55 protein-coding genes and 4 pseudogenes (1 of these 59 running past the window's edge) are annotated in these 57671 nt (G+C 63.1%); 26 read left to right on the plus strand and 33 right to left on the minus strand.

Annotated elements, in window-relative coordinates; genetic code table 11:
* Both EDD25_RS00005 and EDD25_RS00010 read right to left on the minus strand, forming a co-directional pair.
* Positions 1-166: GntR family transcriptional regulator (locus tag EDD25_RS00005; protein ID WP_134171459.1), on the minus strand; the 166-nt coding region annotated here is incomplete at its 3' end.
* 10 nt (positions 167-176) lie between these two features.
* Complete coding sequence (locus EDD25_RS00010) at positions 177-704, minus strand: VOC family protein (RefSeq protein WP_134171460.1); 528 nt, start codon at positions 702-704, stop codon at positions 177-179.
* A gap of 163 nt (positions 705-867) precedes the next feature.
* Between EDD25_RS00010 and EDD25_RS00015 the strand changes: the two genes are divergently transcribed.
* Entirely contained in the window at positions 868-3054 is a 2187-nt protein-coding gene (locus EDD25_RS00015; protein ID WP_134171461.1) for an alpha-ketoacid dehydrogenase subunit alpha/beta, read from the plus strand.
* A complete protein-coding gene (locus tag EDD25_RS00020) occupies positions 3054-4388 on the plus strand; it encodes a dihydrolipoamide acetyltransferase family protein (RefSeq protein WP_134171462.1) in 1335 nt (444 codons plus the stop codon). The genes EDD25_RS00015 and EDD25_RS00020 overlap by 1 nt, the downstream gene beginning before the upstream one ends.
* A 279-nt stretch (positions 4389-4667) precedes the next feature.
* Here the strand turns inward: EDD25_RS00020 and EDD25_RS00025 are convergent.
* The 3 genes and pseudogenes from EDD25_RS00025 to EDD25_RS00035 all read right to left on the minus strand — a co-directional run.
* Positions 4668-5368 (minus strand): annotated as a pseudogene (locus EDD25_RS00025) (IS701 family transposase); the annotation flags it as partial.
* Positions 5369-5668: 300 nt separating this feature from the next.
* Positions 5669-6601, minus strand: coding sequence for a PLP-dependent cysteine synthase family protein (locus EDD25_RS00030; RefSeq protein ID WP_134171464.1), 933 nt, complete (start codon positions 6599-6601; stop codon positions 5669-5671).
* Between the two features lie 66 nt (positions 6602-6667).
* A pseudogene (locus tag EDD25_RS00035) lies at positions 6668-6799 on the minus strand (IS701 family transposase); the annotation flags it as partial.
* 55 nt (positions 6800-6854) lie between these two features.
* Here EDD25_RS00035 and EDD25_RS00040 point away from each other — a divergent pair.
* The gene (locus tag EDD25_RS00040; RefSeq protein ID WP_241986536.1) at positions 6855-7055 is read left to right on the plus strand and encodes an Abi family protein; all 201 of its coding nucleotides are present in this window, start codon (positions 6855-6857) and stop codon (positions 7053-7055) included.
* A 128-nt stretch (positions 7056-7183) separates the two neighbouring features.
* The gene (locus EDD25_RS17810) at positions 7184-7480 is read left to right on the plus strand and encodes a PDDEXK nuclease domain-containing protein (protein ID WP_338419639.1); all 297 of its coding nucleotides are present in this window, start codon (positions 7184-7186) and stop codon (positions 7478-7480) included.
* Between the two features lie 314 nt (positions 7481-7794).
* Here EDD25_RS17810 and EDD25_RS00050 read toward each other — a convergent pair whose 3' ends face one another.
* On the minus strand, positions 7795-9192 hold the full coding sequence (locus EDD25_RS00050; RefSeq protein ID WP_134171465.1) for an IS1380 family transposase: 1398 nt from the start codon (positions 9190-9192) through the stop codon (positions 7795-7797).
* 354 nt (positions 9193-9546) lie between these two features.
* Between EDD25_RS00050 and EDD25_RS00055 the strand changes: the two genes are divergently transcribed.
* Positions 9547-10713, plus strand: a complete 1167-nt coding sequence (locus tag EDD25_RS00055; RefSeq protein ID WP_134171466.1) for an MFS transporter — start codon at positions 9547-9549, stop codon at positions 10711-10713.
* A gap of 490 nt (positions 10714-11203) precedes the next feature.
* On the opposite strand, the gene EDD25_RS00060 is transcribed toward EDD25_RS00055, so the two are convergent.
* Complete coding sequence (locus tag EDD25_RS00060) at positions 11204-11626, minus strand: heavy metal-responsive transcriptional regulator (protein WP_134171467.1); 423 nt, start codon at positions 11624-11626, stop codon at positions 11204-11206.
* 54 nt (positions 11627-11680) lie between these two features.
* Here EDD25_RS00060 and EDD25_RS00065 point away from each other — a divergent pair, with 54 nt between their 5' ends.
* The 4 genes and pseudogenes from EDD25_RS00065 to EDD25_RS18095 all read left to right on the plus strand — a co-directional run.
* Positions 11681-11980: a thioredoxin family protein gene (locus tag EDD25_RS00065; RefSeq protein WP_134171468.1), complete on the plus strand. Its 300-nt coding sequence runs from the start codon at positions 11681-11683 to the stop codon at positions 11978-11980.
* 86 nt (positions 11981-12066) lie between these two features.
* Positions 12067-13419: a dihydrolipoyl dehydrogenase family protein gene (locus tag EDD25_RS00070; protein WP_134171469.1), complete on the plus strand. Its 1353-nt coding sequence runs from the start codon at positions 12067-12069 to the stop codon at positions 13417-13419.
* Positions 13420-13691: 272 nt separating this feature from the next.
* A complete protein-coding gene (locus tag EDD25_RS00075; protein WP_134171470.1) occupies positions 13692-15047 on the plus strand; it encodes a dihydrolipoyl dehydrogenase family protein in 1356 nt (451 codons plus the stop codon).
* Between the two features lie 127 nt (positions 15048-15174).
* Positions 15175-15285, plus strand: a pseudogene (locus EDD25_RS18095) (DUF427 domain-containing protein); the annotation flags it as partial.
* A 136-nt stretch (positions 15286-15421) separates the two neighbouring features.
* Here EDD25_RS18095 and lipA read toward each other — a convergent pair.
* Both lipA and lipB read right to left on the minus strand, forming a co-directional pair.
* Positions 15422-16411: a lipoyl synthase gene (lipA, locus tag EDD25_RS00085; RefSeq protein WP_134171471.1), complete on the minus strand. Its 990-nt coding sequence runs from the start codon at positions 16409-16411 to the stop codon at positions 15422-15424.
* On the minus strand, positions 16408-17043 hold the full coding sequence (lipB, locus tag EDD25_RS00090) for a lipoyl(octanoyl) transferase LipB (protein ID WP_134171472.1): 636 nt from the start codon (positions 17041-17043) through the stop codon (positions 16408-16410). Before lipB ends, lipA begins: the two co-directional genes overlap by 4 nt.
* Before the next feature lie 488 nt (positions 17044-17531).
* On the opposite strand from lipB, the gene ygfZ reads away from it, so the two are divergent.
* Together ygfZ and EDD25_RS00100 are read left to right on the plus strand one after the other, a co-directional pair.
* A complete protein-coding gene (ygfZ, locus tag EDD25_RS00095) occupies positions 17532-18602 on the plus strand; it encodes a CAF17-like 4Fe-4S cluster assembly/insertion protein YgfZ (protein WP_422386797.1) in 1071 nt (356 codons plus the stop codon).
* A gap of 224 nt (positions 18603-18826) precedes the next feature.
* Entirely contained in the window at positions 18827-19210 is a 384-nt protein-coding gene (locus EDD25_RS00100; protein ID WP_424948531.1) for a cupin domain-containing protein, read from the plus strand.
* 67 nt (positions 19211-19277) lie between these two features.
* Here the strand turns inward: EDD25_RS00100 and fdxA (EDD25_RS00105) are convergent, their stop codons facing one another.
* From fdxA (EDD25_RS00105) to EDD25_RS00115, 3 genes are all read right to left on the minus strand, one after another.
* Positions 19278-19601, minus strand: coding sequence for a ferredoxin (fdxA, locus tag EDD25_RS00105; RefSeq protein WP_134171474.1), 324 nt, complete (start codon positions 19599-19601; stop codon positions 19278-19280).
* A 111-nt stretch (positions 19602-19712) separates the two neighbouring features.
* Complete coding sequence (locus EDD25_RS00110; RefSeq protein WP_134171475.1) at positions 19713-21692, minus strand: aconitate hydratase; 1980 nt, start codon at positions 21690-21692, stop codon at positions 19713-19715.
* A gap of 81 nt (positions 21693-21773) precedes the next feature.
* A complete protein-coding gene (locus EDD25_RS00115) occupies positions 21774-22415 on the minus strand; it encodes an MFS transporter (RefSeq protein WP_422386812.1) in 642 nt (213 codons plus the stop codon).
* Between EDD25_RS00115 and idi the strand changes: the two genes are divergently transcribed.
* Complete coding sequence (gene idi, locus EDD25_RS18280) at positions 22384-23382, plus strand: isopentenyl-diphosphate Delta-isomerase (RefSeq protein ID WP_422386813.1); 999 nt, start codon at positions 22384-22386, stop codon at positions 23380-23382. The two genes, EDD25_RS00115 and idi, sit on opposite strands and share 32 nt — an antisense overlap.
* A 28-nt stretch (positions 23383-23410) precedes the next feature.
* Here the strand turns inward: idi and EDD25_RS00125 are convergent, their stop codons facing one another.
* Genes EDD25_RS00125 through mvaD form a run of 3 tightly spaced genes read right to left on the minus strand, consistent with a single transcriptional unit; the run spans position 23411 to position 27860 of the window.
* Positions 23411-25744, minus strand: coding sequence for a hydroxymethylglutaryl-CoA reductase, degradative (locus EDD25_RS00125; RefSeq protein WP_134171477.1), 2334 nt, complete (start codon positions 25742-25744; stop codon positions 23411-23413).
* Positions 25741-26856, minus strand: coding sequence for a mevalonate kinase family protein (locus EDD25_RS00130; protein ID WP_134171478.1), 1116 nt, complete (start codon positions 26854-26856; stop codon positions 25741-25743). Before EDD25_RS00130 ends, EDD25_RS00125 begins: the two co-directional genes overlap by 4 nt.
* Positions 26856-27860 (minus strand): diphosphomevalonate decarboxylase, encoded by a 1005-nt coding sequence (gene mvaD, locus EDD25_RS00135; RefSeq protein WP_241986624.1) that lies wholly within the window; start codon positions 27858-27860, stop codon positions 26856-26858. Before mvaD ends, EDD25_RS00130 begins: the two co-directional genes overlap by 1 nt.
* A gap of 112 nt (positions 27861-27972) precedes the next feature.
* Between mvaD and EDD25_RS00140 the strand changes: the two genes are divergently transcribed.
* Positions 27973-29502 carry a hydroxymethylglutaryl-CoA synthase family protein gene (locus EDD25_RS00140; protein ID WP_134171479.1) on the plus strand — a complete coding sequence of 510 codons (1530 nt, stop codon included), beginning with the start codon at positions 27973-27975 and terminating at the stop codon, positions 29500-29502.
* Positions 29503-29524: 22 nt separating this feature from the next.
* On the opposite strand, the gene fdxA (EDD25_RS00145) is transcribed toward EDD25_RS00140, so the two are convergent.
* On the minus strand, positions 29525-29848 hold the full coding sequence (gene fdxA, locus EDD25_RS00145) for a ferredoxin (protein ID WP_134171480.1): 324 nt from the start codon (positions 29846-29848) through the stop codon (positions 29525-29527).
* 147 nt (positions 29849-29995) lie between these two features.
* Here fdxA (EDD25_RS00145) and EDD25_RS00150 point away from each other — a divergent pair, with 147 nt between their 5' ends.
* From EDD25_RS00150 to EDD25_RS00180, 7 genes are all read left to right on the plus strand, one after another.
* The gene (locus EDD25_RS00150) at positions 29996-30760 is read left to right on the plus strand and encodes a helix-turn-helix transcriptional regulator (RefSeq protein ID WP_134171481.1); all 765 of its coding nucleotides are present in this window, start codon (positions 29996-29998) and stop codon (positions 30758-30760) included.
* Positions 30761-30873: 113 nt separating this feature from the next.
* A complete protein-coding gene (gene sufB, locus EDD25_RS00155; protein WP_134171482.1) occupies positions 30874-32337 on the plus strand; it encodes a Fe-S cluster assembly protein SufB in 1464 nt (487 codons plus the stop codon).
* Positions 32337-33101 (plus strand): Fe-S cluster assembly ATPase SufC, encoded by a 765-nt coding sequence (sufC, locus tag EDD25_RS00160; RefSeq protein ID WP_134171483.1) that lies wholly within the window; start codon positions 32337-32339, stop codon positions 33099-33101. Before sufB ends, sufC begins: the two co-directional genes overlap by 1 nt.
* Positions 33102-33103: 2 nt before the next feature.
* Entirely contained in the window at positions 33104-34435 is a 1332-nt protein-coding gene (sufD, locus tag EDD25_RS00165) for a Fe-S cluster assembly protein SufD (RefSeq protein WP_166671147.1), read from the plus strand.
* Entirely contained in the window at positions 34432-34920 is a 489-nt protein-coding gene (gene sufU, locus EDD25_RS00170; RefSeq protein WP_198418916.1) for a Fe-S cluster assembly sulfur transfer protein SufU, read from the plus strand. Before sufD ends, sufU begins: the two co-directional genes overlap by 4 nt.
* A 5-nt stretch (positions 34921-34925) precedes the next feature.
* Complete coding sequence (locus tag EDD25_RS00175) at positions 34926-35477, plus strand: iron-sulfur cluster assembly protein (protein ID WP_134171485.1); 552 nt, start codon at positions 34926-34928, stop codon at positions 35475-35477.
* Between the two features lie 26 nt (positions 35478-35503).
* Positions 35504-35713, plus strand: a complete 210-nt coding sequence (locus tag EDD25_RS00180) for a hypothetical protein (protein ID WP_422386814.1) — start codon at positions 35504-35506, stop codon at positions 35711-35713.
* Between the two features lie 53 nt (positions 35714-35766).
* On the opposite strand, the gene EDD25_RS00185 is transcribed toward EDD25_RS00180, so the two are convergent.
* The 5 genes and pseudogenes from EDD25_RS00185 to EDD25_RS00205 form a co-directional block, all read right to left on the minus strand.
* The gene (locus tag EDD25_RS00185) at positions 35767-36186 is read right to left on the minus strand and encodes an organic hydroperoxide resistance protein (protein ID WP_134171486.1); all 420 of its coding nucleotides are present in this window, start codon (positions 36184-36186) and stop codon (positions 35767-35769) included.
* Positions 36187-36258: 72 nt separating this feature from the next.
* Positions 36259-36438, minus strand: a pseudogene (locus EDD25_RS18410) (DUF4913 domain-containing protein); the annotation flags it as partial.
* Positions 36439-36459: 21 nt separating this feature from the next.
* The gene (locus EDD25_RS18415) at positions 36460-36672 is read right to left on the minus strand and encodes a DUF4913 domain-containing protein (protein ID WP_166671148.1); all 213 of its coding nucleotides are present in this window, start codon (positions 36670-36672) and stop codon (positions 36460-36462) included.
* Positions 36669-37154 (minus strand): TraM recognition domain-containing protein, encoded by a 486-nt coding sequence (locus EDD25_RS18215; protein ID WP_338419651.1) that lies wholly within the window; start codon positions 37152-37154, stop codon positions 36669-36671. Before EDD25_RS18215 ends, EDD25_RS18415 begins: the two co-directional genes overlap by 4 nt.
* Before the next feature lie 1012 nt (positions 37155-38166).
* A complete protein-coding gene (locus tag EDD25_RS00205; protein ID WP_134171488.1) occupies positions 38167-39345 on the minus strand; it encodes an MFS transporter in 1179 nt (392 codons plus the stop codon).
* A 364-nt stretch (positions 39346-39709) separates the two neighbouring features.
* Between EDD25_RS00205 and EDD25_RS00210 the strand changes: the two genes are divergently transcribed.
* Complete coding sequence (locus EDD25_RS00210; protein WP_134171489.1) at positions 39710-39979, plus strand: helix-turn-helix domain-containing protein; 270 nt, start codon at positions 39710-39712, stop codon at positions 39977-39979.
* The gene (locus EDD25_RS00215) at positions 39972-41210 is read left to right on the plus strand and encodes a type II toxin-antitoxin system HipA family toxin (RefSeq protein WP_134171490.1); all 1239 of its coding nucleotides are present in this window, start codon (positions 39972-39974) and stop codon (positions 41208-41210) included. Before EDD25_RS00210 ends, EDD25_RS00215 begins: the two co-directional genes overlap by 8 nt.
* 132 nt (positions 41211-41342) lie before the next feature.
* Here the strand turns inward: EDD25_RS00215 and EDD25_RS00220 are convergent, their stop codons facing one another.
* Positions 41343-42290 (minus strand): NAD(P)/FAD-dependent oxidoreductase, encoded by a 948-nt coding sequence (locus EDD25_RS00220; RefSeq protein ID WP_241986625.1) that lies wholly within the window; start codon positions 42288-42290, stop codon positions 41343-41345.
* 796 nt (positions 42291-43086) lie between these two features.
* Between EDD25_RS00220 and EDD25_RS00225 the strand changes: the two genes are divergently transcribed.
* Positions 43087-43851, plus strand: a complete 765-nt coding sequence (locus tag EDD25_RS00225) for a mycothiol-dependent nitroreductase Rv2466c family protein (protein WP_134171492.1) — start codon at positions 43087-43089, stop codon at positions 43849-43851.
* The gene (locus tag EDD25_RS00230) at positions 43844-44344 is read left to right on the plus strand and encodes an SRPBCC family protein (protein WP_134171493.1); all 501 of its coding nucleotides are present in this window, start codon (positions 43844-43846) and stop codon (positions 44342-44344) included. The genes EDD25_RS00225 and EDD25_RS00230 overlap by 8 nt, the downstream gene beginning before the upstream one ends.
* Before the next feature lie 169 nt (positions 44345-44513).
* Here EDD25_RS00230 and EDD25_RS00235 read toward each other — a convergent pair whose 3' ends face one another.
* A complete protein-coding gene (locus EDD25_RS00235) occupies positions 44514-45140 on the minus strand; it encodes a 3-hydroxyacyl-CoA dehydrogenase NAD-binding domain-containing protein (RefSeq protein ID WP_134171494.1) in 627 nt (208 codons plus the stop codon).
* Between the two features lie 16 nt (positions 45141-45156).
* A complete protein-coding gene (locus tag EDD25_RS00240; protein WP_134171495.1) occupies positions 45157-45837 on the minus strand; it encodes a TetR/AcrR family transcriptional regulator in 681 nt (226 codons plus the stop codon).
* Positions 45838-45903: 66 nt separating this feature from the next.
* Between EDD25_RS00240 and EDD25_RS17825 the strand changes: the two genes are divergently transcribed.
* Positions 45904-48297: an alpha/beta fold hydrolase gene (locus EDD25_RS17825; RefSeq protein WP_166671149.1), complete on the plus strand. Its 2394-nt coding sequence runs from the start codon at positions 45904-45906 to the stop codon at positions 48295-48297.
* 63 nt (positions 48298-48360) lie between these two features.
* On the opposite strand, the gene EDD25_RS00250 is transcribed toward EDD25_RS17825, so the two are convergent.
* The 9 genes from EDD25_RS00250 to EDD25_RS17835 all read right to left on the minus strand — a co-directional run bounded on the left by EDD25_RS00250 (position 48361) and on the right by EDD25_RS17835 (position 56785).
* A complete protein-coding gene (locus EDD25_RS00250; RefSeq protein ID WP_134171496.1) occupies positions 48361-48744 on the minus strand; it encodes an alpha/beta hydrolase fold domain-containing protein in 384 nt (127 codons plus the stop codon).
* A 56-nt stretch (positions 48745-48800) separates the two neighbouring features.
* Positions 48801-49373 (minus strand): hypothetical protein, encoded by a 573-nt coding sequence (locus EDD25_RS00255; protein ID WP_134171497.1) that lies wholly within the window; start codon positions 49371-49373, stop codon positions 48801-48803.
* A 483-nt stretch (positions 49374-49856) separates the two neighbouring features.
* Positions 49857-50402 (minus strand): DUF421 domain-containing protein, encoded by a 546-nt coding sequence (locus EDD25_RS00260; protein WP_134174988.1) that lies wholly within the window; start codon positions 50400-50402, stop codon positions 49857-49859.
* A 100-nt stretch (positions 50403-50502) separates the two neighbouring features.
* Positions 50503-51291 (minus strand): class I SAM-dependent methyltransferase, encoded by a 789-nt coding sequence (locus EDD25_RS00265; protein ID WP_134171498.1) that lies wholly within the window; start codon positions 51289-51291, stop codon positions 50503-50505.
* A gap of 3 nt (positions 51292-51294) precedes the next feature.
* A complete protein-coding gene (locus tag EDD25_RS00270) occupies positions 51295-52755 on the minus strand; it encodes a putative bifunctional diguanylate cyclase/phosphodiesterase (protein WP_134171499.1) in 1461 nt (486 codons plus the stop codon).
* Between the two features lie 59 nt (positions 52756-52814).
* Positions 52815-53195, minus strand: a complete 381-nt coding sequence (locus tag EDD25_RS00275; RefSeq protein ID WP_422386815.1) for a DUF7793 family protein — start codon at positions 53193-53195, stop codon at positions 52815-52817.
* Between the two features lie 122 nt (positions 53196-53317).
* Positions 53318-54949, minus strand: a complete 1632-nt coding sequence (locus tag EDD25_RS00280; RefSeq protein ID WP_134171500.1) for a GMC family oxidoreductase — start codon at positions 54947-54949, stop codon at positions 53318-53320.
* A 198-nt stretch (positions 54950-55147) separates the two neighbouring features.
* On the minus strand, positions 55148-55648 hold the full coding sequence (locus tag EDD25_RS17830; RefSeq protein ID WP_241986627.1) for a hypothetical protein: 501 nt from the start codon (positions 55646-55648) through the stop codon (positions 55148-55150).
* Positions 55649-55759: 111 nt separating this feature from the next.
* Positions 55760-56785 (minus strand): aldehyde dehydrogenase family protein, encoded by a 1026-nt coding sequence (locus EDD25_RS17835; RefSeq protein WP_241986629.1) that lies wholly within the window; start codon positions 56783-56785, stop codon positions 55760-55762.
* 265 nt (positions 56786-57050) lie between these two features.
* On the opposite strand from EDD25_RS17835, the gene EDD25_RS00295 reads away from it, so the two are divergent.
* Positions 57051-57671 carry the 5' portion of a PucR family transcriptional regulator gene (locus tag EDD25_RS00295; protein WP_166671150.1) on the plus strand. The gene runs 576 nt beyond the window's last position, so only the first 621 of its 1197 coding nucleotides appear in the window; the start codon lies at positions 57051-57053; the stop codon falls past the right edge of the window.

Genomic DNA, 57671 nt, shown 5'->3' on the forward strand with positions numbered 1-57671 from the left:
TGCGCAGGGCCTCCCGCACCGGCAGCCTGCTCGCGCCGAACCTCTCAGCAACGTCCTCCTGGCGGATCCGCGTGTCGGGCGGGTATTCACCGGCGAGGATGCTGGCGCGGATGCTGTCGGCGATGCGGGTGCTCGCGTTGCCGTCCCGGGTGGTTACTTTGCTCATCTGCCAATTCTCACTCACCGGGCCGCAGCGGGTGCCACAGCAGCACCGGCGCGTCCTTCTCGTAGGCCTTGCCGTTCGGGAAGGAGACGAGCTCGAACTGCATGCCCCACGGGCTCAGGAAGTAGACCCAGCGCTGGCCCTCACTGTACCGGGAGCTCGAGGTGGGCTCGCCGAGGATGCGTATGTTGTTGCTGCGCAGGTGCTCGAGTGCGGCATCCAGATCGTCGACGTAGAAGCCGAGGTGGTGGCCGCCGAGGTCGCTGTTGCGGGGCTGGGGACGCTGCTCGTCGGCAGCGTCGTACTGGAAGACCTCGAAGTTGGGGCCGGTGCCGCAGCGGTAGAACCGCAGCTCGCGCATGACGGTGCGCGGGTGCACATTGAGGTGGTCGGCCATCCAGGTGCCGGCGTCGTCGCGGTAAGGGCCGAGCGTATAGATGCGGTCACAGCCGATCACCCTGACGAAGAAGTCGTCCGCCTCGTCGAGGTCGGGGACGGTGAAGCCGATGTGCTCGGTGCCGCGTAGGCCCGGAATTCCCATGCCAATCCTCCTTGATTGGATCCACTATAACGCCCAATGAATCGAATCGCGACATTGATTCGAGATTTGTTGTTGTGATTGGATGCAATCAAGAAGTATGGTGGGTTGTGGACCCGCCCGGTGAATCACGGGCCGACCGATTTTCAATGGAGAAAGAGGAACGATGCCGAAAATGCACCGATTGGATCCAGCCGCACCGTGGGTGCAGATCACCACGACGCCCGCGGACTGGAAGGCGGCCGACCCGACGCTCCTCGCTGCAATGCTCGGTGAACTCCATCTCATCCGGGCCTTCGAGGAGACCGTGCTCGACCTCGCGGGCGAAGGCCTCGTGCACGGCCCGGCGCACTCGAGCATCGGCCAGGAGGGCGGCGCCGTCGGCTCAATCGTGGGCCTGAGGTCGACCGATGCCATCAACGGCTCCCACCGTGGCCACCACCAGTTTCTCGCCAAGGCGATCACCCACGTCTCGTCGGGCGAACTCGACCTGGCGAACCTCGTGAGCGAGCCGATCCAGACCGTGCTGCAGCGCACCCTCGCGGAGATCCTCGGTCTCGCCCAGGGCTATTGCGCAGGTCGTGGTGGCTCCATGCATCTGCAGTGGTTCGAGGCGGGAGCCTTGGGCACCAACGCTATCGTGGGCGGCGGGGTGCCGCTTGGCGCGGGTAACGCCTGGGCGCAGAAGCACTCCGGCACCAGCGACATCACGCTCAGTTACTTCGGCGACGGCGCCGTGAACATCGGCTCTGTGCTTGAGACGATGAACCTCGCCGCGGCGTGGAAGCTGCCGTTCGCTTTCATGATCGAGAACAACCTCTACGCTGTATCGACCTCAGTGCAGGAGGCCACTGCCGAGCCCCGGCTGTCTGGCCGCGGTCTCGGCTTCGCGATCCCGTCCTGGCGTGTCGACGGCATGGACCCGCTCGCTGTGCACCTCGCGATGCGACAGGCGGGAGAGGTCATGCGCTCGGGTGGTGGTCCCGCAGTCGTGGAGCTCGAGGTCTACCGCTTCTTCCACCAGAACGGCGCCTACCCCGGAAGCGCGTTCGGCTACCGATCGAAGGAGGAGGAGGCCTCGTGGCGCGCCCGCGATCCCCTCGAGCGCGTGGCGAAAGAGATGATCGCCCTCGGGCTCATCGACGAGGCGGGCGTCGCCTCCGTGCGGGAGCAGGCGCAGGCCGCTATGACGGATGCCGCCGCGCAGCTCACCGAGGCCGACCCGGAGTCGGCCGGCAAGCGTCGCATCCGCACCGAGCTGTGGCCCGATACCGACTTCGTCGACGTCGGCTTGCGCGGTGACACGAGTGAGCTTGCCGAGGCGCGCACCCTCGACCCGCTTCACTACGACGGGGAGCTGGAGCGCAAGAAGTTCGTGGAAGCTGTGGCCGCGGTCATGGACCGCCGCATGGACCAGGACGAGCGGATCGTCCTCATGGGCGAGGACATCCACCGGTTGGGCGGCGGCACGAACGGCGCCACGAAGGGACTGACGAAGCGCTATCCCGACCGGGTGCTCGGCACCCCGATCAGCGAGAACGCGTTCGCCGGCCTCGGCGGTGGCATGGCGCTGGACGGCCGCTTCCGCCCCGTCGTCGAGTTCATGTATCCCGACTTCCTCTGGGTCGCCGCCGATCAGGTGTTCAACCAGATCGGCAAGGCCCGCCACATGTTCGGCGGTGTGAACCCGGTGCCCCTCGTGCTGCGCACGAAGGTCGCAATGGGCTCCGGCTACGGATCGCAGCACCTCATGGACCCCGCCGGGATCTTTGCGACCAGCCCCGGCTGGCGCATCGTCGCACCGTCCACCGCGGCAGATTACATCGGCCTGATGAACGCGGCGCTCGCGCTGCAGGACCCGGTACTCGTTATCGAACACGTCGACCTTTACGGTCAGGCCGACGAGGTGCCGGCCGGCGACCTCGACTATCAACTGCCGTTCGGCAAGGCCGGAATTCGCCGCGCCGGCAACGACGTCACGGTCATCAGCTACCTCTCCATGGTGCGCCATTCGCTGGAGGCCGTCGAGCAGACCGGCATTGACGCCGAGGTCATCGACCTGCGCTGGCTCGACGCGGCCTCGCTCGACTGGGACACCCTCGGCGAGAGCATCCGCAAGACCAACGCCGTTCTCATCGTCGAGCAGGGCGCACGCGGCACCTCGTATGGCGGCTGGCTCGCCGACGAGATCCAGCGACGTTTCTTCGACTGGCTCGACCAGCCCATCGAACGCGTCACGGGCGGCGAAGCATCGCCGAGCATCTCCCGCGTGCTCGAGCGCGCGGCGATCGCCCGCACCGAAGAGGTCGTCGCCGGCCTCGAGCGCGTTCGCGCGGGAATGGGAGAGCGCTGATGGCCACTCTGATTCGAATGCCCGAGGTGCTCGCGGGCAGCGAGGATGCCGCCATCCAGACCTGGCTCGTCAGCGTGGGGCAGGCGATCGCGGTCGGCGTGCCACTGGCCGAGGTCGAGACCGAGAAGGCGATCGTCGAATATGCGGCCGAGACCGAGGGCACCGTGCTGCGGTTGCTCGTCGCCGAGGGTGAGCCGGTCGCGGTCGGAACCCCGATCGCGGTCGTCGGCGCCGAGGGCGAGAACATCGACGACATGCTGGGCGACAGCCCGGCCGCGGTGCCTGCGTCTGCCAATGCGGTACCGAGCGAGGTGGTCGCTGCGGCGGCCCCCGAGCCCGAAACCGCGCCGGAGCCGGGGGAGTCCCCGCTCGCATCCGCCCCCACCGAGCTCGACGGTAGCCACGGGCAGGGCGATCACGCGCCGGGCAACGGCGAACGCCGCTTCGCGAGCCCACTCGTTCGCCGGCTCGTCAAGGAGCGCGGGCTCGACCTGTCGGGCGTGCGCGGCACCGGCCCCGGCGGCCGAATCGTCCGGCGCGACATCGAGGGGCTCGCGACTGCCCTGGAAAATCCAGCAGCTCCAGCAGCTCCGGCCGTGGCTGCCGCCGCGGCTCCCGCACCGGCCAGCGCGGCTCAAGCCGTTCCGGCGGAATCCGGGGGAGTCGACATCCCGCACACGGCCATGCGCCGGGCGATCGCGCGCAGGCTCACCGAGAGCAAATCGACCGTTCCGCATTTCTACCTCGTGGCCGACTGCCGGGTCGACACACTCATCGCCTTGCGTGCGACCGTCAACAGCGGGGGCTCCGTCAAAGTCTCGCTCAACGACTTCGTTGTCAAGGCGGCGGCAGCGGCATTCCAGGACGTGCCCGAGGCCAATGCGACGTGGGGTGAGACGGCCATCCGTCGGCACGACTCGGTCGACATGTCGGTCGCGGTCGGCATCGACGGGGGCCTGGTCACGCCGGTCCTCCGCGCCGTGCAGACACTGTCCCTCACCGAGATCAGCCGTTCGATCGGCGACCTCGCTGAGCGTGCCCGGGCAGGGAAACTCCGCCAGCACGAGCTCGAAGGCGGCAGCTTCGCGATCTCCAACCTCGGAATGTACGGGGTCACCGAGTTCTCGGCGATCATCAACCCGCCGCAGTCGGCGATCCTCGCGGTCGGCCTCGCCCGGCAGCTTCCCGTGGTCGTCGACGGGGCGATTCAGGTGGGAACCGTCATGACGGTGACCCTCTCGGCCGACCACCGGGTGCTCGACGGTGTGCTCGCGGCACAGTGGCTCGCGGCGTTTGTCCGGAGGATCGAGAATCCGATCACGATCCTGATCTAGCAGACGGGAATACCTCCCCGGTCTACTTTTTCGCGAGCGTTGCTGTGTTTTCAACGAGCAGGCTTTCAACCTGCGCGTCAAAACTGAGATGACATGAATCATGGAAACGTCACACGTGGCACAGGAACTCGGTCCAGCTGATGAGCTCCGAATCCGTGGTCTTCGACGAAGGAACTTTCGCGTTGTTTTTGGATCACTACCTTTCGTTCGATCGTGGTTGACGCTTCCGTTCGTACCGCACGGAGATTAACGGTGCTCGCCGCGCACTGTAGAAAGATGCGAGCTGGGTGCGTCCAGGTAGCGGTGTTGACGCGGGCGGGGGCCACGGTCGGAGTAGTCGATGGGGCCTGTGGCTGCGTTCTCGGGGTAGGCGGTGGCGGAGACTTTGACCGCGACCATGTCGGGGATATTCCGGTCGGTCAGCTCGCTGCGGAACGCGGTGATCTCGCCATCGCCGGCGTCGCCGTCATGATCTTCCGTCGGTAACCCCAGACGCCGAGTTCGTCGATCATCTCCAACGCCATCGCCCATTTCGTGCGGTGCCGTTGCACGTCCGGGATCTGCGCTTTGGCCCGGCGGGCTGCGACCGTTTCGACTTGCTCGTTCGTGTCCGCGCAGGTGTCGCCCCATGCCTCTGGCACATACAACCGCCAGTCCAGCGGGCACGACGCCTTGTCGGTGGCCGCGTGGATACTGACGGCGATTTGGCAGTTGCCGATCTTCCCGAGAGCGCCCGAATACTGCCGGGACACGCTGGGCGAAGAGATGCCGTCTGTCTTGAACCCGGTGTCGTCGACCACCCACGCGTCGGGGCCGATCACTTCGACGGCTTTGCGTACCAGGACCCGGCGCACCGGCTCCACCTTCCACGGCCACGCGCACAAGAACTGCTGCAGCTGCTGATAATCGACCCCGAGCCGGCCACCCATCGGCTGCATCGATTTCCGCCGCCCGTCGAGCATCAAACCGTGTACATACAGGCAACAGGTTGCAGTCAGGATTAAAAGCCGACACGCCGACATAACCTAGGATTACTAGGGCCCCGGGCCCGATAGGCCATCGACGGACACTCACCAAACTCGGCGTGACTGCGGACTCTCACGATCAATGAAGCCAGAGATGAGGCCAATCCCGAACCGACGCCAGCCCTGAGCGCAGAGAACCAGAAGGCGGGTCCGACGGCTCGGCGTGGCCCGACTGACCCGCGCCGTCGCCCGCAAGCTACCGCGCTGGGGCGGCCAGCTTCGCGCCGAGCGGGACGCCGACTGGGCGCTCCAGCGTCATCGCCCGAAGACGTCGCCTGCGAGGTACTTCAGCCCAGTGTCAACCGCGACCGTGCAGACGGTCTTCCCCGGTCCGAACTCCTGGGCCACCGCGATCGCCCCGGCGATATTGCACCCACTCGACACGCCCGCGAGTAGTCCCTCCTCCCGGGCCAGGCGGCGAGTCATCTCCAGGCCGTCGGCCTCGTCGACCAGTCGCACCTCGTCGTAGCAGTCAGCGTCGAGCAGCGGCGGGATGAACCCGATGCCGATGCCTTCGACGTCGTGCGAGCCTGGCTCGCCGCCCGTGATCACGGGCGACTGCGACAGCTCGAGCAGCACCATCCGCGCGTGGCTGCCACCCTCACGCAACGCGTTCGAGACACCCATCGTCAGCCCGGCCGTCCCGACCGTCGCGCAGAACGCGTCAATCGGCACGTCGACCTGCGCGAGGAGCTCTTTGCCGACCTGGCGATAGCCGTCGAGCGCGTCGCGGTTGTTCAGCTGGTCGGTCCAGTACGTGTTGGGCTCCGCGGCGTACTCCGCGGCTTTCGCGATCATCCTCGGCACGAGGTCCGGCGTGATCTTGCCACCGACGCTCTCCACTATCGTCAGCTCCGCGCCGAACGCGACCATCGTGCGCAGCTTCTCCTCGGCCACCGCGTCGGAGCTGACTACTCGAAACCGGTATCCCTTCACCGCACAGACGTACGCGAGCGACCCGCCCGTGCTGCCACCCGTGTACTCGACGACCGTCATGCCCGGGCGGAGGTCGCCCCGGCGTTCGGCGGCTTCGATCATCGCCAGCGCCATCCGGTCCTTGTAGGACCCGGTGGGGCTGAACCACTCCAGCTTCACCAAGACGTCCGCCGCGCCGTCGGGAACGACGCTTGACAGCCGAACCACCGGTGTGTTCCCAAGCGTGCGGAGCATGGAATCCCGAACGGCCATCGGACACCTCTGTCTCTGGGGCCGCAGGAGGGCAGCCTGAAATTCACTTTAGCCTGCCTCCACCGTATGGTCGAGTCCGAGTCCTGCTCTCAGTTCCCGGTGGTCGTGCTCGATGCGCCAGCGGATTTTCGCTATTCGGACGAGTTCCTTTAGCGGGGGTGTCTCCGGCAGGGTCGAGAGCCAGTAGTCGGTCGGTGCGGGCTATTATCGACTCACTGGCTATCTCTACCCGCTCCGCGAGTCGGAGCCGTACCTGGATGATCAAGGCCGCAGCAGAGCCCGCATCCTTAACCACTATCGTGCTGGCACTTCGACAGAATATGCGGTAGCCCTCATCGATTTTGATCGTCGTCTGCGGGTGCTAGTTCTTGATGGCATTGAACGAATTGAGATCTCTTTTCGCATGCAGGTCGGGTACGGCGCAGGAGTACCAGAACGTGTTCGTAACCTATGACAAGGGCGGCTCGCACGGCTTCCCGTGGTACTCATTCACGAGCGCACAGATCACCAAAGACCCCGACGTGTTCGACTTGCTCGATCTCACCAGAGACGTTGCCGAACGCGACCTGAAACAGTCCCTGGATGGACCGCATTGTCGAGAAACTCCGCGAGCTCGGTGCCGACTTCGCGTTCGTCGGCCGGCCAGTCCACTTCTTCGTGGCCGGCGATGACTTCTACGTCGACCTGTTGTTCTGTCACGTCATGCAATTCCGCGACGTCATCGAAGAGCTCAAGACCGGGAAGTTCCAGCCCGAATACCCCGGCAAGCTCGGCTTCTACATCTCCGTCGTCGACGACAGAATCCGTCTTGCTACCCAACCCAGCCACAAGTCCGTTTCCTCCAGCCACAACGCCGCGCAGCGGCTCCACAGCTCGTAAAGCTTTAGTTTTCTGAGACACCTCATGGGCGCAGATGTCGGGAAACCATGGCTCGCGACAGGCCTATTGCGATCGAGTGGGGATGCGGAGCTGCGAGACATGCGCGCCTGACTTGCAGCGCTATGTGACCGCTTTTCAGCATCGCGAAATGGCCGTCGGGGCTTTGTCTTACCCTCAATCCACCGACTGGCTGGGACTGGGCGTCGTTTTCTGATGTGAGTGACTGCGGCGCGCTGGGGCGTGCTTGATCGGTGAGCCTCGCTGCTCGTGGTGTTCCACTGGGGTTCCAGGTCGGGCCGGTCGGGGCGGGCGGGTCAGGTCGGTGTTGGGCTTGGGGGTGCGAAGGCGTGGTCGAAGAGGTGGGTCCAACCGGTTTCCCAGGGCCAATTCTCGGGCAGGTGAAGCGTGATCTGGCGGGCGGAGGACGCGATCCTGGCGGGGATGTTGATCAGTTTCCGGCGGATGGTCGCCGTCGTTGCCCGGGCCAGGCCGGTTCCGGCTGTCACTGTCGCGGCGCGGGTGAGGTTGAACGCGATCACGGCCAGGACCAGCCAGGCCGCGTTTGCCGCGAACACACCTGAGGGCAGGTGGGCCAGGGCGCTGCTCTTCAAATCGGAATTCACGAGTTCGATGGCCGCGTGGGCGCGGTGGGTTGTGTCGGCGGTGACCGTGTCCAGGGTGCTGGTGGTGAAGAAGGCGTGGAAGCGGTGCAACGTGAAAAGGGTGCTCTGGCCGGCGAGTTTCTGTTTGTTCAGCTCCGGAATCCGGCGCACGACGAGGCGGCCGGGGATGTGGTCTGCTTTCTTCCGTGACGTGAACGCGGTGTAGGTGATCTCGGCGACTTCAGCGTCGGAGATCCAGGTTCGGGTGCCCTCGTCATAGATCGCGTGCGTGTACTTGATCGGCGTCCACCCGGTCGCCGGGATGGCCGCGATCGCTTTCCTCACGGCGGAATCCAGGCGCGCGGTCACGGACACGGCCGCGCCGCCAGCCAGTACGGCGTGGATAGCCGCGAAGGTGTAGAACGCGGAATCGGCGCGAAACAAGACCCGGGCGGTCCCCATCCCGGGCAGGCGGCGGAGGGTGGCGAGGGCGTCCCGGATCAACCGGGTTGCGCCGTGCGGGGACGAGGCGGCGCCCCGGCGGAGGCGTTGGGCGAGGATGATCGGGGCGCCGGTGACCGTTTTCACAGTCGCGAGGATCGCATTCAAACCCCGGACCCCGGAGTAGCCGAAGCTGGCGCCTTGTTTCTGGTGCCCGTGGACCTCGATGATGGTGTCGTCCACGTCCAGGAATACGTAGTCGCCGTCAGGTTCGAGGAGGATCAGTGGGCTCAGGGCGGCGAGCCTGATCAGGAACCGGGACGCGATCGCGTCCAGCTGACGCACATGGCCGAACGTGAACGCGCGGAGGAACGACCCGAGCGTTGACGGGGCGTAGAGGTGGGCGAAGAGTTTCCGCATCCCGCCGTGACGCAACACGGCCATGTCATCGATGGAGTCCGCGCCAGCGACCATCCCGGCAACCAGCGAGACGATCTTCAGCCCGGCGTTCGCGCCCTTGTCCGTGGGCACGCTCAACCATTTGTCGGCGAGCCGGCGCAGGCCTGCTTTCTCGGCCAGTTTCATCGCGGGTACCAACCCCGCCGACGACACGAGATTGAAATCGTCGAAGACGTGGGCTACTGCGCGTGTGGTGTGCGAAACTTGCATCTACGAGATGCCCTTCTGAATCAGTCGAATTGTTCTGTGGTAAGTACAATTTTCCCTGATAAGACGGGCATTCTCTGTTTAGCGCGCCGCTAAAACCCGATCCCAATCGGTGGATTGAGGCTTACCGCGACCTGCGCGCACCGCGCTGTTGCCGTCGATAGGCTGGTGATGACGGTCGGGTTCATGCGGAGGCCAGCACAATGATCGTGAAATGAGTGGCCAGCCGGTGGCCTTAAAGAGTGCGCGTGCCGGTTGCATGCGCGATCACATGAGCATGTGAGAGGTATTGTGAGCGGTGCTGACGGGGGATCGGCCCGGCGGAGTGAATCGTCGTGGTACTGGCCAGCTTTGGCGATGTTCGCTGTAGGGTACGGGGCGAATCAGTTCGTTCCATTGCTTATGGTGTACCGACGCACGTTGGGTCTGTCAGATGCTGAGGCGACGGCGGTTTTCGGAGTGTATGCCCTCGGCCTGATCCCGGGCCTGATTGTGGGTGGGCAGGCCAGTGACCGGTATGGACGACGGCGCCTCATGGTCGTCTTCGCCGCTTTGTCTGTGCTGGCGACAGCGGTCCTGATCAGCGGTCAGTGGGGCATTGAGGGGCTGTACGCGGGGCGTTTTCTGACCGGTGTCGTTTCCGGGACGGTGTTCAGTATCGGGACAGCGTGGGTTAAAGAGCTGTCCGAGGGCGCCGCACCCGGGGCTGGGGCCCGGCGTGCGGCCCTGGCACTTACTGCCGGCTTTGCGATCGGGCCGCTGGTGGCGGGGTTCCTCGCGCAGTGGGCCCCCGCACCGCAGGTACTGTCCTATCTGGTGCATCTGGTTTTGGCTGGTGTCGCGCTCGTGCTGTTGCCGCGTGCGCCCGAGACTCGGCTGACCGGCGTGGTGCCGGTGCGCAGGATGCGTTTGCTGACGGCGTCGGCAGCAGACCCACGTTTCCGTGGGGTCGTTGTGCCGATGGCGCCGTGGGTCTTCGGGAGCGTCACCATGGTATTCACCACGCTGCCAGCCCATGCTGTCCCGCCGGGAGGCGTCCTCGGCGTTGCATTTCCGGGGGTGTTGGCCGCTGTAGCGCTGGCTGCCGGGGCGGCCGTCCAAACGTGGGGGCGGCGCTTGCACGTCGCCGCGAAGAGGCGAGGGGGTGCCGGTGCCGCGGCTCTCGGACTGGGAGGTGTCGCTGCCGGATCTCTAGCCGCAGCGTTCGCCGCCGCACGCCCGAGCCTTCTGGCGGCCACTGTGGCCGCGTTACTGCTGGGCGTCGGCTACGGGGTGTGCCTGATCGTCGGACTAGACGAGGTTGAGCAGCTCGCCGCACCCAATGAGCTCGGTGCCGTGGTCGCGCTCTACTACAGCTTGGCGTATGCGGGCCTGGCTATTCCCTATCTGCTCGCCCTCGCGGCCCCGCACATCGGCTATCCGAACGCCCTGCTGATCACGACCGGTGCCGCAGTTCTGACGCTGATCGTGGTACACGTCAACGGGCGAAGCCAGGCTCGCGCGCGCTCTGCGGGCAGGGAATAAGTGTGACTTTCAGCGCTATGTCGCCGCTTTTCAACAGCGCTGAATTGTCGTCGGCGTCGTGCCGTACCCGACGATTGGCTGCATGCCCTCCGGTCCATGAACGTTCGTTATTGAGTGCCCAGCACCGTACGCGTAAAAGGACTCATTCCGATAGAGCGCATCAATGCTTCCCTCAGAAACTGAACGGCTGAGCTTTCAGCACATGTGAAGCAAGGACTTCGATTCCTTGGTCAGCCCGCTCGGCGATCCAAACGTGATGAACTTCTACCCGTCGTCGAAGAGTCGTCGCGAAGCGGCGGCCTGGATTACGTAGAACGAGTACAACTATGAAGCGCGCGGCTGTGGGCTTTGGATGATCCGGACAAAGACCGCCTGATCAAAGCGCACCCCCATCAAGTGCCGGGCGGCGCCGTTCCGCCGACGTTGCCGACATCTGGCCTTGAGCCCGTTGAGTGAACATTCTCTTTTGTGAGGTGTCCACTCAACGGGGTCAAGGCCCGTGTTCTTCGATGTGTTCTTGGTTGGTGATGATGTTGCAGATGTCGGCCTCGTCGCATTCGGCGGGGTCGCGCCCGTGACTGGCATTGATGAGTCTCTGGAGTTCCGTAGCCAGAATAGCGAGCTCGAGTTGACGGGCTTGGACGTTTTCGAGCTTGCGATCCAGCAGGCTTGATACGTGAGCGCAGGGAGTCTGACCTGCATCACGGAGGGAAAGAACACTTGTGATCTCCGCGAGGGTGAGGCCAGCCGCTTGTCCACTGTGTATGAAGTTCAACCTGCTGATCACGGTGGGGTCATAGTCGCGGTAACCGTTCAGCTGACGATGAGGAGCGCGCAAGAGCCCCTGCTTTTCATAGAAACGAATGGTTTGACGATGAACGCCGAGGACCGCAGCAACTTCTCCAATGAGCATGAGCCGAGCCTAACGCTTGACCTTGTAGTGCACTTCACGGTTTAGCGTTGGCGCATGGACATCATTGTGCAGTACTTCAACGGCTGCCCCAATTGGAAAGTTGCCGACGAGCGGCTCGTTGCTCTCACCGAAGGAAACCCCGGGATGGTCGTCCGGCGGCACATCGTGGACACCGTGGAAGAAGCCGAACGTGTCGGATTTGGCGGTTCGCCCAGCATCCTGATCAACGGCATCGACCCCTTCGCGCGCGCAGGAAGCTCCGGCGGGCTGTCCTGCCGCCGATATCTCACGCCAGACGGATACGCGGGCGCACCAACCGTGGAGCAGCTAAAGACGGCACTACTCATCGAGTGACGCCAGGGCGACGTTGCGCGATTGGCATCATCGATCGGCGCGACTCCCTCCGGTAAATTCTCCGATTCCTTGACAGAAAGACCACCATGACTGCCAAATTTGACTTACTCGTGATCGGTGCAGGAATGGCCGGAATCGCTGCCGCCACCAAGTGCTCGTCGCAGGGATGGCACGTCGCTATCGTTGATGCGCTGCCGTATGGGGGAACCTGCGCTCTTCGTGGATGCGACCCGAAGAAGATCCTGCGCCGCGGCGCAGAAGTCGTTGATGCCGCCCGTCTGCTCAAGGGCAAAGGCATCGATGCTGACCAGCTCAGCATCAACTGGGCTGACGTGATGAACCACAAACACGGCTTCACCGACCCTGTTCCGCACAACATGGAAGAGGGTCTGCGCGCAGGCGGCGTGACCACACTCCATGGTGTGGCGGCATTCACGGACGGCACCCACGTCGACATCGATGGCAGGTCCTATGAGGCGAGCAAAATCCTCATCGCTACCGGCGCCCGGCCCCGCGAACTCGACTTCCCCGGTCACGAGCACCTCATCGACAGCACCAACTTCCTGAACCTCCCCAACCTGCCACCCCGGATCGCATTCATTGGGGGTGGCTTCGTATCTTTCGAATTCGCACACATTGCTGCACGTGCGGGAAGTTCCCCCGTAATTATCGACCGCGGCCACACACCCCTCAAGGAATTCGATCCCGACCTCGTCGAACGTCTTCTGGAGCGCGGTGCGACCGCCGGCGTGACTGTGCGGCGCAACACAACGATCACCAGCGTGGTGAAGATCCCTCAAGGATTTCGGATCACGGTGCAACATGCGGGGGAGCCAGCGACGATCGATACCGACCTCGTCGTCCACGGCGCCGGCCGTACTCCGGACCTCACCCGCATGAGCCTTGATTCCGGTGATGTTGCCTATGGCCCGCGGGGCATCAGTGTCGCAGGCCACCTGCAGAGCACCACGAACCCTCATGTCTATGCGGCTGGCGATTCCGCAGACACTCCCGGCATGCCGCTCACGCCGGTGGCAGTGTTCGAGGCGAAGGTCGCCGCATCCAACATGCTGAAATCGACTACGGCCATCCCGGACTACTTGGCAATACCCACTTCCGTTTTCACGATTCCGGAACTCGTCCGGGTCGGCATGCTCGAGCAGGATGCCAGAGCGCACGACCTTGACGTTGATGTGCGGTTCACCGATACGAGTGGCTGGTACTCGAACTACCGAATTGGGGAAACCGCTGGGACGACCAAGATCCTGATCGACAAGCACACGGACCGCATCATCGGTGCGCACCTCTTCGGTCACGACTATGCCGAAGTTGCCAACACCATCAGCCTGGCCATGAAGCACGGACTGACGACGAAGCAGATCAAATCGACGACCGCCGTCTACCCCTCAATTGGATCAGACTTAGCATCGATGCTCTGAGCCAGACCGTCTAGGAGGGCGCGCATCGTGATCGCCTGCGAAGTGTGCGGATGGGGTCGGCTAAATAATTTACCGTGAGTTTCGGAAGTTTGCTTCGCTGGAGTACTTGTTGATATTTCCTGGTGTCGGTTCTGCGATGCAGATCACAGCCTCCCGGCCTTTGGTGGGTTTATGGTGACATCGGTTGTGATTCCCAGTGTTACGCGAGGGAGGACATTGAACGTGGCGAAGTGGCCGCGACCGGCCTCGCGTAGACGATAGGAGAAAACGAAATGGTAGAGAAAGTCGATGTAGTCGTTGTAGGCATGGGCCCGGGCGGGGAGGCTGCGGCCACGGAACTCGCCAAGGCCGGTCTTTCGGTGATCGGGATTGAATACCGCCTCGTCGGTGGGGAGTGCCCATACTACGGTTGCATTCCTACAAAAATGATGGTCCGCGCCGCCAACGCCCTGGCCGAAGCCGGCCGCGTTTCCAACCTGGCCGGAGAAGTCAACATCACTACAGACTTCGCACCCGTCGCCCAACGGATCCGGGCTGAGGCCACGGACAACTGGAATGATCAGGTCGCCGTTGATCGATTCGAGCAGGCTGGTGGGCGATTCATCCGGGGTGCCGCAACGGTGACCGGGCCAAGGACTGTCCGCGTTGGTGACCGGGAGCTGGAGGCAGGCAAAGCGATAGTGCTTAACACCGGTACCGAGCCGGCGGTTCCGCCGATTCCGGGCCTGGCAGGCACCCCGTTCTGGACCAATCGTGAAGCCGTCACTGTTACGGAGGCGCCGGCTTCGCTCATCGTGCTCGGCGGCGGTCCGATCGGGCTGGAGATGGCTCAAGCCTTCGCACGTTTCGGAACCCACGTCCAAGTTCTGGAAGCGCTCGAAAGATTGATGCCGTTAGAGGAGCCCGAATCCAGCCACCTGATCGCCGATGTTCTCGCGTCCGAAGGCCTTGTCATCCACACGGGGACAATCGCACGGACGGTCAGCTACGAGTCGAATGCCTTCACTATCGGCTCAGATGACAAGACGTTCACCGCCGATCATCTCCTGGTCGCAACGGGTCGGCGCAGTGACTTCGCCAGTCTGGGTTTGGCAACTCTGGGTGTCGACACCACCCGCCGCACCCTCGATACTGACGCTCACTTGCGGATCGCTGACGGCGTCTACGCGATTGGTGATATTACCGGCAAGGGAGCCTTCACCCACATGTCGATGTACCAGGCGCGGATCGTGGCCGCACACATCCTCGGCAGGCAGGGGCCGGTCGCGGAATACCATGCTGTCCCACGGGTTACATTCACCGATCCGGAAGTCGGCTCGGTCGGGTTGACCGAGCAGCAAGCACTCGAACAGGGCATCCCTGTCGGTATTGCGATCTCGCGTATACCCGAATCCTCGCGGGGCTGGATCCACAAGACCGGAAACGAAGGTCTGATCAAACTCGTCGCCGATACCGACCGGGGAATCCTTGTGGGTGCCACCTCTGTCGGCCCCGCCGGCGGGGAGGTCCTTTCCATGCTCACCCTTGCCGTTCACGAGCGAACCCCCGTGAATCGGTTGCGGGAGATGATCTACGCCTACCCCACTTTCCATCGGGCCATCGAGGATGCCCTGGGTCGACTCCCCTGAAGTGGACAAAGTCATATGGAAGCCGCGTGGCCGGTGAAAACGAGATAATCCGCGACGCAGCGTGTGTGTCCGGTATTGCTGAATCAGCGCGACCATCGCCGTACCGTAATAAGGCACCGCCGAAACGGTCCGGGTTGAAGGTAACCAATACTTTCCGCCCGAATCCGTCCACCGTGAGTTCTTCACCGGCAGCCGAACCACATCGCAGTGTCCTTGGAAAGGGTCGGCCAGGTATTACACGGTGGATCATCATTTGCGTGAAGCGGCCGTGCTTTTTGGGTGGGTTGGGAGTCTTTTCCTTGCTGCGTGCCAGTGGTGTGACACTGACCCAGTCAGCTCAGCGGTGACTGATTGTTGTGGACTCGTCGGATACATCACGACACGGCCTGCGCGAAACCGAGCTGGGCATCCGCGAGCGGCCGCAGCTGTTCGGGGATCTCACGGCCCGACGCGACCATGGACTGGGCCCACAGCTGTCCGGCTCGGTATGAGGAGCGGACCAGCGGGCCGGAAAGTACGCCGAGGAAACCGATCGCTTTTGCTTCGTCACTGAGCTCGACGAATTCTTCGGGACGCACCCACCGTGCCACCGGCAGGTGCAGGGCGCTCGGACGCAGGTACTGGGTAATGGTGATGATGTCGGTGCCGGCGTCGTGCAAATCCTGCAGCGCCTGGCTGATCTCGGCGCGCTCTTCACCCATGCCGAGAATGAGGTTCGATTTGGTGATCATCCCGGCAGCGCGGCCCTGCGTGAGCACATCGAGGGAGCGACCGTAGCGAAAGGCTGGGCGGACGCGCTTGAAGATGCGCGGCACTGTCTCGACATTGTGTGCAAATACCTCCGGATTGGCCTCGAATACTTGATTCAGGTGCTCGGGGTTGCCCGAGAAGTCCGGCACGAGAATTTCAACGCCGGTGCCCGGGTTCTGCTGATGGATCTGACGGATGGTTTCCGCGTACAGCCAGGCGCCTTCGTCGCGCAGATCGTCGCGGGCGACGCCGGTCACCGTCGCGTAGCGCAGGTTCATAGAGGCGACCGACTCACCGACCCGGCGAGGCTCATCCGTATCGTAAGCGGCCGGCTTGCCGGTGCTGATCATGCAGAAATCGCAGCGCCTCGTGCACTGCTCGCCGCCGATCAGGAACGTCGCCTCGCGGTCTTCCCAGCACTCGTAGATGTTCGGGCAGCCGGCCTCCTGACAGACCGTGTGCAGGTTCTCACTCTTGACGAGGGTCTGCAGCTTCTGGTATTCGGGGCCCATCTTCGCCACCGTCTTGATCCAGGATGGTTTGCGTTCGATCGGTGTTTCGGCGTTCCGGGCTTCGAGGCGCAGCAGTTTGCGGCCTTCTGGTGCAGCGCTCATGCGTTCGTCCTGACGGTGTTGAGAAATCCGGTCTTGATATGTTCGATCAGTTCGCTCGGGTGAACGATGCGGCCGAGTGCGCGTGACATGGTCGTCACGCTGGCATCACGAATGCCGCAGGCGATGATGCGGGTGTAGGGATCCAGGGAGTTGCTGCAGTTCAGGGCGAAGCCGTGCATCGTGACACCCTGGGCGACACGTATGCCGATGGCTGCGATTTTGTCTTCGTGCCCGGCCACGCCTACCCACACGCCGGAGCGGCCAGCGACGCGGACGGCGTCGATGCCGAAGTCAACGAGTACGTCGATCAGAATGCCTTCGAGGTGGCGTACGTAGCCGACAACGTCGACGGGTTCCGCCAGATGGAGGATCGGATAGCCGACGAGCTGGCCGGGGTCGTGCCAGGTGATCTTGCCGCCTCGACCGACGTCACTGACGGGGGTGTCGTCGGTGGGGCGTTCCTCAGGGAGCGTCCGTTTGCCGGCGGTGTACACGGGTTGATGCTCGAGGAGGAGAACAGTATCCGTCCTCTCACCTGAGACGACGGATTGGTGGACTGCGCGTTGGAGCTCAAGGCCCTCAACATACGGCACGGAGTTGGCGCTTAGCCCCGCGACGACAAAGTCGAGCATGCAGTCAGTCTAGTTTTCTTGGCCGTCTGAGAAACTAAAAACAAATGTCTAAGTCCTGACCCCCATGGAAGCTACGCCGTGGCGCTGTATGACGAGGGTAATGCAACCCTGACTTGATAGCGGAGCCCTATTAGGTCACACTCATGTTGTGTTAATATCTGACCGCCACCGATCCGACGTCACTGACGTGTCCAGCCAGGGAGCTCGTGGTCTTGAGGTGCGCACCCGGGATCGGGTCCGGCAGACGCTCGGCGAGGATGTCCCGCTGCCGTCCTCGCCTCGCAACGCGACAGCCCCCACACCCGGATGCGGGATTAAACTTCACACCAGGTACCTTCGAGATGGGGTACTGGTGGCCACGTCGCCTGGCCAGCGGCAGAGACCCCGGCCCGGGGCTTCTGTCCGCAGAGTGGGTGTGCACTTTGGCGGATTCAGCGAACTCTCCATTGGCCCAGACCGTGTCGCCTACGCGTTGGGGTGGCTCGCGCGTGTCGAGTGAGTCCCTGACCACGCCCGGTGCTGGTGTGGCGGTGCTCTCCGGCAATCCGTTCTCCGAACAGCGCGCACTCGCCGCAGGATCCGCGATCGTCGACCTCTCCCACCGGTCGGTGCTCACCATCTCCGGCCCTGATCGGCTCAGCTGGATCGACTCGCTCACCAGCCAGAGTATCGCTCGCCTGACGCCAGGCGAGTCCAGCGAGACGCTTCTACTCGATGGGAAAGGCCGGATCGAATATGCGGTTCGTCTGATCGATGATGGTGTCGTGCTTTGGCTGCTGCTTGAGCGGGAGGAAGCGGGTGAGCTGCTTGGGTGGCTCAGCAGCATGCGGTTCATGTTGCGGGTGGAACTCGCGGATCGTTCCGCCGATTTCGCGACGGTCGGCACCCTCGGCCGGCCTATGCTTCCGGTAGCAGCCCCTCATGGCGTACCACTCGTGTGGCGCGACCCGTGGATGAGCGTGACTCGGGGCGGTCACCAGTACGCGGTAGCCGAAAGGCACCCGGCGACGGGCTGGACCTACAGCGAGCTGTTGCTGCCCCGCACCGAACTCGCCGGGCTTGTCGCACCCGCTATTCCTCTCGCCGGACTGCTCGCTCTCGAAGCGCTGCGTATCGCAGTTTGGCGCCCGCGCTTCGCCACCGAGGTTGATGAGAAAACGATTCCGCACGAACTCGATTGGTTGCGCACGGCCGTGCACCTCAGCAAAGGCTGCTACCGGGGCCAGGAGACTGTGGCCAAGGTTCATAACCTCGGCCATCCACCGCGCAGACTCGTCATGCTTTACCTCGACGGTTCGGATGTCGTGCTGCCGTTGCGCGGGGATGATGTCGTTCTCGGGGAGAAGACTGTTGGTCATGTGACCTCGGCTGCGCACCACTACGAGCTGGGCCCGGTCGCACTCGCGGTCATTAAACGCGGCACCGATCCAACCGCCGAACTTCTCGTGCGTACCGGCGGCCTCGACGTGCCAGCCACGCAGGACGTGATCGTACCGCCGGACGCTGGCTCCTCAGCCGCTATTCCGCGCCTGCCGCGGCTCGGTGCGGTGCGGCGGTAGTTCATATCGTTGGACGGTGACGCGAACAGGGCGAGAGCGACCGGCATCTCTCCGGCACGGTTCAGTGTTGGTCGCCGGCCGGGGCCGCTCTCCGTTCGTGCAGCCAGGTAATAGGTCTCTCCGGGAGCCGGATGTCGATCTGCCGCTGCGAGAAATGCTGCCGTGCAGGGTTGTTCTCATTGCGAGCGCCAGTTGTGTCCATGGGAATCTCTGGAGGCGACAGTATGCTGGAAATCACATCAGCCAGCGCAGTGCAGCGCGAAGAGAGGTTCCTCATGATGAAGTCGTCGTTGACTGCTCTAGTGCGTCACGAGTTGGATCACGCCCGGCAGGTCAGCAGCGGCCGTAGCGCGAAGACCGTGTACGGAGGCAATGAACGCACACTCCGTCAGACTGTGATCGCCTTGCGTGCCGGCGCCAAGTTGGATGAGCATGAGAATCCCGGTGACGCGACTTTTTTCGTGTTGCACGGACGCGTCGTCCTCATCTCGGGTGAGAACTCCTGGAGTGGCTCACCGGGCGATCTGCTGATCGTACCGGAGGGCCGACACGCACTCGAAGCGGTAGAAGACGCGGCGGTACTGTTCACGGTGGCAAAGACTCGGTGATGAGTTCCCGAGTCGATGACCCATGGTGGTTTGATGGACGGGCCGCGCGATCGAGAAAAGGGGTGCTTCAGGCAACAGCCTGCGGCGGCAGTACAGCAATCACGGAGTGATCCTTGGCAAATATGCCCACCTTAGCGGCTCCCCCCGGAGAGCCGATGTCGTCGAAGAACTCGACGTTGGCCTTGTAATAGTCGGCCCATTTCTCCGGCACATCATCTTCATAAAAGATGGCCTCAACTGGGCACACGGGCTCACAAGCACTGCAGTCGACGCACTCATCCGGGTGGATGTAGAGCATCCGTTCGCCCTCATAAATGCAATCGACCGGGCATTCTTCGATGCAGGCCCGATCTTTCACGTCGACGCAGGGAAGAGCAATAACATACGTCATAGTGGCAAGGCTCCCTTCACGCACAGCAGACTTTCAGCTTACGACAACCGGGTGATCAAATCCAGATTACGCTGTCGGACCCGTTGGGGACGGGCATGCACACGGCACGGTTCAGTCTCGATCGCGGGTCTCGGCCGCTCTCCGCTCCTGCAGCCAGGAAATGAGTCCCCCCGCGAGCAACATGTCGATCTGCCGCTGTGAGAAGTTCTGCCGGGCAGCGTAGTCCTCATTGCGAGTCTTATTGTGCACGGTGATCGCGGTTCCGGCGGCGAGGGCCTCGCGGATGCCGTCCAGCACCAGAACATCGTCACGCTGGATGCGGTCGTGATCGGTCGCATCCGCGAATTCGAGCGCGAGCACACCAAAATTGGCAAGATTCTGCCAGTGGATGCGTGCGAACGACACGGCGAGCACCGCGCGCAAGCCCAGGAACCGCGGCGTGATGGCGGCGTGTTCGCGTGAGGAACCCTGCCCGTAATTAGCGCCGGCCACGATGATGTGTCCAGTCGACTCGCGCGTGTCCTCCGCGCGAGTCGGGTAGGATTCATCGACCTGGTCGAAGGTGAAGCGAGCCAGCTTAGGTATGTTGCTGCGGTAAGGCAGCACCCGCGCGCCAGCCGGCAGGATCTCATCCGTTGAAATGTCATCGCCCACCTTGAGAATGACCGGTGCCGCGATGCTATCGGCCAAGGGAGTGAACATAGGCAGCGACGAAATGTTTTCGCCCTTGACCAGTGCAACCTTCAGAGCCTCTTCGATGGGCAATGGCGCCTCGAGCATCGCCAGGTTGACACTCGACGTCGTTGGAAGTGCGAGCGTGGGATAGGTCAGGTCGAACAATTCTTCCAAGTCTCGTGGGTCGGTGATCTTTCCGGTGAGGGCGGCCGCAGCGGCTGTCTCCGGTGAACACAGGTAGACCGAGTCTTCCTTGGTGCCGGAGCGGCCGGGAAAGTTGCGCGGCATCGTGCGCAGGCTGATGCTGCCGTTCGCGGGGGCCTGACCCATTCCAATGCAGCCCATACACCCCGACTGGTGCAGCCGCGCGCCCGCACTGATCAAATCCAGGGTGGATCCCATGTGGGTCAGATCTTGCAAAATCTGCCGGGAGCTCGGATTGACGTCGAAGGAAACTCCCGTGTGGGATTGGCGTCCCTTGACGATAGCGCCGACGATCGCGAAGTCGCGCAGCCCTGGGTTTGCCGAGGAGCCGATGACGACCTGCGCAACCGGTCGACCGGCGACTTCGCTCACCGGTACGACGTTGCCAGGGGAGCTGGGTAGCGCGATGAGTGGCACGATCGTAGACAGATCAATCTCGTCGTTCACGTCGTATGTTGCATCCGCATCGGCGAGCAGCGGGACGAAGTCGCCCTCACGTTGTTCGGCCTTCAGGAACATTCGAACTTGGTCATCGGCCGGGAATACCGTGGTCGTAGCCCCCAGCTCGGCGCCCATGTTGGCGATCACGTGCCGGTCCATCGCGGTGAGGTTCGCCAGGCCCGGACCGTAGTACTCGACAATGCGATTCACCCCGCCCTTGACGCCGTGACGGCGCAGCATCTCGAGTATGACGTCCTTGGCGCTCGTCCACGGCGGAAGCTGGCCGGTGAGGCGCACACCCCAGATTTCGGGCATCCGAATGTACAGCGGCTCTCCGGCGATCGCGAGAGCCACCTCGATACCGCCCACCCCGATAGCCAACATGCCCAGCGAACCCGCAGCGGGGGTGTGACTGTCGGAGCCGACCATGGTCTTGCCTGGAATGCCGAAGCGCTGCATGTGCGTGGGGTGTGAGACTCCATTGCCGGCCTTGGAGAACCACAGACCGAACCGCTGGCAGGCTGAACGGAGAAAGTCGTGGTCTTCGGCGTTCTTGCTGTCGGATTGGAGCAGGTTGTGGTCGACGTACTGCACGGATACTTCGGTGCGTGCTCGATCCAGACCGAGCGCTTCGAGTTCGAGCATGACGAGGGTCCCGGTGGCGTCCTGCGTGAGAGTCTGATCGATGCGCAGGCCGATTTCGGCACCCGGTTTCATCTGGCCGCTGAGCAGATGAGAAGCGATCAGTTTTTGGGCAACGTTGTACGCCACAGGGGATCCTCCTGGTTCGAGCGCCGCCGAGAGTATCTCGTTGGCGACCATCCTGCGAAGAGTTCCGCAGCACTTCCAAATCTAGGCCAGTGCCCCCTGAATGGCTAGCAGTCCTGCCATAACCAATGGTGCGACTAGTCCGGCAGAGATTGTCCGCGCAGTTCCGGTAGCCCCAGAGCGGCGCCGGCGGCCACCACGAAAACGACACCAAAGACGGCGAATAGCAGGATCGGCCCGCCCGCTTCTAGGACGCTGCTGAACCAGCAGGGGCGCCGCGATCGAGGCGATCCGGCCAACGGCGGCAGCCGAGCCAGTCCCGGATCCGCGCAGCCGTGTGGTGTACAGCTCCGGCGTGATGGCGTACAGGGCGCCCCACGCACCCAGGTTGAAGAAGGAGAGCAGCATGCCGAAGATGATGATTTGGGTTTCGCTCCCGTTGACCGCGCCGAAACCAAAGGCAGCTGCTGCCCCCGCTGAACCGATCAGAAACGTGGACAGGGTCACCCGTCGGCCCCACTTCTCGACCAGATATGCCGACGCCGCGTACCCGGACAGCTGGGCGAGGGTGATGATAAGGGTGAATCCAAATGACTTGACGAGCGGAAACCCGCTGGCCATGAGGAGCGTCGGTAGCCAGATGAAGGCGCTGTAGTAAGAGAAGTTGACCAGAGCCCAGACCAGCCAGATCCGGATGCTGCGACGCCGCACTTCGATCGAGAACAAGTCGGCCAATCGACCGCGTCGTGCCGGTGCCGATCCCGATCGCGGCTATGACGGCCATGCCGGCGAACCCGACCGACGCGACCCACGAGAGGGCAGTCGTGCCGACATCCCAGGTCAGGGAGAGTTGCTCGATGACGAACGAAATGAGCCCGACATCGAAGGCATCGAGTGCCCAGCCGACTCCCGATCCGGCCAGAAGGCCCGCGTGGCGTCGGGTGAACGGCAAACGGTCGAGGCGTTCGTTGAGGGATTCGCCGGACGTGCTGATTTCGGACATGAACTCTTCAAATGTCTGCCGAGACGCGAACGGGACTGCGCTCCGGCATCCGGCGCTTCAACTATTTTAGGTGACTGGCGGCAGTCGCGGCGCCTCAGGGCGGGTTGTTGTAATCTGGCAAGTGTTCAAGGCAGGACACGTATTTACTTGAGGAAGCCGAGGTACCGGGTGCAGTTAGTCGAACTCGTCGATGAGAACGGCCGTCACCAGGGCAGCCTGGAAAAAATCGCAGCCCATGAGGCGCCCGGCCGCCTGCACCGTGCCTTCTCTGTTTTTCTAGTAGACGATTTCGGGCGAATTCTGCTGCAGAAACGGGCCGCAACCAAGTACCACTGGCCGAACACGTGGTCGAACTCCTGCTGCGGGCATCCTTCAAGAGCGGAAACGGTGGTTGAGGATGCCGTGCGTCGCGTCTATGAAGAACTTCGAATTCAGGCAGACTCGGCCAGGCAGGTAGGACTGGTCAGCTATCGTTTCGAAGACCACCAGACCGGCTTGGTTGAGCACGAATACAACCACGTGATTGTTGCGCACTACACGCAGCCCGCGGAATGGAACCCGGACGAAGTGGCCGCCATTCAGGCGGTGGAGCCGAGCGAACTCGCAGCGTGGCTCGAAGACAAGAACGTCACCGGGTGGTTCTGGGATGTCTTTCGCGTCTTTGCCGACCACATTTCTCACCAAAAGTAACCAAAGCGTTAGCCGCCGGTCACGGACCCTACACGGTCGAGTCCGTGGCCGGCGGCTCGGTTGCTGCACGGATCTCGGTCAGATGGGTCGTGTATCCGGCCAGCTGCATGGCGCCCGCGACCGCAACGGTGCGGTCGGGTTCGGCAATCGCGATCATGGCTCCGCCCCCTCCGCCGCCGGTCAGTTTCGCACCGAGCGCGCCAGATCGCCGGGCGATCGCGACGAGAGTTTCAAGCTCGGGGCTCGACACCTGCAGCGCGTTGAGCAGCCCGTGATTGATATTCATCAGATCGCCGAGCTCGGCAATGTCGCCGCGCTCCAGGGCGCCTACCCCGGCCAGCGCCAACCCGTCGATCTGCTCGAAGATCCCGTCGTAGCGGGACGGGCTTTTGGCCCAGGCGGTACGCACCAGGCTGACGGTGCGTGCCGTGAGGGATCGCACGCCGGTCAGGCCGATGATGACCGGGATCGGATGTGGGACAGTGACGGCCGAGAAGTTGGCGCTCCGTGCCCCATTCGCCTTGCGAAACAGAATCGGTCGGCCAAAAGTGGCGACCGTGTTGTCGATCCCGGACGGGGTGCCGTGCACTATTTGTTCGCACTCGAAGGCGAGCGCGTTCACCTCGTTGTCGGTGAGCCGGATGTTGAAACAGTTCGCCATTCCGCGGATGATGGCTACCGCGAGGGCAGCGGATGCCCCCAGCCCACTTGCCCGGGGAAGGCTCGGGAAGACCTCAATGCGCATGCCAGACGCGCTGATGCCCAGCCGCTCGATGATCAAGGCGGCGATGCGCACCGGGAGATCCGAGTCGGCTGATTCGGCTGATTCGGCTGATTCGGCGGAATGGGCATTGCCAGATGTTACCAGGCCGGGAATGACGAGCTCTGTCCCGGATTCCTGGCGGGTCACCTGCGCCCGAATGGACAGTGCAATCGGGGCGGCGATGGCGTGATAGCCGTAGACAACGGAGTGCTCGCCGAACAGAATGATTTTACCGAAACCAGCCGTTCGGCCCAGATCGGGCACCTCGTGCAGAATACGGGTGGCGGCTGTGGCGGCTGCAGCGGGTGCGGCGGGGTCGGTCATCGATTCGAGAATGTGGCGCGCCTTCCACACCTTGATGTTGCCGCTGGCGACCAGACTGTCGACCACATCGTTGAACCGTTCGCCCGAAGCGCCGGCCGCCACCGCCACGCTGCGGGCGTGCAATCGCATATGTCCCTGTTGAATTCCCTCTGTCGACAGCGCCCGGAGCGCGGCGAAATTCTGCGCCAGGCCAACGGCAGCCATCACCTGCGCCAGCTCCGCCGCGGAATCGACTCCAAGAATGTCGAGGGCAATTCGCACCAGGGCATTTGATTCCACCTGTCCGCCGACAATGCCGACCTTCAGCGGAAGCTCCAGTTCGCCCACGAGGTCGCCGTTATCATTTTTTGACCAGACGGTCAGCGGGGAATATCGGCCGCTGCGGGCGGCATAAGCGTGCGCCGCAGCCTCGATGGCCCGCCAGTCGTTGCCGGTGGCGATGGCGACAGCGTCGATGCCGTTCATGACGCCCTTGTTGTGCGTGGTCGCCCGGTAGACATCCATCAACGCAAATTCGTGGGCCACGATGATGCCATCTCGAACTTGTTCGCCCGAGAAAGTTTCCGACTTGAGCTGATCGACCGCAATGACGGCGCGGGCGCGCACGAGCGCGTGGTCGGTGAAATTTGAGAGGATGCGCAGAAACACACGCCCGCCGCTGATTTCTTCGATGAGCGGAGCGACCGCCTCGCACATCGTATTGACCAGATTGGCGCCCATGGCATCACGGCTGTCCACAATGAGATGGACCACGAGCAGCTCGCCGTGTTCGGCCGTTGAGCCACGTAGAAACACCTGGATGTCACTGGCCCCGCCACCACGAGCCACCATATTCGGATGCTGCTCGTTGGCCAGATCCACAATCTCACCCTTGCGTCGGAGCAGCTCGGCCCGGGCCACGTGGGGGTCAGGGAGATCGAGCACCTGCACCTGACCGAGCAGCAGTGGCGTGTCGGCGATGCTGGTGAATCCGCCGGAGCGCCCAATCCGGCTGGCGGCTGCGCTGACGGCGGCAATGATCGAGGGTTCTTCAACCACCATGGGGATGAGGTAGTCCCGCTGATTGATCTGAAAATTCAACCCGAGGCCCATCGGCATCGAAAACACGCCGATCACGTTTTCGGTAAGCCGATCGGCCGTTGCGGCGTCGAGACGATAGCTGCCCGTGCGGAGGGCGGCGAAGTTGTCCTGGTTGAGGATGCCGCGCTCGTATAGAAGCTCGAGCCGTTCGGTCACGGTGAGCTTGTAAAACTTGGAGAGATGGGCATTTTTCACAGGGAGTCCTTCTTCGTGCACGCTGAATCGAAGCCGGCAGCAGTGCCAGTGCCAGAGGTGTCGATCCCGCCGGCACAGACAGTGAGCGGCACGATCTGTGCCTCGGCGCGGGTGAGTGCCGCAGCCAGTCGACGCGCCGGGGCCCCGCTGCGCGCAAACGCCAGCCCAACATCACCGCCGCCCGCCCCAGACGACTTGAACACGCCGCCGAGACGAGCCGCCAGGGCGTGCAGCTGCCGGTGCCGGTCGCTGATGATGCCCGCTTGCGCGTGGGCGTCGAGGGTGACCAGTGCGTCAAAATACTGCGCCGCAAGAGGTAGAAAGGTGTCAGCCGTGGCGAGCGCGGGCACGGCCTGTTCGGCCAGCTCGGCCAGCCTGGCCAGATCGCTGCGGTAGGTGCTGGCGTCCCTCCGAGCGAAGTCGGCGACACGACCGACCAACTCGGGGGTACTGCTGCCCGCCCCGGTGACGACCACCATCATGCTGAGGTCGCTCGGCCAGCGAAGTGAAGCCACGGAGACCGCCGGGCCGAGATGAGTTCCCGGCGCATAGCTGATGAGACCACCGGCCACCGCCGCGGCCACGTCGCCTCCGCTGCCGAGTGCACCCTGGGCCTGGCGGTGAGCCGTCAGGGCTGCCGCGAAGAGTGCAGCGTTGTCGAGGTCACGGGCGCGAGCGCGAGCCAGGCTAGCGGTTAGGGCGACCGCGACCGCCGCGCTCCCGCCCAGGCCCAACTTGTGGCCATCCATCGAGAGCTCGCTGCTGTCGATGGTGATCGACAGCGCCTGATCAGGGCGCGCTCGACAAGGTCTGCGGGACCCATCATCGCCGCCGGCAGCTTCGGCCACAGTCCGCCGCACAGCGTCATAGAGGCGGAGCTTCTCGCGGGTCGGCCCGTCGAGGGAGGCGGGCACGGCACCGTCGGGTTCCAGGGTGAGGCTCTCTACACCCAGACCGGGGGCGTCGAGGAGCCAGCGGTCGGCATCCGTCGTCGCAATTCTCACTCGAACGCGACGATCGACCGCCGTGAGTAGCGCCGGGGCGCCCTCGAGCACGGCATACTCGCCGAGCAGAAAGAGTTTCCCGGGCGCGGAGGCGTGGAACGTGGGCACTACGCCGCCACGAGGTGCGCACCTCGGCCGAGAGCGCTCATCCGGGTCTGGAGTACTCCCGGCGTTGCGGCGAGGGCGTGCGCGACCAGGGCGGCATCCGCGGGGGCGCAGAGCGCCTTGACCTGCGGGCCGGCGTCGATGGTGAAATATACGGCGACTCCTTGTGCACGCAGCTCGCGTACGGTACCCATCGCAGCGATCGTGCCGGCGTTCCAGTAGATCAGAGCCGGTCGGCTGGTGAGCATCAGGGCGTGGAGTTTTAGGCAGCTGTACTCGGTCAGCTCGCCGAGCTGGGCCAGATCGTGCCCGGCGATGGCGGCTCGCATCTCGGCGAGGTTTTGCTCGCTCGTGTCGACCCAGGCCGGGAAGAACGGCGACGTTGCCCGGCTGCCCGCCATTCCATGAGTGGACGAGATCGCCTTGGGGCCGGCCGCGGTGATAGCCACGACAACAGAGAGTGGCCAGTGGTCGGGCGAGAGAATCGGTTCGGCGTAGGCATCCGCGCCATCGTCACGACTTCCGGCGTGCATCTCAACGTAACCGCCGAAGATGGATCGCGCCGCCGAGCCCGACCCCCGGCGCGCGAGAATCGACAGCTCCCGTGCGTTCAGGGCCAGCCCGGCCGCCGTGCTGGCAGCGAGGGCGAGGGCGGCGAAACCGGAGGCCGACGAGGCCAGCCCGGCCCCGGTCAAGAAATCATTGCTCGAGGTGACGACGGCACCCTGGGTAGTGCCGGCGCGCTCTCGCACCAGATCGAGCAGGCCGAGCACTCGGGGTGACTGGGTGAGTGCACCGTTGAGCCAGAATTCGTCAGTCTGGCGCGCCCCAAGGTTTGGACGGAACTCGACGTGGGTATCGGTGGCAAGGGCATCCAGGGTTATTGAGATCGACCCGACGGCGGGAATATTGAGAGTGTCGTCGCGTTTTCCCCAATATTTGATCAGGGCGATATTGCTGTGCGCGCGCGCCGTGGCACTGTGTCGACCATCGATGGGTCTGTTCACAGGAGTGCTCCGATCGGGTCTGAGCAAATTCTACCCTGCGTGGGGCAGCCCGACCGGTCTCAGACTGGCCCCGCAGCGAGCGAAGTCTGCATAAAATTGTGTAGCGGCGGTAATGCCGCACTCGACGCACCTCGGCGCATTGAAATGGGCACTGTTGTTGAAATCGGCACTGTTGGCACCTGGAATCAGCGGACTGTCCCTGTACTTGCCGCCCTATCGCGTGCAGTTGGACGAATGGTGCCAGTGGAATGACGAATCGTGGACCAAAATTCGCGCTGTCGTCGGGCGTTCGTTTCGCATGCGAGGGCCCCAGCACAATGTTTACACCCTCGCCGCCAGTGCGGCCCTGCGCTTGATCCGAGACTATGACATCAACCCGGCCCAGGTCGGGTTTCTCGCGCTTGGCACTGAATCGTCGAGCGATAATTCGGCCGGAGCCGTCATCGTCAAGGGCATGATCAATGACGGCCTGCGTGCGAACGGCCAGAGCCAGCTGGCGCGGGACTGCGAGGTGCCGGAGTTCAAACAGGCGTGCCTCGGCGGCGTGTACGGGCTCAAAGCGGCTCTGCGCTATCTGGCGACGGATGGCGTCGGCCGGCAGGCCATCGTGATCTGCGCCGATGTTGCCGAGTATGCGATCGGCTCCACCGGTGAACCGACGCAGGGTGCCGGCGCGGTGGCCCTGCTCGTCAACGGTGACGCCGACCTTCTTGAGGTGGATCTCGCCGCGGTCGGCAGCGACTCGCAGTACCGCATCGCTGACTTTCGCAAACCGTTCACTCGCTTTCGCCAGTCTGAGCGCGAGGACGGCCAGATGCAGGACCTCCCCGTGTTCAACGGGCGGTATTCCACGAACTGCTACATCGACGCCACCCGTCACGCGATGGCCGCCATGCTTGCCAAACGCCCAGGTCCCAGCATCGACTACTTCGATGACGTGGACGCGGTCTTCATCCATCGTCCATACCACCGCATGCCGGCGACCGGATGGGTCATGTCTTACTTATTCGCCCTCGCGGCCGACGGCCCGGCCGGCCAGGCCCAACTGCGCACATACTGCCGGGCTGCCGGGCTCGATGCGGATATGGTGCTGGCTGAATTACTGACCGAGGATCCGTTCGAGGGGCGAGAAATGGGTGACGGCGAGGCCTACCCCTGGTCGCGAAAACTACGTGGGCACCTGTTGCACACCGAGGTCTGGGATCGCATAATTGGCACGAAATTATGGCTGGGCGCCGAGGCGATGAAGGACTTGGGCAACCTTTACACCGCAGCGCTCCCGGCCTGGCTGGCCGCCGGCCTCGCCCACGCGCACCGGGATGGCATCGAGTTGGCCGGGCAGGAATGGCTTGCCCTAGGGTACGGCAGCGGCGACGCTGCCGAGGCCATCCCGATGCGTGTCGCTGTGGGATGGAAGGCGGCTGCGGCCAAAATCAACTTCGAGGCCGCACTGCTGGGCCCGATTGACCTCAGCCAGCAAAACTATGTGGCGCTGCACGAGGGTCAACCCGACGACCTGCCGCCGCTCGTGCCGAACGACGAATTCGTCATCGATCGGGTCGGCACAAACAACGGCCCCAACTTCTACGACCTCGGCATCGAGTACTACCGCCACGTCGTCCGGGCGCAGCCTGCTGGCTGAATCATTGACCCGGCCAGGCCACTCAGATCATCGTCTGTGGCGGTAGTGCTGTGACCAGAGGGTGGTCCATGGCATAGGGCTCGACCTTGGCTGCGCCTCCGGGGGAGCCGATTTCCTGGAAGAATTCAACGTTGGCCGTGTAATAGTCCGCCCATTTATCGGGCACGTCATCTTCGTAGAAGATTGCCTCTACCGGGCACACGGGCTCACAGGCGCCGCAATCGATGCACTCATCGGGGTGGATGTAGAGCATTCGTTCGCCCTCGTAGATGCAATCAACCGGGCATTCGTCGATGCAGGCCCGGTCTTTAACGTCGACACAGGGCAGAGCAATAACATACGTCATAGGGCTCCCTTCAATGTGGTCTATTCAGGGTGGGGTCTTCAAAACCCACCCGACCGTCGAGCGAACATTCACCGGACCTAACGGGCAACGAAACGGGTAAGGCAAGCCTCACTGGACTACGGTCATTAATTAGGACACACTTATGTTGTGTTAATAACTGATGCGAAGCAAACTGATGCAGACCGGTCTGATACTGCGACCGCGACGCGGGACCGCGTGCGGCAGACGCTCGCCCAGGATGGTCCGGTCACCGCGGCCGACCTCGCCGCCGGCTTGGGCCTGACGCCAGCCGCGGTGCGACGCCACCTTGACGCACTCGCCGAGCAGGATGCCATCGAGGAATATGACCCGGCAGTCGCTGACGCCGACAGTCGCGGTCGGGGGCGCCCCGCTCGTTCATACGTACTCACCGAGACCGGCCATGCCGGCCTGGAGCACCACTACGACGATCTGGCCGCCGCCGCACTTCGCTTTCTCGCCGAGCATTCCGGGGCGGATGCCGTGGCCACGTTCGCCCGCGAACGCGGAGAAGCGCTGGTGGGCCGATATGCCGCGCGAGTCGCCGCAGCAGGTGACTCTGTCACAGCGCGCACCAAGGCACTAGCTGCGGCCCTGACCGAGGACGGGTTCGCCGCCTCTGTTCGGCCCGTCGATGCGGGGCTTCCAACACCAGCACCGTCGGCGACAATCACGCAGTTGCCCGCGACGGGCTTGCCGGCACCCGGCCTTCAGCTGTGTCAGGGACACTGCCCGGTGAGGCACGTTGCCAGCGAATTCCCCGCCGTGTGCGAGGCAGAGGCAGAGGCCTTTTCGCAGCTGCTTGGCGTGCGCGTTGACCGTCAGGCGACAATGGCTGGCGGGGAGCACCTCTGCCGAACGCTCGTTCCCGAGATCGATAAACCAACGACCTAACGCCCCTGCGGCCCGTCACCCGGCTTTGCCCGGGGGTCCTTCTGGCGCGCGCTAAAACACAGTGGCAGCGCGCGTATTCAGGTTTTCCAACAGCACGTGAGAAGGAGACGAAAATGAGTGCACCTACGACCACGGTCGGTATTTCCGATGAGGTTCGTGAGCTCGCCAATCAGGATTACAAGTACGGGTTCACCACGGATCTCAAAACCGAAGTTGCCCCCAAAGGACTGAGTGAAGACATCATTCGGCTGATTTCAGGCAAAAAGAACGAGCCAGACTGGCTCCTAGAATGGCGGCTGAAGGCGTATCGGCATTGGACCACGCTCACACCGCCCACCTGGCAGCACGTCTCGTACGGTCCCGTTGACTATCAGGACATCATCTACTACGCCGACCCTCGGCCGAAGAAGCAGATCACGAGCATGGATGAGGTGGACCCTGAAATCCGGGAGATGTTTGACAAACTCGGCATCTCTCTCGGTGAACAAGAACGACTCAGCGGTGTCGCAGTGGACGCCATCGTCGATTCGGTGTCGGTAGCGACAACGTTCAAAGACAAGCTGGCCGAAGTCGGCGTCATCTTCTGCTCCTTCTCCGAGGCCGTGCAGGAGCACCCAGACCTGGTACGGAAATACCTCGGGTCGGTCGTTCCATACAACGACAACTTCTTCGCTTGCCTGAACTCTGCGGTCTTTACCGACGGGTCGTTCTGCTACATCCCCAAGGGCGTGCACTGCCCGATGGAACTATCGACCTACTTTCGAATCAATGCCGCCGACACCGGGCAGTTCGAGCGCACTCTGATCATCGCCGAGGATGCCGCGTATGTGAGTTACCTCGAGGGGTGTACGGCTCCGGTTCGGGACACGAACCAGTTACACGCTGCAGTCGTCGAACTCGTGGCTCTTGATGATGCGCAGATCAAGTATTCGACCGTTCAGAACTGGTACCCCGGCGACGCGGATGGCAATGGTGGCGTCTACAACTTCGTCACCAAGCGCGGCATGGCCTCCGGGAAGAACTCGAAGATTTCCTGGACTCAGGTTGAGACCGGCTCTGCGATCACCTGGAAGTATCCCGGCGTCGTCCTGAAGGGCGATAACTCGGTCGGTGAGTTCTACTCGGTGGCCCTGACCGCCAGACGCCAGCAGGCTGATACCGGCAGCAAGATGGTGCACATCGGGAAGAACACCAAGAGCACGATTATTTCCAAGGCGATCTCGGCCGGTCACGGTCAAAATACCTACCGGGGTCTGGTGGACATTCGTCATTCCGCTGTCGGGGCCCGCAACTTCACCCAGTGCGACTCCCTGCTGATCGGTAAGGACAGCGGCGCTCACACCCTGCCTTATATCGACGTGAAGAATCAGACCGGACAGGTCGAGCACGAAGCCTCAACATCGAAGATCGGCGAGGAACAACTCTTGTATTGCCGTCAGCGCGGCATTCCGGAGGAAGAAGCCGTTTCGATGATTGTGAACGGGTTCTGCCGTGAGGTATTCAAGATGCTGCCGATGGAATTCGCCGTCGAAGCCCAAAAATTGTTGACCGTGAGTCTAGAAGGAAGTGTCGGCTAATGCTACACATCAAGGAATTGCACGCCAGTATCGACAGCAAAGAAATTCTGCGCGGGGTGAATCTTGACTTGAAGCCGGGCGAGGTGCACGCCATCATGGGCCCGAATGGGTCGGGCAAGTCCACGCTGGCCAGCGTGCTGATCGGCCGCGACGGTTACGACGTCTCCGGCAGCGTCACCTACGAAGGCCAGGATCTGCTGGCCCTCTCGCCCGAGGAACGAGCCGCGGCCGGCGTATTTCTGGCCTTCCAGCATCCGGTTGAAATTCCCGGCGTCGGCAACATGTACTTCATGCGTACTGCACTGAATTCCCTGCGGCGCCAGCGTGGCCAGGAAGAACTCGACGCAGTGGACTTTCTGGCCCTCGCCCAGGAGCGCATGAAACTCGTCGAGATGGACCAGACCTTCATGAGCCGCTCGGTGAATGAAGGATTCTCCGGTGGCGAGAAGAAGCGCAACGAGATCCTACAAATGGCGATTTTGGAACCCAAACTCGCCATTCTCGATGAGACCGACTCCGGCCTCGATATCGACGCTCTGCGCGTCGTGGCCAGCGGAGTGAACGCCCTGCGCAGTGAAGGCCGCACCATGCTCGTCATCACCCACCACCAACGCCTGCTCGACTACATCGTGCCGGATTTCGTGCACGTCATGGCGGCCGGTCAGATCGTGCATTCCGGCGACAAGGACCTCGCCCTCGAGCTCGAAGCCAATGGCTACGCGGGACTGACGCCCCGCTCGGCGCAGGTCGGGGCAACAGTATGACCGTGGTGAAGGTTCCAGTGCGGGCGGCGGGGGGTGTGCTCTCAGAGCTGTCGTCGGGGCGTGATGGCCGCGATCTGGGCTGGCTCGCTGAGGCGCGTTTGAACGCCCTCGAATGGGTCGGCAAGAATGGTTTCCCGTCTCGGAAAGACGAGGACTGGAAGTACACTGCGCTCGACGGGATCCTGGCGGTGCCATTCGTGGCTGCCGTGGCGGGGACTGGCCCCAGGGTCACATTAGACCTCATCAACAAGGCCGCGATCGATCTCGGCGGCCCCCGCCTGGTCTTCGTCAATGGCCACTTTTCGCCTGAGTTCTCGCGGCTAACCGGCTTGCCCAGCGGCGCAGTCGTCACGACGCTGGCAGCCGTTCTGGCGGCGAGCCCGGACCGGCTCAAACCGTTCCTCGGGCACACTCCGGGAGAACACCACGAGTTCGCGGCGTTCAACGACGTCTTCGCCGAGGACGGAGCATTCATCCACCTGACCGCGGACACAATCGTTGATGAAGCGATCCAGTTGGTCTTTTTCTCCGACACCGAGGGTGTGCCCCTGCTGGAGAGCCCGCGGTCGGTGATCATTGCCGATCCCGGCAGTCGCGCAACGATCGTTGAGACCTATGCCGGCATCGACAACGATGTGTACTGCACCAATGTCGTCACCGAGGTCGTCCTGGCCGAGAATGCCCAGATCGATCATTACAAGGTTCAAAACGAGCCCACCACCGCCTTCCATCTGGCGTTGCTTGATGTTCGCCAGGCTCGTGGCAGCCGGTTCAATTCCCGCTCGGTGATGCTCGGGTCGAATGTCGCTCGCCACGAAATACGGGTGCTTCTTGAGGGCGTCGAGGCGGAGGTCAGCCTGGACGGCATTTACCTTCCCCAGGGTGAGCAGGTTCACGACAACACGATTTTCGTCGATCACGTTGCAACCAACTGCACCAGCCATCAGCTCTATAAGGGCGTACTGGACGATCGTGGGCACGGCGTTTTCAATGGGCAGATCATGGTTCGTCATGGTGCCGATGGGGCCGATGCCAACCAGAAGAATAAGAACCTTCTGCTCAATGATCGCGCCCAAGTGGATACTCGGCCGAGACTCGAAATTTACACCGACGATGTGAAGTGCACGCACGGTGCTGCCGTGGGCCAAATGGATGATGAGGCGTTGCTCTACCTGCGTACACGTGGTCTACCGCTGGAGAGCGCTCGGGGCCTGCTGGTGTATGCCTTTGTGCAGGAGATGGTGGATCGAATCGAATTGGAGCCGCTCCGTGCGTCGCTTGCGGCGCTCGTGTCCACTCGGTTCGGAAGCGGTGCCCATCGAGCCCAGCCATGAGTACCGACGTGGCAACGAGCACGCCCATGGCGGGTCTCTACCAGGAGATGATCATCGAACACGCCCATAGCCCGCGGAACCTTCGCCACATCGACGGCGCCCATCAGACCATTGAGGCGGTGAACCCTTTGTGCGGTGACCATCTGACTCTCTATGTGCAGCGCGACGGTGACCACATCGCCGATATCGCGTTCGAGGGCGACGGATGCGCCATTTCGAAGGCATCCGCTTCGCTCATGACGAGTGCCGTGAAGGGGCTGCAGAGCGACGAGGCCCTCGCCCTCTTCCGTCGTGTACACAGCATGCTCACCACGAAGCCGGTGGGCGAGGGCCCACCGGCTGGTGTGGGCAAGCTCGCGGTGCTGTCGGGCATCTGGCAATACCCGGCACGGGTCAAATGTGCAACATTGTCCTGGCAGGCTCTGCACAGTGCCCTTAAAGAGAGCGCACTTTTAACAGGTGCCCTCCGGAACGGAACGGAGTAAGCAGCATGGACTCAGGCAGATATAAAATATTTGAACTCACGCAGAGCTGCCAGGCCACGGTGATTCCTGGTGGGCAGCCGATGCTCCTGCAGGAGGGGGAGGAGGTCGTCGTCACGCAGACTCTGGGGGGAAGTGCGACAGTGCAAACCTCAATGGGGTACCTCGTGCGAATCAGCGCCGCGGATTCTGCAGCGCTCGGCCTGACGGAGCCGGTGGCCGAAACCGTGCTTGTGGACGGGGCACCCTTTGACATGGAGCAGGTCATGGGGCAGCTCAAGAACGTTTTCGATCCCGAAATTCCCATTAATGTTGTGGATCTGGGGCTGATCTACGGGTGTGAAGCGCAGCCGCTCGAGGATGGTACTTACCGAATCGACATTAAAATGTCAATGACGGCCCCGGGCTGCGGCATGGGAGACGTACTCAAAAATGACGCGCAAGCCCAGGTCAAGCTGGTCTCCGGTGTGAGCGACGTCGACGTTGAGTTGGTGTGGGAGCCGCCGTGGGGTCAGGACCGGATGTCGGACGCCGCCCGGCTTCAGCTCGGAATGTTCTAACCGGACGCAACTTTTTGGAAAAGCCCATGTCTAACATCCTCAACAGTCCGCCGCGCGAATCGCTCACGGAGCGTCTGGAGCGTCTGGACCGTTTGCCGTTCACGCGTCGCCACGGCTCACTGTTGGCCGGTTTGGGGATTGGCTGGGCTCTTGATGCCTTTGATGTCGGACTGATTTCGTTTGTCATAGCGCAGCTTTCCGTGATCTGGAAGGCGGATGCCGCGGCCCTGTCCTAGCCGCCGGGGCCCGTCACGTTGTTGGCAATAAGAACTGCCTTCGGTAACACCGGTTACACAACTCGGGTGAGGGTAACCGCGATGTTGCCGCGGGTTGCGTTCGAATAGGCGCAGGTCTGGTCGGTGGCTTCGATCAGTTCATCAAAGCGGTCGGCGGGCACGTTGGGCGCATAGATGACCAGTTCAACGGCGAGACCGAAACCTCCGGAGGCGACAGCGCCGATTCCGACGCTCGACGAAATTTCAGCATCCGCCGTGTTGAGGCCCAGCCCCTTCCCGGACCGGTGCAGTGAGCCGAGGAAACACGTCGCGTAGCCCATGCCGAACAGCTGTTCTGGGTTCGTTCCCTCGCCGGATCCGCCCATTTCTTTGGGCGTGCGAGTTTCAAGATTGAATCGGTCGTCGTCGCTATGGACGTGGCCATTGCGGCCGCCGCCGGACGCATGGGCAGTTGCGGTGTATTGAATTTCCATTCTTATGCCTACCACACTGGGCTGCACGCTACTTCCTCGAGGAACAGGTCGTCCACAACAACAGCCCTTGAATCAGTTCCCTCGCATATCCGGGAAGAATCCCTCGGGGGCCGGGGTGTAGGGTAGCGGTTCGCAGGGTTTGTTCGTGTCCTCGGATTTGGCGAAGGGACCTTCCGTGCTGAGCAGGATGGGCATGTGATGCTCGGCATGCTCGATCCACCAGGTGTTTGACCCGGTGGCTCCGTCGAGCCTGAGATGCTCCCATCATGCACGTCATAAGGCGTCAATGCGGGCGAGGGCTTCTGGGTTATGCCACCACGTCGCCGACCACCGGAAACTGGCGTTACCGGGTCCGAAGCGGCGGGAGTCCATGTGTCGCAGCCGGTCGCGCACGAACTCGTCGGACGAGCCGTAGAACAACTGCGGTGTCTCAGTTTCTTCCGCTTCCTCGTTGTCATCTTCGCGTAGGTCGTCGAATTCGCTCACAGCTCGCCCTTCCTTCGTGGTGCGGCGTTCAACCACGCTTGGGCTCCGCCAACCGGTGAGACTTCGGCCGGGGCATTCGGTACGGGCGTCGCAGCCGGCGTGCTGGCCGGGTCGTGCGCTGCGATGGACACACGTACGGCGTCGGCGTTGGGTCCGCGCATCCACGGAATTGTTTCGATCAGGGTGGCGGGAGCTCCGGAGGCAAACACGACGGCGCGGCCGCGGGGCAGCGCGCCGAGGTCGGGGACGTCCAGGATGCGCTCGCGTTGCACTTGGTGAGAGGTGGACCGGTTGCCCCGACCCACGTTGGTGGAGGTGGTGTGTTTGTCGTAGTCGCCGACCATCTGGGACAGTTCGCCCAGGAACTCTGGTTCTTTGACACCGCCGCCGTACACAGCGATATTGGACGCGGACCAGAGCTTGCGCATCCCGTCGCGGCCCCACACGTCAACGCCCTGTGACCAGGACTGCAGGATGGTCATGAGCACGATTCTTCGTGACCCCTAGTGCGAGAAGAGGCTGGGGAGTCCGTGCCAGCGGCACACGTTCGCGGCTTCGTCGAGAACACCCAGCAGTGGAACGGCCAGGCGCCCGCCGGGCTGCGTGGTGGCTAAGTCTTCGGCCGCTTCGACGGTCGCCGCGGTAAGCGCGGTAACCAGGGGCCCCCGCAGTTCCCTTCCCTTCCTTGGAGAGGCTGTAGATCGTGTCGGTGCTACGCACAAACGCGTGCGGGTCGAACTGGGGACGGGAATCGCCCTGGGCATTGCCGCCGAGCGGCGTCACCCACTGTCCAATCGCGCGCACCTTCAAACAGGACACCCCTGTGCGGCGGTGCCGTACAGGGGCGTGAGTCGTCGTCGTCGTCGCCAATAGTCCTCTGGATTTTTATTCCTTGCCCGTCTCCGGGCGTGGACAAATTGAACCGAATAGAGCAGAGTACCAATGCCTCCGATGATCGCGATGACGTAGCCGTAGCGGATGCTTCCAGCGTCCGATGATGTGATGCCGATAAATAGGCCCAAGAGTGACATGGCCGCAGACGCCGCGACGGACAAGATCTTCCAAGTCATCCTCAGCCGCCTTCATAGTTTGTGTTGTGGGCAGGCTGGCCGCCAACTGAGTAGGTGGCGGTTCGATAGTATTCGGATTAGTCACCGCGGCTACTGGAGTTGCCGGGTCCGTCAACGCGGTGGCCGGGGTGCTCGTGACAGCACCACCTCAGAAACCCCGCATTTACCCCGCAGATTGAAATCGGCCGTGGGTGATCATTGTGATCACGAGTCCAGTGTTTCACTGGGATCGACGAGTGAACGAAGGCTCAGTGAGCGGGGTGAGATGTAGTTCAAGATAACGTGGTGTCGCGGGTTCAATTCCCGCTCCTGCTGCACAGTATTCATTGGAATCGCCCGGACTTCTGCCAAAGTCCGGGGCGTTTTTCCGTTTTGAGTCGAGACCCGGCAACGGAATAGTGCCGAGAGAGGCATTCGCAACCCGCTATATGTCTGCGCGCGGGCGGCGCGGTTTGCCACCGAGCGCCAGAGGAAGCGTAGCGAGGCAGATGCCGGCCGCGACGAGCAGTGCCGTGGAAAATGACAGCCCGGCAGCGAGTGTGCCGATCAGCACTGAGCCCACCGCTGTGCCCAAATCGAATCCTATGTTCCACACAGCGCTGGCGGTGCCGTACTGCTCCCGTTTCACCGCGGCGAGGGACAGCAGCAGAGTCAGGTTCTGGAGTCCACCGAAAGCGATGCCGACCAGGGTCAGCCCGGCAAGGAAGAGCAGGATGCTCGTGGCGTCAGGGTTCTCGACCGCAGTGGCGGTAAGAATGAGCCCGATGACTGATATCAGCACCAGCGGCCACAAAAAGCGCTGGGCGCCATACCCATCAGCTAGCCCCCCAACACCCCACCGAGTCACTGCCGCGCTGAACGTGAGCAGGGCGAGGCCACCGGCCGTCGCGGCTGGCGCGGAACTCATCTGTGGCGCGAAGGTGATGAGCGCGCCGCCGGCCAGCGTGACGCCGCCAAGGAGGAGCATGGGGCCAAGGAGGCTGCCCACCAGAAGTCGCCGGCCAGACCCCGTGGTGTTCACCGTTGTAGTGGCGTCGGTCGGCGGCTGAAGAGCGCGCTGGGCGGTCTGTTCGCGCAGAACACGGGCCAGTCGTGGCGCAGAACTGATGCCCAGAATCGGCAGGGTGCCGATTGCGAAAATTGCCCAGAATCCTACGGACTCGGACATCCATGGCCCAAGGGGGATAAGAATTACTTGCGGCACTGCGATTGCCGCGCCGTAGGCTCCGATGGCTGCACCGTGCTGGGCGCGAGGTACGAGATTGGCCACCACGGTCGATCCGGCCACGGTGAGCACACCGAAACCTATGCCGCGCACTATGGAGAGGAGCAAAATCCAACTCAGGTGGTCAGAGAAAAGAAAGAGCAACGGCGGAACCCCCAGAAGCGCCAGGCCAGCGGCCAACACGCGACCGGTTCCTAGTCGACTGAGAAGTCGGGGAACGAACGGCTGCGTCATAACCGTTGCCAGCAGCAACACTCCATTGACGAGACCGGCACCGGCCTCATTCGCACCGCCGTTTACCGCCCATAGGGGTACGACGGGCAGGAGGGCAGAAAAACCGGCGAATCCAGCGGCCGTGAGACCAAGGAGCGCGGGCATTCCGTGTGCGCGCCACACCGGTGGTGGGATTGGTGCAGGATTGGGGCTCACGTTGGTCAACCCTAAGCCCAACCCCAACCCGAACTCCTCAGTGCCAGGGGCGGTGTTGCGATCAGCGGCTGGGCCAGCTATTTCTCGCCGCGCGGTCGACCTGACCGCCGCCATGGCAACGCTGAGCCGACAACCTGCGCACCAGGCGATTTCCGTGCCGTCGCGCCGGAAAGATTTCACCGGCATCCACTGCCAGCGCGGGCCACTATTCCTTTTCACCTACGCCTGAAGGGAATAAGACCCTCAGATGCCTTGACGGTGATAAACCCGTCAACTAGTCTGAAGGTAATAAGGCCTTCGGATGGAGATAGTCATGGCAGCGCGTGGAGAAGTAAAAGGCCCCGAGGGTCTGGGGCGAATGCTGCAGCAGGGACGGCTGGTCAGCGGGCTGACGCAGCGTGACCTTGCCGAGAGGCTGGAGACGGACCAGAAATATATTTGGGGGTTGGAGTCTGGCAGGAACACGATCGTGCTCGAGCGCATTTTTGCGATTATGCGGGAGACCGGAGTTCACATGTATATGGAGGTCGACACGGGGGCCGGTGAGCCAGTTCAAAACGGTGAGGACGAGCCTCGTGGGTGACTTGCGGGTTGAACTCTACGGCGAGCTGGTGGGTCACCTGGTCGGCACGGACCGACGCAACTTTGACTTCGTCGCGACCAAGACTGCCATTGAGCGGTTTGGGCTCGGCAGTACGATCCTCTCGGAGTCAGTGCCCTTTGACCTCATCAGCAACCGCAGCAGGGCCGCCCGGCGGCGCAATTTCTTCGCCGAGCTCCTGCCCGAGGGCACCGCTCTCGACAATCTTGCCGCCGAGATCAGAGTGTCCACCGACGACGTCATCGCGCTGCTGGCCCAGTTCGGCCGCGACGTCGCTGGTGCCATTCAGGTTTACGATCCGGAGGCGCCGGGGGAGCCGCGCACGCCTGCCCTCTCCCCCGTCGACGCGGCCGCGGTCGGCCAGATGCTCACCAATACCCAAGCCGCCCCTTTGGGCAACCGGCCGAAGTCCGGCCGCACCTCTCTGGCCGGCGTGCAGGACAAGATCGTGCTCGCTCGACAGAATGATCACTGGTTCCAGGTTCTCGAAGGGTATCCGTCGACCCACATCGTGAAGCCGTCGTCCGTGCGCTACCCGACCATCACGTTCGACGAGGAGTATGGCTTCCGTGCGGCGAAAGCTGCGGGCCTGACCACACTCGACGCGTGGATCGAAGACTTCGGCGGAATGCCCGGCCTCGTGATCGAGCGGTATGACCGTTCGCCGAACGCACCCCAGGGGCGTATCCACCAGGAAGACATGAACCAGGCCCTGGGCGCATCGAAAAACGAGAAGTATCAGGAATTCGGAGGGAAGGTGTCGCTCAAGCGAATAGCGGATGCTCTGGGGCGCGACGGCGACCGGGCCTCCGTCGAGCAGCTCCTGCGACTCCTGACCGTCTCGCAGGCCGTGGGTAACCTCGACATGCACGGAAAAAACATCAGCATGCTCCACCTGCCCGACGGCAGCACGAGAATCACCCCGGCCTATGATGTCGTTCCGCAAACTCACCTCGATAGTGACGGGAAGATGGCGCTGGCCATCAACCGAAACTATGTGCACGCCGCAATCACCATCGACGATCTCATCGCAGAGGGTGAGTCGTGGAACGTGCGCATGCCCCGCGCGATCATCACATCAGCACTCGAGGCAGTGAACCTGTTCGTCGGCTCCGAGAACCCCGTCGGGAACGCCTATGCGGGACTCCAGGACGACATCGTGAGGTTCACCAGAAATCTGCTCGATGGTCGCCCGACGGGCAGCATGCGCTAGATGGAATCCCGCCCCGGTCAACAATCGGGTGGCGCTCTGCGCTGTCTACTCGAAGGCGCTCATGCTGGCTGCCAAAATTCTGGCTCAGCGTCAACTCACCCTGACGTAGGGGGGGCGCGCGGTGTGCCGAGGCTAACTCGCCGCGATCGCACGCCCGAGTGCGTCACCGGACGCCCACGCCGTCGCCACCGAAGACCGGTCACCCCACGCATCCCCGCACACGCCGATCCGGTCGGACAGCAAAAACGGCTCGGGATGCTGCGCGGCGGGCCGCGCGAACGTCCAGCGGTGCGCGAACGACCGGGCGGGTGCATCCGTCAGCGACAACATGCGGCGCACCGCATCGGTGACCACGGTGATCGCTCCATCGGGGTCAACGAGATGCTGCCGGGCAAGTGCCGCTGTCGTGTGGGCGACGAGCACCGGGGCACCGTCGCCGCGTCGATCGCCATCGTCAGCAAGCGACGTGATCTCCGCCACGTCGTTGACGAACGCGGTGTGGAACGACTGCCAGTCGCGCGCCGCCCACTCCAGCACGACGGCGATGCTTGGCTCCCAGCCAAAGCCGTCGTTCAACGCGTCATGCAGCGAGGATCCGACGTCGAGTAGGCGCCGGGCTTGCGGGTCAGGCATCGCGAGCACGACCGTGTCGTAACGCTTGCTGTCCACCTCGCCCGCCGCCACGTGTTCAATCGTGACGCCCTGGTGGATGTCGAGGCCACGCGCAAGGTCCATGACGAGCTCCCGCAGGCCGGCAGGGGCTGCGTACCGCATCGGACCGGTGCTGAGACGCTGGATGCCCTCGGCCCCTGCGACCGCGACCATGTCAGTCCATTCTCGAGCGAGTCCCCGATCCAGCCAGCCTGCAACGACGTCACTGAACCGGGTGCCGGGCTCCGCGGTGAAGTATGACGCGCCGAGGTCGACCGTTCGTCCGTTGATCGTGCGGCTCGCCATCCTGCCACCGGGCTTCCGTCCGCGATCCACGACACGGGCAGCGATTCCGGCGCTGAGCAGCGCCTGAGCACAGGCGATTCCCGCGATGCCCGCGCCGATGATGAGAACGTGAGGTTGCTGCACCCAATCATCATGCCAGATGGCGCGGACGGTCTTGTAGCCGAGGCTGAAGGGCGCCCCCGAGCAAATTCCATGGCCTGTGCGCGGTGCCTGGTGCGCGCCCGTGGGTGTTCGACTCCTCGGAACTGTCGAGCGCATGGTCCACGCGGCAGCCGGTGCATTGGCTGGGGGCCCGGGATGCTGACGAACCCGGTATACCGGCCGCAGCCGACGCCGACGGACACGCCTCATCGACGACGACACAGGCCTGCTGCGAGCCACTGGCCACGTAAAGCCTGAGCTTGCGGCTGCCTTGCACCTGGCCCTGTCTTCGCGCGGTGTTTCTGGCCTGACGTGCTGGACGGGGGCTGGCGGGAAAGATGCCGTGATGACTGCACTTGAAGGTGCGACGGCGGAGACGAAAACTGAACCCAATCGTGACGCGGCGCAAACCGTCGGTCCTGGGTTCAAGTCCCGGCCGCCCGACTCGAAAACTCTTCCTGATCAGGATGTTCTATTCTCAATAATGGGTCGGGATGTGATGATCCGCCATTAGGGCTTGGGCTCAAAGCCCGTTTACCGGCACTGAAACATAGTTTGATCAGGGAATCTTATCTTCGCAAGATGAGGGAGATTGTGCTGCACTCACCGTTTATTGCGAGCCGGGCGTCTGCTGCGGTTGCCCCACTGAACCGCTGCGGCCGACACGAATGACAGGGGAGATTTTGCACTTCCACGGCGTTGGGCCCCGGTAGTCGGGGTACTTCGCGAGGCTCTCGAAGGCCACGTCGTAGTTGACGATGTCGTCTAGGGTGGTCGAATGGACGCCGACATCAACTTCTACTTCGACCCGGTCTGTCCCTTCGCCTGGATGACCAGCAAATGGGTGCGGCAGGTGCAGGCGCAACGCGATTACACCGTGGACTGGCGGTTCATCTCGTTGCGTCTGGTCAACGCCGAGGTCGACTACGACGCCCATTTTCCGCCCGAGTACGAGGCCGGACACACCGCCGGGCTCCGGCTCCTGCGGGTGGCGGCCCGGGCACGCGCGGAGCATGGCCGCGAGTCGATGGCTCAGCTGTACGCGGCGTTCGGGGCGCATATCTTCGATGCTGCCCCAGACCCGGGCAACAACAGCACCGAGAGCAACCTGCGTGAGCGCCGCGGAACGCGTGAGTTCGTGGAGCCGATCCTCGCCGAGGCTGGCCTGCCACTCGCGCTGGCGGAGGCTCTCGACGACGAGTCCTGGGACCTTGAGATCCAGCAGGAGACGGACGAGGCGCTTGCGCTGACGGGTAAGGACGTGGGCACACCCATTATCCACTTCGAGCCACCGGCCGGTGTGGCCTTCTTCGGGCCGGTGATCAGTCGGCTGCCAAGCGCAGACTTGGCCGTCGAACTGTGGGACCACGTGGTCGGGCTGGCACGCTTCCCTGGTTTCGCCGAGCTCAAGCGAAGCCTGCGCGAGCAGCCACAGCTCGCCGCGTTCGGATTCGACGCCGATACTGTCGGTCAGCAGGAGGACTGGCATGGCGGCAGCCGGCGGCAGAAAAATGACCGGTCTGTGAGCCAGAACGATGAGTGAGACGAGCATCCGCCGTCACCAGGAATCTGTGAGGGTTGAGACGTCAGCCGAAACGCTCTACGACATGGTCTCGGACATCACCCGCACCGGCGAGTGGAGCCCAGTATGTAAGTCGTGCTGGTGGGATGACGAAGCCAGTGCCGGTCAGGTCGGGGCCTGGTTCACCGGGCGCAATGAGCTCCCGCATCGAACCTGGGAGACCCGGTCGCAGGTGGAGGCGGCTGAGCGCGGTCGCGAGTTCGCCTGGGTGGTGGGTGGCAGCTTCGTCCGTTGGGGCTTCACCCTCACCCCAGCGGGCACGGGGACGATCCTCAGCGAGTTCTGGGAATTCCTGCCGGGCGGTATCGCCATGTTCGAGGAGAAGTTCGGTGACCAGGCAGACCTTCAGATCACTGACCGCACCGAGCAGGCGTTCGACGGCATCCCGAAAACGCTCGCCGCGATCAAGCGGATCGCCGAGTCCATCGCTGCCGGTGAGGAGGCCCGGGCCTGACCGGCTTGCTCGGGGCGCCCGGCTGCCGCTGCAGAGCCCGCAGGGGAGGGACCGAGGTGCCTCCCGCTTTCAATCACATGCTGGCACAGTGCGTAACAAGAGCGGCCAGTTGTTAGTGCCGGGCTGCTTGTAATCGGCGGGAATCTGCCGTCCGCTGCGGCAGGTGTCGTCAGTAGTACACCGGCCAGCTGGATGCTGAGCGTTCAAGTGAGTTGAGCACGTAGCCGGCCTTTTCTTTCTTCAACTCGATGGGGACGAGACCGCTGCCCTCTGCGAACTTCACCACCGCCGCGTAGACTTCCGGATCGGTGTCGACGGTTCCCATGATTTCGGCTGTGTTGTGGCGCCACACGTGGTTGGCGTAGTGGAGTGCCAGGAATCGGTCGGGCCGCCCGGTGAAATCCTTGATGTCGCTCGGCAGGAGAGTGGACGAGTTTGTCGCGAAAATTGCTTTGGCGGGAGCCAGGTTCGCCAGCTTCGTATAGATGTCACGCTTGATGTCGAGAGACTCGGGTGCCGCCTCAATCACGAGGTCGGCATCGGCAACTGCGTCGCCAAGGTCCGAGGTGAGTGTCAGGTGCGCGAGTGCGGCGGTTTCTTTTTCGGGTGTCGCAGCGATAATTTCGTCCGACTGGCAGACCGTGGCGAGACCCGCGAATCGTTCCCTGGCCTTCTCAACGATCTCGTCGCTGATGTCGTAGGCAGTGACGTCGTAGCCGAAATAGGCCGCCTGGAACGCGATCTGGGAACCCAGGACGCCGGTGCCGAGTACGGTCACCTTGGTGATTGCTGGCATGTTCTTGTCTCTTGCGTTAATTGTCGATGACGGCTGTGGAGTATGCGCGCGGCAGCTCCGCCGTTGACGTTGTTGCCTCGGGGGGCGCCCCGTAGATACTGAGCGTCCAAATGCTCGCGAGCACGTCGACCACGGACGACGGGCTGATCGCCGGTTGCTCCCCGGCGGAGGATGCTGACAGGACACGTTCGTTCATGAGATTGAGCGCGACCGCCAGGTCACGCGCAGGTATTCCGTCGGGTGCTGCTCCCCGTTTTCGCTCAGAGGTAATGGCTCTAGCTGAGTAGTCAACCCACGACTCCATAGCAGCGGCCCACAAGGCCTGGATCTCGGGGCTATGAAGCCGCGCCGCCATCGCCGTCGCGGCGACTGCTTCGTGTTTCGTGAACACGTCCACGAAGACGCTGATGGAGCTTCTCCACGGGTCGCCCGCCGCGGAGGCCGGTTCAGCCGGCAGCGTTGAGAGGGCCTGCTCGACTTCGTCGATGACGCGGGTCAGGAGCGCGATCACCACTTCCTGTTTCGAAGAGAAATAGGAGTAGAAGCTGGGTCGCGAAATTCCGGCCCCGCGGGCAAGGTCCTCGATGGAGATATCGCCGAGGGAACGATGCGCCAGAAGGGATTCAGCCGTAGCGAGGATAGCGTCCTGGCGCTCGTCTCCTGAAGGGCGAGCGCTCCCGCGTTCACGTCTTGCCATGTCTCTATCCTATGCGATTTCGACAGGGTGTTGTATGTGTCGACACGGTGTTGATAGAGTCCGGTCATGCACAAACACGTAGACGTGTTGATCGTCGGGGCTGGCCTCAGCGGCATCGGCGCTGCAGCACACGTGAAGAGAGACACCCCCGGGAAGACCTTCGTGGTCCTTGAGTCGCGTCCCTCGATCGGTGGAACGTGGGATTTGTTCCGGTATCCGGGGGTTCGATCGGACTCGGACATGTTCACCCTCGGGTATTCCTTCCGCCCGTGGACGGATGCGAAAGCAATCGCTCCCGGGGCATCGATTCGGGACTATATTCAGGCGACGATCGAGGACGAACAGCTGGGCGAGCACATCCGCCTCCAGCACCGCGTGATTGCGGCATCCTGGTGCAGCGAGTCCGCCCTGTGGACGGTCATCGCCGCGCGCACGAGTCCGGATGAATTTCGCCCCGGTCAACCGGTCGACGAGCAGGTCGTCTTCACCTGCTCCTTCCTGGTCGTCTGTTCCGGGTACTACCGCTACGACGAGGGCTTCACTCCGGTGTTCCCTGGCGCCGAGAGTTTCTCGGGCGAGCTGGTGCATCCGCAGCAGTGGCCGGCCGACCTGGACTATGAAGGAAAGCACGTCGTCGTCGTGGGAAGCGGCGCTACGGCCATCACCCTCGTGCCGTCCATGGCGGCGGAGGCCGCTCATGTGACGATGCTTCAGCGGTCGCCGACGTACATTGCGTCGATCACGTCAGAAGACCGAATGGCGGACATTCTTCGCAAATATCTTCCGGCCCAGCTGGCCTACGGCCTGACTCGGGCCAAGAACATCGGCTATTCGATTTTTACCTATCAGCTGAGTCGCCGACGTCCGGAGAAAATGAAGTCGATCCTGCGGAATGCCGCGATCCGCATGTTGCCCGAGGGCTTCGACGTCGACACGCACCTGTCGCCGAGCTACAACCCGTGGGATGAACGACTGTGCATGACGCCGGATGCTGATCTCTACCAGGCGATCAGGCGCGGCACGGCCGACATCGTCACGGACCGCATCGACCGGATCACCCCGACGGGAATCGAGCTTGCCTCCGGCAGGACCCTCGATGCCGACATTATTGTCAGCGCCACGGGACTCAACGTCCTGGCCATCGGTGGAATGACACTCACGGTAGACGGGGCACCCATCACCCTGGCGGACACCCTCACCTATAAGGGTATGATGCTCGACGGTGTGCCGAACTTCGCTATGACGATCGGCTACACGAACGCATCCTGGACGCTGAAAGCCGACCTCGTGGCACGCTATATCGGTCGCACGCTCAAATACATGGACCGCCACCACCTCGACACCGTCACTCCCCAGGCCGCGGAATCTGTCAAGACAGGCAACCTGGTCTCACTGATTGACTTGCAGTCCGGGTATGTCTTGAGAAGCGTCAACGCCCTGCCGCGGCAGGGCGAGAAGACTCCGTGGCGGCTGCACCAGAACTACCTGCGGGACTTTCGACTGCTTCGGCTCGGGCGGGTGACGGATGATGTGAGGTTTGGTCGCCGGGGCGCGGTTGCTGCGGCCGCGAGGATTCCTCTCGATCTGCCGGGTACCGGAGTGATCGACATCGACGGCGCCCGCGTTCGTTACCGCATTACCGGGCAGGGCAGTCCCATTCTGCTGCTGCACGGGATCGGGCAGAGCCTGGAAGACTGGAACGAGCAACACGACCGTCTTTCCAACGCCCACACTGTCTACAGCGTCGACCTGCCCGGTTTCGCATACTCCGATCGGTTACCGGGCCGGGCATCCCTGGCTGGGCTCGCGGGCATGCTGCCGGCATTTCTCGACCGATTCGGACTCACCGAGCCCCTGCCCGTGATCGGGAATTCCCTCGGGGGTGCCGTCGCCATGACCTTCGCTGCGGCGCACCCCGAACGGCTTTCCTCGCTTGTTCTCGTGGACAGCGCAGGATTCGGAAAAGAGGTGACGATAGCTCTGCGGCTCCTCGCGATCAGACCGGTCGGCATTGTGCTGATGCGCCCGAGCCGGAAGAATTCCATCCGAACGATCGACGGCATCTTTTACGACAAGAAGCACGTCACCACAGACCGGATCGACCACAAGTTGGCCCTGACGAACCGTCCGGCTCATCGGTCTACGCTGCTGGACCTCGCTCAGGAACTCGGCACCTTCCGAGGCATCCGGCAGCCCTGGCGTACCCGGCTGCTCGCCGAGGTCGCGAGCCTCCCCATTCCGGTGCTGATCATGTGGGGCGACCACGATCACGTGCTTCCATTCACGCACCTGGATGCAGCGACGCGAGCGCTTCCGCACGCCCAGACCCACACGTTCCTCAACGCGGGCCATATGCCCCAGATCGAGCACGCCGACGAATTCGCCGAGGTGCTTCGCGGCTTTATCGCTCAGCAGGAACTCGCCCCGAGCTGCACGACCACAGGCGGGGTCGCATCATGAAGAATTACGAATTCGCGCCTGGCACATCGATCGTCGCCGGTGCCGCAAGTGGCATCGTCGAGGTTAGGCGCCGAGCTCGTCGTGAAGCCAGGCGTGAGCTCGCGCCTTGTAGTCGGTCGCGAGATGGGTTTTTGCGGCGAGCGATTCGAAGGCGTGCGGAGCGCCGGGAACGATGTCGAGCGTTGTCTTGACACCGGCCTCCGTCAGGGCCTGCGAGTATGCTCGGCTTTCGTTGAAGAAGAGTTCGATGTCGCCCACTCCGATCCAGGTTGGCGGTAGCCCGCTCAGGTCTGTTCGCCGTGCGGCCGCAGCGTATTCGGGCAGTTCGGCCGCGCCGGGCTCGTGGCCGAGGTAGGACTTCCACCCGGCGAGGTTTGACCTGTTATCCCAGAGCCGGTTCTTGACAACGTCGAGTTCACGTCGGGCAGCGGTTCGGTCATCGAGCACAGGGGTGAGGGCCTGCGACGGTCAGTACGCAGGCGCTCACCCCTGTATTGGTCTCGTCAGCGTCGGCCGTGACCTCCGTCACGGGTGGGGATGATGTGGGCATCCATTGCCTTCTGCACGGCGTCCGACTCGGTCTGGGTCAGGGTGCCGTGGGTGACGGCCTCGTCAAGGTTGGCCTTGCTCTCGGCGGCCCCTTCGGCCTCCTTCTCGGTCTGGACGTCGGTCAGGGCGGTGGTCACCGTGGCTTCGTCGATGTTCAACTCGGCGGCCAGTGCCTGGGCAAGCTTGGTCTGGCGGGCATCCTGGGCGACCTCTCTGTCGGCCTGGGTGGCATCCGGGGAGAGGCGGGTGGCGGATTCGGTTTGATCACGCACTGCGGTCAGGGCTTCGGAGACGGTGGACTCGGGTAGTCCCAGCGTGGTGGCCAGTGCTGCGGCGTCGATTCCTTTGCCGCCGCGGCCGTGGCCGTCGTGGCGGCCGGTGGGGTCGGTGGTGTCGCCAGGCATTGCAGATGCGCTGGCACTGGCCGTAGGGGTGGGGGTTTCAGCCTGGGCGGTCTGGGCCAGGCCCAGACCGAGACCCGAGACCAACGCCACGCCCGCTGCTCCGGCGATCAGTTTCCTCTTCATGGTGGTTCCTTCCGTCTTGTCCGGAATCTCCGGTGTATGACATGAAGCCTGCGGACCGCGCCTATCAGGACACTATGGTGAGGCTGAGAGTGAAGGGTGAGGAACCGTCTCTCGACGGGAGATGTGTTGTGATGACGACATTTGATGCTGTGATGAAGAAGACGAAAACTAGCCCACCCGAGAGGCGGTGGCCGCGAAGAAAAGGGTGCACCTGGCCAAGGAGCAGAGTCTGGCCCCGGACCGCCGGGTGGACACCGGGCCGCCACATGGAGACGTGATGCACGCACGTCTATTCACCGTCTATTCCGCAGTATTCGGCTTGGATGGGTGTACAAAACGAAGGTGCACGACCCGGTTTGATTGACCCCGATAACGCTGGCAAGTTGGTAGCCCACCTGGCTCAGCTGGACGACACGTCAGGCGGATCAGTTGCCTCGCCAACGAGGGAGCACGTGCCAGGTGCATCGCCAATGTCGAGACGAGTCAGTCGTCAATGAAGGTGGGTGGAACAAGCTCGCCTCCGATGACATCAGCCAGCAGCCTCGGGTCGATTGTCTCGCCGCGACGCAGCACGCTGATCTGCCCCGTTGGCTCAAGGATCACGCAGGCCACTTCTGCAAGCGATCGGATGCCGGCCAGTCGGAGCTGGGAATACACCTCACTATCAATGATGTGCGCTCGGGCGAGGTTGTCGTCGAGCAGACGCGACCCGGCCATCAGTAGTACGGCGGGACTGCTGACCACCCGTGCCACCTTGGCGCTGCGCCGAAGTTGACCGGTGGCCACCTGCAGGCTCAGGAGCGTCGCAAGCCCCAGCAGCCCGGCAAAAAGGGTGGGGGTGTCGCCGAGGATAGCGCGGCCAATGACCGCTCCGAGCGCGATGATCGCTGCGAGATCGAAACTCGACAGGGTGGCCAGGGTTCGTTGGCCGAGGAAACGCACGAGCAACAGCACCGCGACGTAGAAGAAGATCGACGATGCCACCACTCTCGCCGCATCGACCCAGTCGAGTCCGAATTCCGTCCACATATGCACTCCCCATCCTGCCCGCGCGCCCGAAGGCGTTCAGGCATGCGTACAGCTCCCATTATTGTCGCCGGTGCCGACGCTGGCTCAGAGACGCTGACGGTTACGCGCCGGCCAGAACAGCGAAATATCCCGGAACCTGCTGCGATAGACCGAGGCGGCCCATCGAGACCACTTCGATATTTACCGGCCCGTCCGTGACCAGCTGCCAGTCCGCATCCGGAAATGTGCTGTTTCGTTCCTGAGCTCCAAAACGCCCGGGGCGGGGCAGGTTTTCCAGAGCACTCTGCAACTGCGGGGGCATGCTTCGCCGGGTGGCACCCAGCTGCTGCAGATAGGCGAGGCTGTTCCCGGGAAAGTTGGTTTCGGTGAGGAACACCCGGCCGCTGCTCCTGATGACGGTTCGTAGGTTGGCAGCCATGCTGGCCTGCTTGTTGGGTTTCAGAACGTGGAATACTCCGCGGACAAAAATGTTGGCCGGCCCCATCCGCTCCAACAGACGCTCTCCGGCACCTGCTTCCGCAGCATCCAGAACCATGAAATCGGTGTTCTGAAGGCCTTCAGCTTCTCTCTTCGCCAACTCGACCGCTCCGCTGGAAACGTCGAGGCCAAGCACGCTCGGAAAAAGTCCAGCAAGCCAGCGGGTGTACGTTCCGTTGCCACACCCGACATCAATCACCGGAAGAGTCGGATCAAAGTGGGCTACGACGGCGTCGGCGTACTGCTCAGACTCGGTCCGGGAACCAGAATCCCACAGCACGTCTCCCGAATGACCCGTGGTGTGGATTCCGCGCCAGTACCCTTCCCACCCGGCTGCCGGGTCCTTCGGTGCGCGGGAAGCGAGGCGTACTACTGATGGAACAAGCAGCATGCGTTCCCAAAGCTTTGACATGTCCTAATCGTACTGACACTGCGCGAGATGCCGGGGATTCGTTCCGGTACCTTCCACAATCGCTTTCAGTCCCGCAGAGGAAATCAGCTGAAGAATGGCCGCAACGAATTTCTGCTGTTGCGGGTCCGAACCGATGTCAAGAATGAGGGAATGGTCGACCTGCACCGTGTCTGTGGGAAGTGCCCGTAGATAGCTGATGGGCGAATAGCCGGTACCGAAGTCATCAATTTGCAGCCCCACGCCCAGGTCGCGCAGCCCGCCCAGAACCTGTTCTTCCGCCGTTCCCCTGGACATCAACACGGTCTCGGTGATCTCCAAAACCAAACGCCACGGAGCCACCTGATGCCTGTCCAGCGTATCCCGGACATCTTGTAGCAGATCGCTGCGAAGCAGTTCGGCGGCGGAAAGATTGATGTGAAAACGAAACTCGGTCAGGTCAGGTGCGGTTTCGTTCCATCGCCTTATTTGGGCGACTCCTTCATGCAGCACCCACCGTCCCAGCTCCAGGATCAGGCCGGTTTCCTCGGCGATGCGGATGAAGCTGTCCGGCATAATAATTCCGCGTACGGGATGCTGCCAGCGAAGAAGCGCTTCGATGCCTATGGCCCTGCCCGAGGCCAATTCGACCACCGGCTGGTAGTGCAGTGCCAGTTGGCCTCCGGCAATAGCCGTGCGCAGTTCGGCGGTGATACGTGAGCGCTCCCGAATGGCGACGAGCATATCGGGGTGGAAGAGTTGCACGTTGTTGCGACCCTGCGCCTTCGCCTGATCCATGGCGATGTCAGCATCGCGCATCAGCGCCTCTGCCGGATACCCCGGCGTGCCGATGCACACCCCGATGCTGGCCATCGCCCAGACCGTTTCGGTTCCGACACGCACGCTGCCCTGCAGCTGTTCCGATACCCGGTGCGCAATCTGCAGGATCTCCTCTTCCGTGGCCTCGGCGATGACGACGGCAAATTCATCCCCGCCCAGTCGGGCCACGGTGTCAGCGGCCCGGACGGCGGACCGGATACGCTTGGCAACCTCGACCAGTACAACGTCACCGGCACCATGGCCCAGAGTGTCATTGATGGGCTTGAAAGAATCCAGATCCAGCACCAGCACGGCAGGGGCTCTTCCGCTGTTCGCACTGGCCAGGATTGCCTCCTCGATGCGTTCATGGAGCAGAGTCCTATTTGCAAGGCCGGTTAGGTCATCCGTCTTGGCCATCTGTTCCAGCTCAGCCTGCGTTCGACGCAACATGGCGGTGCGGTCGGCAACCCGCTGTTCCAGATCCGAGCAAATATACTCAAGTTCCTCCGCGAGCAGGTTGACGCCTGTGATGACAGCATCGATGTCATCTCGACGTTCCGACGGTGTCATGCGTGTGTTCAGCTCGCCGGCAGCCAACCGGACAATACCCTCTACCAACTGCTGCAGGCGTGGGTCCTTAACGTCATTTTCCGAACTCACATCATCCACCGGTGCAATACACAGCGTGATGTCCGGCCCATATCGAGGCCGGCAGCGTTGCTCGTCACTCAGGCACCGGCGCCAAGCCAGTCAATGGCCTCGCTGCGCGATGTGAAAAAACGAGTTGGACAAGGCGGCACGTGTACACCGAGAAAAAATTTCGCCAGGACCCGGTCTACGGGAGATTTGCCCAACAGTGCAATGCGTGAGGCGCTGCAGGGAATGGGCCACACGGCCCTGGCTTCGCGGCTGACCGAACCAACTGCTGCCATATCCACGAGCATGGCATGCTGTTCCTGCTGGCAGACCTCGTTGACTTGCGCCATGGCGGCGCGGGCGTCCTCGACCTGAATGTGCACCCCGAGCCGCCAACGCAGAAGAAGAAGCCCACCATCGCTCAGTCCAATACTGAGCTTTGCCGCGTCCGCAGCGACAGGATCCACCAGCACGTGTCCTCCCCCTGAGCACGCCGCCAAACCATTCAGCCGCTGCTCAAAGATACTCGTGTTGATCGGCTTCTCAAACTCTCAGCCGGCAAGGTGTCACGGCGAATCGGGATGCTGGTGGCCGGTCAGCTGGCCGCCACCTTTTCACGCAATCCGGCCCGTGCGGCCGCGATGATAAGATCGGCGGCTTTCTCGCCGATCACGATGGCGGGAGCGTTAGTGTGCCCTCGGATGATCTGCGGCATGACCGACGCATCCGCGACGCGGAGCCCCTGCACCCCGCGCACACGGAGTTCACCATCGACCGGCGCGGACGCATCCGACCCCATTCGTACCGTGCTCGTCGGGTGATACAGCGTGTGCGACAGGGAGTTGAGTGCAGCCGCTGCGCGCGCCGTCGAGTCAAGTTGCTCGCCCTTCATCGGGCGCAGGTGCTTCCCGTTCGAGACCGCCTTCATCGCCGGTCTCATCAGGATCCGCTCGGCGATAGCCAGCCCACGCATCATCACCGCGCGGTCCTCTCCGCCGGGATCCGAGAGGTAGCGCGGATCGATGATCGGCTTGTCCAACGGATTGGCCGATGCCAGGGTGACGGTGCCGGTGCTCTTCGGCTGGATCAAGATCGGGCCGAGGCTGATGCCGTGCCTGGGGATGCCAGCGAGACCCTCATCGACATACGCTGCGGGCGCGAAGATGATCTCCAGGTCGGGCAACGACACGTCGTCGCTGGATCGCACAAAGCCGTAAGCCTCCGCGACGTTGGACGTCAGCATGCCGCGTCGACGTAGGAGGTAAGTGCCCACCTCTCCGAGTGCCGTCGCCGTGAGCAGGGTGCCGCCCGGGGTCTCGACGGCGAAGAACGAGACGAGGTGATCCCGCAGGTTTGCACCGACCTCGGGGGAGTCGACGAGCACCGGGATGCCGACCGCCGTCAATTGGGCCGGGTCGCCGATTCCGGAGAGCATAAGGAGCTGAGGCGTGTTCACGGCACCGCCGCAGAGAATGACCTCGCGGCGAGCGGCGACCCGATGCAGTTCGCCGGCCACCGAGTACTCCACGCCGACGGCGCGGGTCCCTTCGAAAAGCACGCGTGTCGCCTCCGTTCCGGTGCGGACGACGAGATTTTTGCGTGCCTTGACCGGCGTCAGGTAGCCGTCGACCGTGCTGTGACGTGAGCCCTTCTTCTGGCTGAGCATCGTTTGGCTGAACCCCTCGGGCTGCCGGGAGTTCGGCGGCACGACGGCGTATCCGGCTTCGGTGACAGCGTGGAGGAATGTCCCGGTGAGGTCCCGCGGACTCCGCTGGTGTTCGACGCTGATCGCGCCGTCGTTGCCGTGCTCGGGATCGATTGCGCTTTGTACCCGCTCCACCCGTTTGAAGATGGGCAGCAGGGATTCATACGACCAGCCGGGGCCGGCGAGGTCGGCCCAGCGATCGTAGTCGGCCGCGAACCCGCGCACCCACATCATCGCGTTAAGCGAAGACGAACCGCCGAGAACCTTCCCGCGGGGCCCGTAGACGGTACGACCGCGCAGGCCCGGCTGTGGGGTGGTCTCGTAGTTCCAATCGAGATCGGTCTTGAAGAGCCCCGAGAACGCAGCGGGGATGTGCACGTTTGGGTTCTTGTCGTTCCCGCCGGCCTCAAGCAGCACGACCGAATTCGACGGATCCGCGCTGAGGCGGTTGGCCAGCGCAGCACCGGCCGAGCCTGCGCCGACCACTACGTAGTCGAACGAACCATCCTCGCGGGCGGTCATGAGTGCGCTGCCGGAACTCGCAGATCTTTGCGCATGAGTTTGCCGGGGGATGACTGTGGAACTGTCTCGATCATTTTGACCTGTCTCACCTTTTTATGGGGGGCCACACGTTCAGCGATGACGTCGGCTCCGCTCAGTTCAGCTGAGGGCTGCAGTACGACGAATGCGTGGGGGACGTCTTCTCCTTCCGCGTCGCGGTTACGCCCGGAAAGCGGAAATGAAGATCCCGGGCATCTTCGCCCACGAAGGCTTGGCCGCGAATGCCGCCAGCAGAGCGCCCGCCTTCTGCGCACTCCGCGCAGTGACGAACCACGGAGGCTTCGGGAAGAGCGCAAACTCGCCGTGCGCGAACGACCGCGGGAACGGACGGAACGGACCGGTGACCACCGTGCGCTCCGCCGAGTCGATCAGGAGCGCGTTATGCACCACGCCGATCCCTGACTGTACGTTGTCGATGGTATGACCAGGGAACGCTCCCCAGAACGCCGTCGCGGTAAGAAAGCCGAGGCCAGTCCAGGAGTTGATGGCGATCGTCCCGTATTCCAGCCTCGCCATGGCGTTGCGGAACCCCGCTCCGAGTTTCTTAATGACGGACGGCTCGGCGATCACGTTGGCGCCGAGCGTTCCGAGGAAGTTCCGGTTGACGGTCGCCACGGACGTGTCGAGGAATCCCTGACCGGATCCCGGCAGCTCAATCACGCCGAGCACCGGCGAGAAGGTCTCGGTCTTCTGGATGTCGGTGGCATCCTCGTCGGCCTTGATGTCGACCAGCAGCCGAGTGCCCGCCGCGAACCTCTGCGCATTCGGATATCACGCCGCGGCGTCGGAGATCCGGCCGTCGCTGCCGGGGTACCGCGCCTTGCGAGCGGGTGTGCGCTCGAGTGCCGACCCCAGCTCGGCGAGGAACTCGGCCTTCTGAGGCCAGTCGGCGCTGAGCACCACGATCTGACCGGCGATGCAGTTGTAACCACCGTTGTGAAGTCGCATCGTGGCGACGTGCTCCGCCTGGTAGCGGAGGTCGCGCTTCGTCCATCTGCTGGGCAGAATGATGATCGGTGCCACACCGCCGAGCTCGCTGGTGATGGGCTTCTTGAGAAGCGGCGTTCCCGCCGTCTTGCGCGTGACGACGTCGGCTGCGGGCCCCCACACGACCACGTCGTGGGTCGTCGAACTGCCCGTGATGTGGACGTGGTCGACCAGCGCGTGGTGCGCAAGATAACTGCCTTCGGCGGCCCCTCCCTGAACGATGCGAAGCATTTTCGCGGCGACCAGCGGCTCGAGCGCCGCCAGGTACACGCTCATCATCCCGGCCATGCTCGGGTTGAGCTTGAGGATTACGGCACGATTGTTTGCCACGATTTCGTACAGTACGTCGAGCGGCGGGATCGACGTGATGTTGCCGGCGCCGAGCACGAGGCCGACTCCGCCGGACGTCGTGGGGTTCAGCTCGCCGAGCCCGGCGTTCCTGACGGCTTCGGCTGCTGTGACCCCGGGTTTGAGCCACACCTCGGCGCGGAAGCCATGCAGAAGCACGGCCTCGTGTGCGGTGTGCGGACGGACCGGGATCGTCACCCGATTACGGGGAGCAGTCCCCATCTTGATGCCGGCAAGCGGCGACGTGCCCGCGGCTAACTTGGCGACAGAGTGGGCCAGGGTGCCGACTCCGGCGAGCGCGGCATACGGCCCGGAGATCCATTCCTCACCGACCAGCTGTGTGCGCCATCCAAACCTTTGATGTCGCGGGCCCGTGTCACCCAGCGCTGCGCCTGCGCTGCCATGGCGGAGTGGGTCGCGGCGAGCAACGTAGCGCGCTGTGCGAGCGGCATCGCCGCCCACTGTGCGGCACTCTCGACGAGTTCGGCAAGAGCCGCGTCCAACGCACCCCGCGTGGCACCTGATACCGACGAGGCGTGCGGTGACGCGGTGGACACGTTGACGGCCTGAGGGGATTGATCTGCGATAGATCATGGATCTCCTTTGATCTTGTGTGCAATTATCGACCGCTTCGCCCTCGCCTCCGATGGGTGGTTGTCCCAACATAGGCCCCCGGCATTGTGTGGCTGCACAACCATTCGATGGGCAAGGAGGCTACAGTTCCTGCATGCACACCTCGAACATCGCCATTCCTAACGGAATCGACGCGGATGCGCGGGCGCTTTTCGCGGAGATGCTCGATTCCGTCCCTGCCCTCGCCGCCCGCGTCGTGGACCAGGTTCTCCACGGGGAACATTCGTACGCGGAAAGCACTCTCGAGCTGGCCGTTCTCGAGTCCGTGGTGATCGAAAACATCGAAGCACTTCTTCTCGGACTGTCCGGAAACAATCAATCGCTGGAGGCGCCGCGTCGGGCCGGGCGCGTCAAGGCGGCATCCAACATCCCGATGGCCGGACTCCTTCACGCCTATCGCCTTGCCGGTTTGCTGCTGTGGGACGAGATGATGTCCAGATCTCTCGCCTCCTCTCCGCGCTCCGAAGCCCTCCTCCGCGTCTCCTCCTCGGTGTGGGGGATCATCGACGAGTATTCCCACGCGGCGGCCGAAGCGTATCGCGTGGTCATTGATGACCTCGACCGGAAGGACCAGCAAGCAAAAAACGTGAAGTTGCTGAGTCTGCTTGAGGGTGACACCGTGACGAGTGAAATCCCGCGCATGCTGCGCGCGCTCGGCCTGCCCGAGCACGCTACCTATCTTGTCGTGGTGGCGGAGCTGAGCGGAACGGGCGAC

Origin of the sequence: Cryobacterium psychrophilum, assembly GCF_004365915.1 — a bacterium.
GTDB lineage: Bacteria > Actinomycetota > Actinomycetes > Actinomycetales > Microbacteriaceae > Cryobacterium > Cryobacterium psychrophilum.

Bases quoted from the DNA above. Each gene is read 5' to 3' on its own strand.
- EDD25_RS00010 (WP_134171460.1), bottom strand. From the start codon at position 704: ATGGGAATTCCGGGCCTACGCGGCACCGAGCACATCGGCTTCACCGTC.
- EDD25_RS00060 (WP_134171467.1), bottom strand. From the start codon at position 11,626: ATGCTCATTGGAGAAGTTGCTGCGGTCCTCGGCGTTCATCGTCAAACC.
- EDD25_RS00260 (WP_134174988.1), bottom strand. From the start codon at position 50,402: ATGTGGACGGAATTCGGACTCGACTGGGTCGATGCGGCGAGAGTGGTG.
- lipA (WP_134171471.1), bottom strand. From the start codon at position 16,411: ATGAGCGCTGCACCAGAAGGCCGCAAACTGCTGCGCCTCGAAGCCCGG.
- EDD25_RS17825 (WP_166671149.1), top strand. From the start codon at position 45,904: ATGCACAAACACGTAGACGTGTTGATCGTCGGGGCTGGCCTCAGCGGC.
- EDD25_RS00020 (WP_134171462.1), top strand. From the start codon at position 3,054: ATGGCCACTCTGATTCGAATGCCCGAGGTGCTCGCGGGCAGCGAGGAT.
- EDD25_RS00225 (WP_134171492.1), top strand. From the start codon at position 43,087: ATGGACGCCGACATCAACTTCTACTTCGACCCGGTCTGTCCCTTCGCC.
- EDD25_RS00235 (WP_134171494.1), bottom strand. From the start codon at position 45,140: ATGCCAGCAATCACCAAGGTGACCGTACTCGGCACCGGCGTCCTGGGT.
- EDD25_RS00185 (WP_134171486.1), bottom strand. From the start codon at position 36,186: ATGGAAATTCAATACACCGCAACTGCCCATGCGTCCGGCGGCGGCCGC.
- EDD25_RS00070 (WP_134171469.1), top strand. From the start codon at position 12,067: ATGACTGCCAAATTTGACTTACTCGTGATCGGTGCAGGAATGGCCGGA.
- idi (WP_422386813.1), top strand. From the start codon at position 22,384: ATGCTGCGACGCCGCACTTCGATCGAGAACAAGTCGGCCAATCGACCG.
- fdxA (WP_134171474.1), bottom strand. From the start codon at position 19,601: ATGACGTATGTTATTGCTCTTCCCTGCGTCGACGTGAAAGATCGGGCC.
- EDD25_RS00175 (WP_134171485.1), top strand. From the start codon at position 34,926: ATGGACTCAGGCAGATATAAAATATTTGAACTCACGCAGAGCTGCCAG.
- lipB (WP_134171472.1), bottom strand. From the start codon at position 17,043: ATGCTCGACTTTGTCGTCGCGGGGCTAAGCGCCAACTCCGTGCCGTAT.
- EDD25_RS00180 (WP_422386814.1), top strand. From the start codon at position 35,504: ATGTCTAACATCCTCAACAGTCCGCCGCGCGAATCGCTCACGGAGCGT.
- EDD25_RS00065 (WP_134171468.1), top strand. From the start codon at position 11,681: ATGGACATCATTGTGCAGTACTTCAACGGCTGCCCCAATTGGAAAGTT.
- EDD25_RS17810 (WP_338419639.1), top strand. From the start codon at position 7,184: ATGGACCGCATTGTCGAGAAACTCCGCGAGCTCGGTGCCGACTTCGCG.
- EDD25_RS00140 (WP_134171479.1), top strand. From the start codon at position 27,973: ATGCCGCACTCGACGCACCTCGGCGCATTGAAATGGGCACTGTTGTTG.
- EDD25_RS00280 (WP_134171500.1), bottom strand. From the start codon at position 54,949: ATGACCGCCCGCGAGGATGGTTCGTTCGACTACGTAGTGGTCGGCGCA.
- EDD25_RS00055 (WP_134171466.1), top strand. From the start codon at position 9,547: ATGTTCGCTGTAGGGTACGGGGCGAATCAGTTCGTTCCATTGCTTATG.
- EDD25_RS00030 (WP_134171464.1), bottom strand. From the start codon at position 6,601: ATGGCCGTTCGGGATTCCATGCTCCGCACGCTTGGGAACACACCGGTG.
- fdxA (WP_134171480.1), bottom strand. From the start codon at position 29,848: ATGACGTATGTTATTGCTCTGCCCTGTGTCGACGTTAAAGACCGGGCC.
- EDD25_RS00265 (WP_134171498.1), bottom strand. From the start codon at position 51,291: ATGTCAAAGCTTTGGGAACGCATGCTGCTTGTTCCATCAGTAGTACGC.
- EDD25_RS00015 (WP_134171461.1), top strand. From the start codon at position 868: ATGCCGAAAATGCACCGATTGGATCCAGCCGCACCGTGGGTGCAGATC.
- sufC (WP_134171483.1), top strand. From the start codon at position 32,337: ATGCTACACATCAAGGAATTGCACGCCAGTATCGACAGCAAAGAAATT.
- EDD25_RS00205 (WP_134171488.1), bottom strand. From the start codon at position 39,345: ATGCCCGCGCTCCTTGGTCTCACGGCCGCTGGATTCGCCGGTTTTTCT.
- EDD25_RS00210 (WP_134171489.1), top strand. From the start codon at position 39,710: ATGGCAGCGCGTGGAGAAGTAAAAGGCCCCGAGGGTCTGGGGCGAATG.
- EDD25_RS00075 (WP_134171470.1), top strand. From the start codon at position 13,692: ATGGTAGAGAAAGTCGATGTAGTCGTTGTAGGCATGGGCCCGGGCGGG.
- EDD25_RS00240 (WP_134171495.1), bottom strand. From the start codon at position 45,837: ATGGCAAGACGTGAACGCGGGAGCGCTCGCCCTTCAGGAGACGAGCGC.
- EDD25_RS00230 (WP_134171493.1), top strand. From the start codon at position 43,844: ATGAGTGAGACGAGCATCCGCCGTCACCAGGAATCTGTGAGGGTTGAG.
- sufB (WP_134171482.1), top strand. From the start codon at position 30,874: ATGAGTGCACCTACGACCACGGTCGGTATTTCCGATGAGGTTCGTGAG.
- sufU (WP_198418916.1), top strand. From the start codon at position 34,432: ATGAGTACCGACGTGGCAACGAGCACGCCCATGGCGGGTCTCTACCAG.
- EDD25_RS00050 (WP_134171465.1), bottom strand. From the start codon at position 9,192: ATGCAAGTTTCGCACACCACACGCGCAGTAGCCCACGTCTTCGACGAT.
- EDD25_RS00100 (WP_424948531.1), top strand. From the start codon at position 18,827: ATGCTGGAAATCACATCAGCCAGCGCAGTGCAGCGCGAAGAGAGGTTC.
- EDD25_RS00255 (WP_134171497.1), bottom strand. From the start codon at position 49,373: ATGAAGAGGAAACTGATCGCCGGAGCAGCGGGCGTGGCGTTGGTCTCG.
- EDD25_RS18215 (WP_338419651.1), bottom strand. From the start codon at position 37,154: ATGACCATCCTGCAGTCCTGGTCACAGGGCGTTGACGTGTGGGGCCGC.